Annotated in this window: 39 protein-coding genes and 6 pseudogenes; 27 read left to right on the top strand and 18 right to left on the bottom strand. The window is 70.6% G+C overall.

Annotated features, from left to right (window positions below; translation table 11 throughout):
• Positions 1 to 157: 157 nt before the first annotated feature.
• Positions 158 to 796, top strand: coding sequence for a helicase associated domain-containing protein (locus ACGF2V_RS18330; protein WP_362711042.1), 639 nt, complete (start codon positions 158 to 160; stop codon positions 794 to 796).
• 18 nt (positions 797 to 814) lie between these two features.
• Here ACGF2V_RS18330 and ACGF2V_RS18325 read toward each other — a convergent pair whose 3' ends face one another.
• Positions 815 to 1,504 carry a response regulator transcription factor gene (locus ACGF2V_RS18325; protein WP_362628656.1) on the bottom strand — a complete coding sequence of 230 codons (690 nt, stop codon included), beginning with the start codon at positions 1,502 to 1,504 and terminating at the stop codon, positions 815 to 817.
• Positions 1,501 to 2,655, bottom strand: a complete 1,155-nt coding sequence (locus tag ACGF2V_RS18320; RefSeq protein WP_362711044.1) for a histidine kinase — start codon at positions 2,653 to 2,655, stop codon at positions 1,501 to 1,503. The genes ACGF2V_RS18325 and ACGF2V_RS18320 overlap by 4 nt, the downstream gene beginning before the upstream one ends.
• Before the next feature lie 222 nt (positions 2,656 to 2,877).
• Between ACGF2V_RS18320 and ACGF2V_RS18315 the strand changes: the two genes are divergently transcribed.
• Together ACGF2V_RS18315 and ACGF2V_RS18310 are read left to right on the top strand one after the other, a co-directional pair.
• A complete protein-coding gene (locus ACGF2V_RS18315; protein ID WP_362711046.1) occupies positions 2,878 to 3,474 on the top strand; it encodes a dihydrofolate reductase in 597 nt (198 codons plus the stop codon).
• A gap of 37 nt (positions 3,475 to 3,511) precedes the next feature.
• Complete coding sequence (locus ACGF2V_RS18310; protein WP_362711048.1) at positions 3,512 to 4,495, top strand: hypothetical protein; 984 nt, start codon at positions 3,512 to 3,514, stop codon at positions 4,493 to 4,495.
• 620 nt (positions 4,496 to 5,115) lie between these two features.
• Here ACGF2V_RS18310 and ACGF2V_RS18305 read toward each other — a convergent pair.
• Positions 5,116 to 5,539 (bottom strand): annotated as a pseudogene (locus tag ACGF2V_RS18305) (DUF6009 family protein).
• Positions 5,540 to 5,562: 23 nt separating this feature from the next.
• Between ACGF2V_RS18305 and ACGF2V_RS18300 the strand changes: the two are divergent.
• A complete protein-coding gene (locus ACGF2V_RS18300; protein ID WP_362630834.1) occupies positions 5,563 to 6,366 on the top strand; it encodes a TIGR03084 family metal-binding protein in 804 nt (267 codons plus the stop codon).
• 52 nt (positions 6,367 to 6,418) lie between these two features.
• Complete coding sequence (locus tag ACGF2V_RS18295) at positions 6,419 to 7,573, top strand: epoxide hydrolase family protein (RefSeq protein ID WP_362711215.1); 1,155 nt, start codon at positions 6,419 to 6,421, stop codon at positions 7,571 to 7,573.
• Positions 7,574 to 7,624: 51 nt separating this feature from the next.
• Here the strand turns inward: ACGF2V_RS18295 and ACGF2V_RS18290 are convergent, their stop codons facing one another.
• Positions 7,625 to 8,341: a class I SAM-dependent methyltransferase gene (locus ACGF2V_RS18290; RefSeq protein ID WP_362707089.1), complete on the bottom strand. Its 717-nt coding sequence runs from the start codon at positions 8,339 to 8,341 to the stop codon at positions 7,625 to 7,627.
• 22 nt (positions 8,342 to 8,363) lie between these two features.
• Positions 8,364 to 9,749 (bottom strand): FAD-binding monooxygenase, encoded by a 1,386-nt coding sequence (locus tag ACGF2V_RS18285; RefSeq protein ID WP_362625708.1) that lies wholly within the window; start codon positions 9,747 to 9,749, stop codon positions 8,364 to 8,366.
• A gap of 189 nt (positions 9,750 to 9,938) precedes the next feature.
• Here ACGF2V_RS18285 and ACGF2V_RS18280 point away from each other — a divergent pair, with 189 nt between their 5' ends.
• The 3 genes from ACGF2V_RS18280 to ACGF2V_RS18270 are packed head-to-tail and all read left to right on the top strand — an operon-like array spanning position 9,939 to position 14,797.
• Positions 9,939 to 12,254: a peptidase S8 gene (locus tag ACGF2V_RS18280; RefSeq protein WP_362707086.1), complete on the top strand. Its 2,316-nt coding sequence runs from the start codon at positions 9,939 to 9,941 to the stop codon at positions 12,252 to 12,254.
• Between the two features lie 36 nt (positions 12,255 to 12,290).
• Positions 12,291 to 13,628, top strand: coding sequence for a nucleotide disphospho-sugar-binding domain-containing protein (locus tag ACGF2V_RS18275; RefSeq protein WP_362707084.1), 1,338 nt, complete (start codon positions 12,291 to 12,293; stop codon positions 13,626 to 13,628).
• On the top strand, positions 13,625 to 14,797 hold the full coding sequence (locus ACGF2V_RS18270; protein WP_362625702.1) for a DegT/DnrJ/EryC1/StrS family aminotransferase: 1,173 nt from the start codon (positions 13,625 to 13,627) through the stop codon (positions 14,795 to 14,797). The genes ACGF2V_RS18275 and ACGF2V_RS18270 overlap by 4 nt, the downstream gene beginning before the upstream one ends.
• Here the strand turns inward: ACGF2V_RS18270 and ACGF2V_RS18265 are convergent.
• Positions 14,788 to 18,123 carry a BTAD domain-containing putative transcriptional regulator gene (locus ACGF2V_RS18265; protein ID WP_362707081.1) on the bottom strand — a complete coding sequence of 1,112 codons (3,336 nt, stop codon included), beginning with the start codon at positions 18,121 to 18,123 and terminating at the stop codon, positions 14,788 to 14,790. The two genes, ACGF2V_RS18270 and ACGF2V_RS18265, sit on opposite strands and share 10 nt — an antisense overlap.
• A gap of 184 nt (positions 18,124 to 18,307) precedes the next feature.
• Here ACGF2V_RS18265 and ACGF2V_RS18260 point away from each other — a divergent pair, with 184 nt between their 5' ends.
• Both ACGF2V_RS18260 and ACGF2V_RS18255 read left to right on the top strand, forming a co-directional pair.
• On the top strand, positions 18,308 to 19,927 hold the full coding sequence (locus ACGF2V_RS18260; RefSeq protein ID WP_362707079.1) for an MFS transporter: 1,620 nt from the start codon (positions 18,308 to 18,310) through the stop codon (positions 19,925 to 19,927).
• Positions 19,928 to 20,003: 76 nt separating this feature from the next.
• A complete protein-coding gene (locus tag ACGF2V_RS18255; RefSeq protein WP_362707076.1) occupies positions 20,004 to 21,188 on the top strand; it encodes an acyl-CoA dehydrogenase family protein in 1,185 nt (394 codons plus the stop codon).
• A gap of 281 nt (positions 21,189 to 21,469) precedes the next feature.
• Here ACGF2V_RS18255 and ACGF2V_RS18250 read toward each other — a convergent pair.
• From ACGF2V_RS18250 to ACGF2V_RS18230, 5 genes and pseudogenes are all read right to left on the bottom strand, one after another.
• A pseudogene (locus ACGF2V_RS18250) lies at positions 21,470 to 21,643 on the bottom strand (GDP-mannose 4,6-dehydratase); the annotation flags it as partial.
• Positions 21,644 to 21,681: 38 nt separating this feature from the next.
• Positions 21,682 to 22,731, bottom strand: a complete 1,050-nt coding sequence (locus tag ACGF2V_RS18245; RefSeq protein WP_362707074.1) for a glucose-1-phosphate thymidylyltransferase — start codon at positions 22,729 to 22,731, stop codon at positions 21,682 to 21,684.
• A gap of 112 nt (positions 22,732 to 22,843) precedes the next feature.
• Positions 22,844 to 24,091 carry a class I SAM-dependent methyltransferase gene (locus ACGF2V_RS18240; RefSeq protein ID WP_362625693.1) on the bottom strand — a complete coding sequence of 416 codons (1,248 nt, stop codon included), beginning with the start codon at positions 24,089 to 24,091 and terminating at the stop codon, positions 22,844 to 22,846.
• 121 nt (positions 24,092 to 24,212) lie between these two features.
• Entirely contained in the window at positions 24,213 to 25,868 is a 1,656-nt protein-coding gene (locus ACGF2V_RS18235) for a GMC family oxidoreductase (RefSeq protein ID WP_362707071.1), read from the bottom strand.
• Complete coding sequence (locus ACGF2V_RS18230; protein ID WP_362625689.1) at positions 25,865 to 26,434, bottom strand: DUF5987 family protein; 570 nt, start codon at positions 26,432 to 26,434, stop codon at positions 25,865 to 25,867. The genes ACGF2V_RS18235 and ACGF2V_RS18230 overlap by 4 nt, the downstream gene beginning before the upstream one ends.
• A 370-nt stretch (positions 26,435 to 26,804) precedes the next feature.
• Here ACGF2V_RS18230 and ACGF2V_RS18225 point away from each other — a divergent pair, with 370 nt between their 5' ends.
• Positions 26,805 to 27,521, top strand: a complete 717-nt coding sequence (locus tag ACGF2V_RS18225) for a helix-turn-helix transcriptional regulator (RefSeq protein ID WP_362625718.1) — start codon at positions 26,805 to 26,807, stop codon at positions 27,519 to 27,521.
• Between the two features lie 340 nt (positions 27,522 to 27,861).
• Here the strand turns inward: ACGF2V_RS18225 and ACGF2V_RS18220 are convergent, their stop codons facing one another.
• Positions 27,862 to 28,296 (bottom strand): SgcJ/EcaC family oxidoreductase, encoded by a 435-nt coding sequence (locus ACGF2V_RS18220; RefSeq protein WP_362707068.1) that lies wholly within the window; start codon positions 28,294 to 28,296, stop codon positions 27,862 to 27,864.
• Between the two features lie 507 nt (positions 28,297 to 28,803).
• On the opposite strand from ACGF2V_RS18220, the gene ACGF2V_RS18215 reads away from it, so the two are divergent.
• Positions 28,804 to 29,271, top strand: coding sequence for an acyl-CoA thioesterase (locus tag ACGF2V_RS18215; RefSeq protein WP_362625685.1), 468 nt, complete (start codon positions 28,804 to 28,806; stop codon positions 29,269 to 29,271).
• A gap of 34 nt (positions 29,272 to 29,305) precedes the next feature.
• Here the strand turns inward: ACGF2V_RS18215 and ACGF2V_RS18210 are convergent.
• Positions 29,306 to 29,519, bottom strand: a pseudogene (locus ACGF2V_RS18210) (alkylhydroperoxidase); the annotation flags it as partial.
• Between the two features lie 227 nt (positions 29,520 to 29,746).
• Here ACGF2V_RS18210 and ACGF2V_RS18205 point away from each other — a divergent pair.
• The 10 genes from ACGF2V_RS18205 to ACGF2V_RS18160 all read left to right on the top strand — a co-directional run bounded on the left by ACGF2V_RS18205 (position 29,747) and on the right by ACGF2V_RS18160 (position 45,201).
• On the top strand, positions 29,747 to 30,706 hold the full coding sequence (locus tag ACGF2V_RS18205) for a hypothetical protein (protein ID WP_362707065.1): 960 nt from the start codon (positions 29,747 to 29,749) through the stop codon (positions 30,704 to 30,706).
• Between the two features lie 133 nt (positions 30,707 to 30,839).
• Positions 30,840 to 31,823 carry a DUF1702 family protein gene (locus tag ACGF2V_RS18200; protein WP_362625681.1) on the top strand — a complete coding sequence of 328 codons (984 nt, stop codon included), beginning with the start codon at positions 30,840 to 30,842 and terminating at the stop codon, positions 31,821 to 31,823.
• Between the two features lie 93 nt (positions 31,824 to 31,916).
• Positions 31,917 to 32,885, top strand: a complete 969-nt coding sequence (locus ACGF2V_RS18195) for a DUF1702 family protein (protein WP_362625680.1) — start codon at positions 31,917 to 31,919, stop codon at positions 32,883 to 32,885.
• Between the two features lie 14 nt (positions 32,886 to 32,899).
• Positions 32,900 to 34,828 carry a CRTAC1 family protein gene (locus tag ACGF2V_RS18190; RefSeq protein WP_362625679.1) on the top strand — a complete coding sequence of 643 codons (1,929 nt, stop codon included), beginning with the start codon at positions 32,900 to 32,902 and terminating at the stop codon, positions 34,826 to 34,828.
• A gap of 2 nt (positions 34,829 to 34,830) precedes the next feature.
• Positions 34,831 to 35,985, top strand: a complete 1,155-nt coding sequence (locus tag ACGF2V_RS18185) for an enediyne biosynthesis protein (RefSeq protein ID WP_389047370.1) — start codon at positions 34,831 to 34,833, stop codon at positions 35,983 to 35,985.
• Positions 35,982 to 41,798: a type I polyketide synthase gene (locus ACGF2V_RS18180; RefSeq protein WP_362707062.1), complete on the top strand. Its 5,817-nt coding sequence runs from the start codon at positions 35,982 to 35,984 to the stop codon at positions 41,796 to 41,798. The genes ACGF2V_RS18185 and ACGF2V_RS18180 overlap by 4 nt, the downstream gene beginning before the upstream one ends.
• A 130-nt stretch (positions 41,799 to 41,928) precedes the next feature.
• A complete protein-coding gene (gene sgcE6, locus ACGF2V_RS18175) occupies positions 41,929 to 42,477 on the top strand; it encodes an NADH-dependent FAD reductase SgcE6 (protein WP_073791277.1) in 549 nt (182 codons plus the stop codon).
• Positions 42,474 to 43,823 (top strand): cytochrome P450, encoded by a 1,350-nt coding sequence (locus ACGF2V_RS18170; RefSeq protein ID WP_362707060.1) that lies wholly within the window; start codon positions 42,474 to 42,476, stop codon positions 43,821 to 43,823. The genes sgcE6 and ACGF2V_RS18170 overlap by 4 nt, the downstream gene beginning before the upstream one ends.
• 29 nt (positions 43,824 to 43,852) lie before the next feature.
• Entirely contained in the window at positions 43,853 to 44,143 is a 291-nt protein-coding gene (locus tag ACGF2V_RS18165; protein ID WP_362707057.1) for a hypothetical protein, read from the top strand.
• A gap of 20 nt (positions 44,144 to 44,163) precedes the next feature.
• Entirely contained in the window at positions 44,164 to 45,201 is a 1,038-nt protein-coding gene (locus tag ACGF2V_RS18160) for an alkylhydroperoxidase (RefSeq protein WP_362707055.1), read from the top strand.
• A gap of 31 nt (positions 45,202 to 45,232) precedes the next feature.
• Here ACGF2V_RS18160 and ACGF2V_RS18155 read toward each other — a convergent pair whose 3' ends face one another.
• The 3 genes and pseudogenes from ACGF2V_RS18155 to ACGF2V_RS18145 all read right to left on the bottom strand — a co-directional run bounded on the left by ACGF2V_RS18155 (position 45,233) and on the right by ACGF2V_RS18145 (position 47,694).
• Positions 45,233 to 46,153, bottom strand: a complete 921-nt coding sequence (locus tag ACGF2V_RS18155; protein ID WP_362625669.1) for an oxidoreductase — start codon at positions 46,151 to 46,153, stop codon at positions 45,233 to 45,235.
• Between the two features lie 11 nt (positions 46,154 to 46,164).
• Positions 46,165 to 46,500 (bottom strand): annotated as a pseudogene (locus ACGF2V_RS18150) (carboxymuconolactone decarboxylase family protein); the annotation flags it as partial.
• A gap of 1,020 nt (positions 46,501 to 47,520) precedes the next feature.
• The gene (locus ACGF2V_RS18145; protein WP_389047364.1) at positions 47,521 to 47,694 is read right to left on the bottom strand and encodes a DUF1702 family protein; all 174 of its coding nucleotides are present in this window, start codon (positions 47,692 to 47,694) and stop codon (positions 47,521 to 47,523) included.
• A gap of 347 nt (positions 47,695 to 48,041) precedes the next feature.
• On the opposite strand from ACGF2V_RS18145, the gene ACGF2V_RS18140 reads away from it, so the two are divergent.
• Positions 48,042 to 48,803, top strand: a complete 762-nt coding sequence (locus ACGF2V_RS18140) for a DUF899 domain-containing protein (RefSeq protein WP_362625667.1) — start codon at positions 48,042 to 48,044, stop codon at positions 48,801 to 48,803.
• Positions 48,804 to 48,859: 56 nt separating this feature from the next.
• Here ACGF2V_RS18140 and ACGF2V_RS18135 read toward each other — a convergent pair whose 3' ends face one another.
• Positions 48,860 to 48,994 carry a hypothetical protein gene (locus ACGF2V_RS18135; protein ID WP_362707053.1) on the bottom strand — a complete coding sequence of 45 codons (135 nt, stop codon included), beginning with the start codon at positions 48,992 to 48,994 and terminating at the stop codon, positions 48,860 to 48,862.
• Between the two features lie 24 nt (positions 48,995 to 49,018).
• Here ACGF2V_RS18135 and ACGF2V_RS18130 point away from each other — a divergent pair, with 24 nt between their 5' ends.
• Positions 49,019 to 49,402 carry an integrase core domain-containing protein gene (locus ACGF2V_RS18130; protein WP_362707051.1) on the top strand — a complete coding sequence of 128 codons (384 nt, stop codon included), beginning with the start codon at positions 49,019 to 49,021 and terminating at the stop codon, positions 49,400 to 49,402.
• A gap of 303 nt (positions 49,403 to 49,705) precedes the next feature.
• Positions 49,706 to 50,731: a sulfite exporter TauE/SafE family protein gene (locus ACGF2V_RS18125; RefSeq protein WP_362625663.1), complete on the top strand. Its 1,026-nt coding sequence runs from the start codon at positions 49,706 to 49,708 to the stop codon at positions 50,729 to 50,731.
• An 11-nt stretch (positions 50,732 to 50,742) separates the two neighbouring features.
• Here the strand turns inward: ACGF2V_RS18125 and ACGF2V_RS18120 are convergent.
• Positions 50,743 to 50,974: pseudogene (locus tag ACGF2V_RS18120) on the bottom strand (IS110 family transposase); the annotation flags it as partial.
• A 120-nt stretch (positions 50,975 to 51,094) separates the two neighbouring features.
• Between ACGF2V_RS18120 and ACGF2V_RS18115 the strand changes: the two are divergent.
• Both ACGF2V_RS18115 and ACGF2V_RS18110 read left to right on the top strand, forming a co-directional pair.
• Positions 51,095 to 51,820, top strand: a pseudogene (locus ACGF2V_RS18115) (IS3 family transposase); the annotation flags it as partial.
• Positions 51,821 to 52,082: 262 nt separating this feature from the next.
• Positions 52,083 to 53,621, top strand: coding sequence for an alpha/beta fold hydrolase (locus tag ACGF2V_RS18110; protein WP_362707046.1), 1,539 nt, complete (start codon positions 52,083 to 52,085; stop codon positions 53,619 to 53,621).
• Positions 53,622 to 54,683: the final 1,062 nt, after the last annotated feature.

Here is a 54,683-nt window from a genome sequence, read left to right as displayed (position 1 = left end):
GCGCAGCGTGTGGTGGAGCTGGAGCAGCTCGGGATGGTGTGGTCCGAGCAGGAAGCGGCCTGGGCCGACGGTGTCGCTGTCGCCCGCGCGTACGCTGCCGCGCACGGCCACTTCCTCCCCCCCGACCAGTGCGGTGTGGGACGGGCACCCCATCGGTGTGTGGGCGAAGAACGCCCGGGCTGCGGCGCGGCGGGCGCGGGCGAACGAGGAACTGCGCGCGGCCGGCCGTCCCGTGGCGTCGGCGGCCGGGGCAATGGCCCAGGCGCGGCAGAACGAACTCGACGCGATCGACCCCGGGTGGTGCCCGGCCTGGGACACCACATGGCAGCGCTGCTACCGCCTCGCCCACAACCACGTGCAAGCCGGTGCCACCGTCCCGACAGCTGCCGGGACGGTCGTCGTCCAGGGCGAAGACCTCGGCCGGTGGGTCACCTCGCAGCAGCACGGGTGGGAGCAGCTCGTGGCCGCGCAGCAGTGGCTGCTGGAGAACACCCTCGGACTCACGCCCGTCGAGAAGGAGAAGACAGGGCGGCCGGTGCCGCGGGCACAGGACGCGAAGTGGGCCACCAACCTCGCCGCCGCCCGCCAGTACCACACCCGGGAAGGACACCTGCGCGTGCCCCGCAAGCACATCAAGTGCCTGGAGGCCGAGGCGGGCCCGTCGGGCCGTCAGGACGGCACTGACAGGGGTGTGGAGGTCAAGCTCGGCACCTGGCTCGACAACGTACGGCGACGGGCCGCAAAGCTTCCCGAGCAGCGGCGTGCGGAACTCGATGCCCTCGGGATCCGCTGGTAGCTGGGTGAGGCTGGTCGGTCAGCTCTGCGGGCCGGCGTGTCCGGATGAGGAACGCGGCCACCGTGCCGTTCCGGTGCGGTGCGCCCAGACGGCGATCTGCACGCGGTCGCGGAGGCCGAGCTTGGTCAGCACTCGGCCCACGTGGGTCTTGATGGTGGCCTCGGATAGATGCACGATGCGTCCGATCTCAGCGTTGCTGAGCCCTTCCGCGACGAGGCAGACGATCTCGAGCTCGCGCTCGGTGAGCACATCCGCGGCACCGGCAGGAGTCTGCCCGGCCGGGGGCAGGCTCCCGAGCAGCTGCTCCACGATGCGGGCGGTGATCGCCGGCGAGAGGACGGCGTCCCCCCGCGCGGCCGCGCGGATCGCCGCAGTCAGTTCATCGATCGGCGCGTCCTTGACGAGGAACCCGCACGCCCCGGCGCGGAGCGCCGCATGGACGTGCTCGTCCTCGTCGAACGTGGTGAGGACCAGCACCCGCTGGGCGGGGTCTTCGGCGAGGATCCGGCGGGTCGCTTCGATCCCGTCCGTTCCTGGCATGCGAACGTCCATCAGGATCACGTCAGGTCCGGTTTCGGCGACGGACTCGGCGGCTTGCGCACCATTCGGCGCTTCGGCGACCACGGTCATGTCGGGCTGGGCGTTGACTGTGGCGACGATGCCGGCTCGGACGAGTTCCTGGTCATCGGCGACGAGCACCCGGATCATCGTGCTCCTTCTTCACCGGAAGGGTGTTGAGGGCACGGCACGGTGGCGCGGAGCAGGAAGCACTCGGACCGGTCGATGTCTAGCGTCCCACCCGCTGCAGCGAGGCGTTCGTGCATCCCGCGCAGCCCGAGACCCGCGCCGCCGGCAGGGTGAGGATGCGCCGGGACGGCGTTGCGCAGGGTGATTACGAGCCGGTGCTGCTCCCAGGTCTCGTCCCAGTTCAGTGGGCCCTCGCCGTGACGGTGCGCGTTGGTGAGCGCCTCCTGCGCGAAGCGGTGTAGCGCCAGTTCGGTCGAAGGGCCGAGCGTGCGCGGGGCTCCGGTGACGCGGCGGTGCACGGCCAGCCCTAGCTCCTGCATCCGCTCGATCAGCGCCGGAAGATCGGCGAGGCCCGGCATGGGGTCGAGGCGTGAAGGCCCGTCGCGCAGGGTCCGCAGCGTCCGTCGCAGATCACGCAGGGAATTACGGGCCGTCTCCTCGATCACGTCCAGCGCAGCAGGGGCCTTGTCAGGGGTGAACCGTGCGACACGCGTCTGCCCGATGACGACGGTGAGCGAGTGCGCGAGGACGTCATGCAGGTCGCGGGAGATCCGGGACCGCTCGGCCGCAGCGGCGCGTTCTTCATGGAAAGTGCGGTCGCGTTCCTCAAGTGCGAGCCGTTCGGCGGCGAGTGCCGCGGCGCGCAGTTCGGAGCGGCGCAGCAGCCCCATCGCGACCGCTGCCGAGCACACGGCGAGCAGGACGATCGCCAGCAGCCACGGGGCGGGCCCGAACGCGCTGCCGGTCACGCTGGGATCGGTCGCGTACCGGACTGCCGTAAGGACCGGCCCGACTGCGGCGACCGCCATCGCGATGCGCCGATCGCCGTGCGCGGCGACGCCGTGCAGCGCGACGGGGACGAGCAGCGTGGACGGGAACAGCACGAACAGCCCGGTCGCTGCCGCTTCCACGGCGGTGCAGGCCACGATCAGCAGCAGCGCCCTGGTCGGCGCGCGCCGCAGTGCGAGCAGACTCGCATGGGCGGCGGCGGCGCACATCGTTATGACGATGCCGTCCGGGGACGGGAGCGAGACGAGCGCCATGATGATCGTCGCCGGCAGCAGGCACACGGCGGCTGCGCCGACGAGCAGAACGAACCCCCAACGCTGCACGCCCCCTCCCCTCATTCAATGGTGCCGGTGTCGGAACGCCGTGCGCCTTTTAGCACCGTAGCCGCGTCAACGGACCGCATCAGGCATCTTGCCGCTATGTCTTCAGTCTGGAGCTGCGTCTCTATGCGAGGGGTCATCCTCAGGTATCGATCTGCACGACCTGGGTCGCGAGCTCCGGGATGGAGCTGGACGGCGTGCCTGCCGCAGCCTTTGGATGAAGACATGCGGAGACTGACCTACCTCGTCGCCACCACGCTCGACGGCTTAATCGCCGGCCCGGGAGGAGGGGATCCCACAGGGCCCGCTGGCTTCTTCGACGTGCCGCGGGACTACATCGACTTCCTCGTCGAGAAATACCCGGAGACGCTGCCGACGCCGGTACGTGCCGCGCTCGGCGTCACCGGCCCGGGTCTCGTCTTCGACACTGTCGTGATGGGACGCCGCACGTTCGGTATCGGCGCGGACGCGGGCCTTCCCGACGCGTACGCGCATCTGCGCACGATCGTGTTCTCGCGCAGTCTCGGCCCGTGCGTGGAGCCGAACGTCGAGGTGATGGCGGCCGACCCGGTCACAGCGATCCGTGCGCTCAAGCAGGAAGACGGCGCGGGGATTTGGCTCGCCGGCGGGGCGCTGCTCGCCGAGACGCTTGCCGAAGAGATTGATGAGATCGTCGTGAAGGTCAATCCCGTCGTCGCCCGTGCAGGCACTGCGCTGTTCGCTGGCCCGTTCGCTCCGATGAGGCTGGAGCGGACCGACGTTGCCTTGATTCCCAGCGGCACCGTCGTCCTGTCCTATCGCAAGGTGTCTGACGGTGTCTGAGGTCCCGGAGGGCGAGCGGCGGCGCAGCCCGGGACGGATGCTGATCGGGTACCTGGCCATCGCGGCGATCCTGCCGTACTTCGTGCTCAAGGTCCTGTGGATCTCAGGCTCCACGGTCGGCTTCAACAGTTCCGCCCCGGTCGACCCGGCGTTCCTGCGCGGCGGGAACATCGTCACTGCGGGGCTGGAGATCATCGGAGCGGCGATCATCCTTGCGTTTACGCACTCATGGGGGCAGCGCATCCCTGCATGGCTGGTGCTCGCGCCGGTCTGGGTCGCGACCGGCCTGCTGGCCCCGTTCGTCGTGATCGGTCCGCTCGTCGCCGGGACCGTCGTCTTTGGGGCTTCGAGGGTGGGCGACGGATCGCTGGCGGACTGGGTCGGCCCATTGGTCTACCTCAGCTTCGGCGCTCAAGCCATCGGCATCGCCCTTTCGTTCGTGCTCTACGCCCGCGAGCGATGGGCCACGGCACTGACTGGCCGAGTCGCGGATCGTGCGCCCGGTTCGTACCGGGCCGTCCTGGTGTTCTTCACGTGGCTGGGCGTGGTGTTGCTCAGCGTGATCGCGATCGCACGCATGTCGTGGGCGCTGGGCAGCTCTGTCGGCCTCTCGCGGCATGCGCTCGAGAACCGTGGGATCGCGGATCGGGTCGCCGACGCGGGGACAGCCGTTTTCGCCGTCGCTGCTGCCGCGGGGCTCACTGCGCTCGTTTTCCGTTGCCCGCGACGTACGCCTCGCTGGATCGCTCTCCTGCTGGCCTGGGTCGGCAGTGGCGCGATGTTCGGGGGCAGCGCGTACGAGCTCGTTCTGCTGCTCGCGGGTCTCGCTGGAGCGGGAACGGCGACAGCGCGGACCGGGCTCGTGCCCTTGGTCGACCTCGTTCAGGTGATCGCGGGAACCGTACTCGCCACCGCGGGAGCCTTCCTCCTCTACGAGATGGGCACGAACGGGTCCTCGGGCAGGCGTGAGGAGGACGACTCGAGCTCTCCTGATGACCTCACAGCGGTCGACGCTCAGTGAAGCGATGGTCAGGTGCTCACCTGTCAGCGTTCAGCACCGCGCTCAAACGTCAGGTCGGACTGTCACCCCATCGGTATCAGCTGCGCCTGCACACGCAACAGCCCGCGCTCACACGGTCTCAGCCCATCGGCGGATGTCCCCGGCACACACCCCCTCCCTGTACCTCAACCACACCTCACGGAACGACGGCTGATGTGGGTGGTGTCGATCGTGGCCGCGGTTGTGGTGCCCCCGTGGTGGTGTTGCCCTGGCGAGGTGGAGTTCGGCGAGCTGGACGGTGTAGTAGGCGCGGTTGCGTCAAAGGCGGCGTTCGAGGCGTTCGTCGCTACTACCGCGATCACTACCCGCTGACGGCGGCCGCTCGCGCCGACTGGTCAGGCCGGCGCTGTCCGCGGTCGCGATCCTGACCAACGACGGCCTGTACCTCCTGGCCGGCGAGGTCGGCGTCGTCCAGCAGGCCCTCCGCGTGTGCGGCGAGGGCGTGCCTGAGGGCCGAGGAACGCGGCAGACTGCCGATCGGCTCGGTGGAAATTCGCCTGATCGAGAGGATAAGCAAGGTCTCGGTCTCCGATCTGTGGACCGCCTGAAGTTTCATATGAGTAAGGAAAGTTGACGGCAGGTCACCCCCACGGACAGCGCTCGGGGGCCGGCGTCGTCATGGCGGAGGGGCTGCCCTGCTGGAAGCGGGGGGTCTTCTCGCCCACGCGGTGGGGCTCGATGGTCCGGGGGCGACGGCCTCGCCGGGCGCGCCCTGCCGGTAGACGCCGTCGGGGTCGCAGTCCCGGTCGTGGGGAGGGGGAAGAACACCCGGCGCCGGTACAGACCGGTGTCCGGGCCGGCTTCGGCGGCGCCGAGTCCGATGTGGCCGATCATGCGTCCGTCGCGGGCGCAGCGTGGCTTGCTCTTGCGCCGTGGGGTCCTGTCCAGGGCCTGGCGGACGTAGTCGAGCTGTTCGCGGTCTTCGCTCAGCACTCTGGGAGAAGACACCGAATCCCCGCCGGCACCAGGCTGGATCCGGTATCCGGGATACCGGTCACGAACCATTCGAGCAGAGACGAGAGCGAGCGATGTCCGATTTGGCGAACGTGCTCAAGGACCTGGCGGCGGCAGGCGACGAGACCGACCGCATGGTGGCCGACCTCGACGACACCCAGTGGGCGCTGGACACTCCGGCCCCCGGCTGGACCGTCACCGACCAGATAGCCCACCTCGTCTTCGTCTATCGGCTCGCCGGTACGGCGGCGTCCGACCCGGAGGCGTTCCGGGTCATGACCGAGAATGCCTCCGGCGATTTCGACGGTGCGGTCAACGCCGCACTGGCCGCCTACACCTCCGACACCCCGCAGGCGCTGCTCGCGCGCTGGCGCGCCGAGCGCGCGGCCACCATCGAGGCGCTCGCCGCCGTCCCGCCGGGGCAGACGGTGCCCTGGCTGGTCAACCCGCTGCCGCCGGCGGTACTCGCCTGCGCGGGGCTCATGGAGACCTTCGCCCACGGTCAGGACATCGCCGACGCCATCGGCGCCCGCCGCGAACCGGCCCAGTGGCTGCGCCACGTGGCCGGATTCGCCGTGCTGACCCAGGCTTTCGGCTACCAGGCGCGCGGCCTCACTCCACCCTCCGAGCCCTTTCGGTTCGAACTCACCTCACCGACAGGGGAGTTGTGGGAGTACGGTCCTGCGGAGGCGACCCAGCGGATCACCGGCCCGGCCCATGACTTCTGTCTGCTCGTCACCCGGCGTCGCCACCGCGACGACCTCGCCCTCACCGCCACCGAGGGCGCGGCCGACCACTGGCTCGACATCGCCCAGGCCTACCGGGGCCCGGCCGGTGAGGGCCGCAGGCCCGGCCAGTTCTCCGGCACACCCCGGTGAGGGACGGGCGCCCGTGACCGCCCGGAACCATATCCACACCAGAGAGGGCCACGTGAAACCCTTCCACATCGAGATCCCCGAGGAAGACCTCGACGACCTGCGGCGGCGGCTGGAACTGACCCGCTGGCCCGGGGCCTCCCCGGACGCCGGGTGGGCGCGCGGGGTGCCGCTCGACTACCTCAAGGGGCTCGCCGAGTACTGGCGTACGGAGTACGACTGGCGGGCGGCCGAGGCCCGAATCAACCAGTACCGCCAGTTCCTCACGGAGATCGACGGCGCCCAGATCCACGTCCTGCACATCCGGTCCCCCGAGCCCGAGGCGCGGCCTCTGATCCTCACCCACGGCTGGCCCGGGTCGATCGTCGAGTTCCTCGACGTCGTCGAACCCCTCACCGACCCGGCACGGCACGGAGGGGACCCGGCCGACGCCTTCCACCTGGTCATCCCCTCGCTGCCGGGGCACGGGTTCTCGGGCCCCGTGACGGGACCGGGCTGGGACTACCCCAGGATCGCCAGGGCCTGGGACGAGCTGATGCGCAGGTTCGGTTACGACACCTACCTGTCCCAGGGAGGCGACCACGGGGCGTTCATCTCCCTCGAACTCGCCCGGCTGGCACCGGAGCGCGTGGCCGGAATACACGTCAACATGCTCTTCACCGTCCCGTCGGGCGACCCCGGGGAGCTCGCGGAGCTCTCCCCGTCCGACTTCGAACGGCTCGACAAGATGGCCCGTTTCGACCAGGAACTCTCCGGCTACATGAAGCTGCAGGCCACCCGTCCCCAGACGGTGTCCTACGGCCTCACCGACTCGCCGGTCGGCCAGCTCGCCTGGATCGTCGAGAAGTTCATGGAGTGGACCGACTCGGACAAGGCCCCCGAGGACGCGGTGGACCGCGACACGCTGCTCACCAACGTCATGTTCTTCTGGCTGACGGCCACCGCAGGGTCCTCCGCGCATCTGTTCTACGAGGCGCGTGCGTACATGCAGGGCGTCTTCACGCCGGGGGTCCTGCCGGAGCCGGTGCCCGTGCCCATGGGCGTCCTGGTCCTCCAGCCCGACTTCGCGCCGGTACGGAGCATCGCCGAGCGCCAGTATCCCGCCATCACCCACTGGACCGAGGTCGAGCGTGGCGGTCACTTCGCCTCGCTCGAGCAGCCGACGGCCTTCGTGGCCGACGTACGGAAGTTCGCGCGCGGACTGCGCTGAGGACGCCGCCTGCCCGGTCCGGAGCTGCTCCGGGCCGGGCAGGCGGCGTCCTCAGCGCAGTCCGCGCTCCGCCACGAACAGCCCCCGCCCCGACTGCACGTCCGGAAGGTACTCCGCCGTGCAGCCCGCCCCGGCGAGCGCGTCCAGATACTGCCCCTGGGTCCACAGGCCGAAGACATGGCTCTCGGTGAAGTGTTCGATGCCGTGCGGGTCGGCGACCACGTAGTGGCTGTCCACCCGGGCCGACCCCGGGAACCGCCGGGTGTGCGAGACCCGCGACACGGTGCGCCCGTCGCCCCGGACCACATCGGCGGCGATGTGCCCGTCGAGGAACGTCTCGGGGAAATACCAGGGCTCCACGATCAACACGCCTCCCGGCGCGAGATGCCGGACCATCTGCCGGAGCGCTGTCGCCAGGTCCCGCGGAGAGGGAAGGTAGGCGACCGCGGTGGAGAGCGAGATCACGACGTCGAAGGTGCGCCCCAGGCTGAAGTCGCGCATGTCCGCGACATGGAGAGCCGTCCCGGGGAGCTTGTCCCGGGCGACCTCGACCATCGGCTCCGACAGGTCGATCCCCTCCACATGGCCGAACCTCCGGCAGAGCGTCAGCAGGTGCTCGCCGGTGCCGCACCCCACATCGAGCAGCGAGGCCGCCGAGGGGTGGCGGGCCCGGACGATCTCGGTCACCAGCTCCGACTCGACCCGGAAGTCCTGGCCCCGGGCCTTGTACACCAGGTCGTAGATCAGGGCGAGTTGCTGGGCGAACAAGGTGATCCCTCTCCTGAGCGGTTCAACTGGGGTGCCCCGGCGCCACCGGATCGGCGGCCGCCGGCCGCGCCGGCGCCTTCGGCGGACGCCGCGTGGCATGGCGCAGGACCCGCAGGACGGTGGCCGGGCGCATCAGGGACTGCGGCGGATCGATGAGTCCGGCCACCCGCATCATGCCGTCGGCCAGCCGTTCGTCCTTGGTCGCCGCGTACTGCACCCGCGCCATGTACGCGTTGCCCATGTTCACCTTCAGCGTGCGGCGTCCCTCGACCCCGGGGAAGGCGAGATCACCGCCCGCCGAGACGTCCCAGGGGATGTCGATGGCGCGGGACACGTCCCGGTGGAACAGCCGGGGCGCCACGGGCCCGTCGAGCCGGAGCCGGTCGCGGAGCGCCATCGTCTCGATCGCGGCGACGCTCATGCCTTGGCCATAGACCGGATTGAAGCTGCACGAGGCATCGCCCATGACGAGCAGGCCGTCGGGGAAGCGGGACAGCCGCTCGTAACGCCGCCGCACGCTCGCCGGGAACCGGAAGGACACCGGATCGTCGAGCGGCTCGGCACCACGGACCGCGTCGTACACGTCCGGCACGGGCAGGGACCGTACGAACTCCAGAAACGCGTCGGGCTCGGTGGGCGGCTGGTCGCCGAGGATGCCGGTCAGCGACAGGATGCACCGGTCCGGGCCGACCTGGCCGAAGAACGCGCCGCGCGGGTGGTCGGGCGAGGCCACGGGGTTGATCGACTGGACCGCGTCGAACATCCCGGGCTCGGTCCTGTAGTGCCGGGTGGTGTACGCCAGGTCCACCTTGACCCGCTCCTCATCGGGCCGCCGGTACCCGAACTCCTCCAACCAGACCGGAGTGCGCGAGCCTCGGCCCGTGGCATCGACCACCAGGTCCGCCTCCAGTTCCTCCTCGACGCCGCTCGCGGTCCGCAGGATGCGCACCCCGGTCACCCGGTCACGGGCCGGGGTCGCGTTCAGCCCGAGGATCTGGTGTTCCTCCCGGAACACCACGTTGGACAGGGCCCCGACCCGCTCCCGTACACATCCCTCCAGATAGGGCCGGGGCGGCGTCAGCGACTTCAGCCCGGTCCTGGCCGGCCGCAGGCGGCGCGCGTTGAAGAACCATCGCATCTCCCCGAGGTCGCCGACCGGCACCCCGGCGGCGGCCAGGTCCTCGGTGAAACCGGGGAAGAGCTCCTCCAGGATCAGCTGGCCGCGGGCGTGCAGGCCATGGGCGTGACGGGCGTGCGGGGTGCCACGGCGGGGCTCGTGGACGCCGACCACCTTGTCACGGTCGATCACCACCACGTCCGAGTAGAACTCGGCGAGCACCCGGGCGGCGAGGATCCCGGCCATGCTCCCGCCGAGCACCACAGCACGCTTCCTGGCGCGGCTGGTCATCGAGGGGCACCTCCTTCTGTTTCGCGTCTCGTGCTCAGACCCTCGCGTCCCTCGTTCACGGCTTGCATCTCCTGGATTGCGCACCGCATTCCAGGAGATGCCGAGCAGGGCGCGCGCGCACCACCATGGCGATGGATCTCGGACACCTCGAACACCCGTCACTTGGGAGGTACGTTGATACGGACCGGCTTGATCGGCCTGGTCACGGCAGCGCTGCTCGGCATCGGGGCGGCGCCCGCCGCCCCGGCGAACGGGGCGGACAAGAAGAGCGATCGCGTCACCGACGACCACGCGCGCACCGTCACCCTGATCACCGGTGACCGGGTGCGGGTGTCCGGGGCGGGGGAACCCAGGGCCGATGTCGAGCGGGCGGCAGGCCGCGAGGGAGTGCGGTTCAGCAGCTACCGGATCGACGGGCACCAGTACGTCGTACCGGAGGACGCCCGCCACCTGGTGCGGGAGGGCCGGGTCGACCGGCGGCTCTTCGACGTCACGGCGCTGGTGAAGGCCGAGCACGACGACCGGGCCACGGAACTGCCGTTGACCGTGGACGGCACCGAGCGCCGGGTGCCCACCGCGAAACTGGCGAGCTTCTGGAGGAGTTTGCGCGGCACCGACAGCACCGTCGGCGCGGCGGGCGGCGGCGACTTCGAGGCCGACAGCAGTGCGTCCGCCCGGATGGGAGTCACCCGCGCGCTCACGGTGAGACACCTCGGCAGGGACGGCGCTCCCGCAGCCGACGCCGAGACGATGGTGATCGGCCTGGACGTACCCGTACGCGAATTCCTCCACGACGAGGACGGCACCGCGGACCTCCGCCTGCCCCCCGGCCGCTACATGCTGGTCTCCGACATCGTCGACCGGAACGCCGACTGGCACCGGATCGTCCGCCCCCTGCTCGATCTGACCCGGGACACCCGGATCACGGCCGACGCCCGCACCACCGAACCGGTGACGACGACCGTCGCCCGCAAGGGAGCGAGGCCGGCCGCGGTCGACGTCGGGATCGAACGCCGGTTCGGCGACAGCGTCTTCAGCGTCTCGCTGGGATCCACGACTTTCGGGCGGCTCTACACCGCCCAGCAGGGGCCCTCGGTCGCCGACGGCGAGATGACGTCGGGCCTCTCCTCGACCTGGGGCGTCCCCGGGCCGGCCGGCGACTTCAAGAACACCCCGTACAGCTACCACCTGCTCAACACCAAGCACGGCGGGTTCTTCACTGGCTTCGCGCGCACGGTCCATGACACGGAGCTGGCCCGGGTGGACGCGGCGCACAACACCCAGACCGCCGAGCGGCGCGGGGTGAAGGGCTTCTTCGGCATGGCCCCGGGCTTCGCCGCGGTGTCCGGGACCATGCTCCCCTTCGATCTGCCCGCCAGGGTCACCCACTACCTGGACACCCGCGACACCCAGTGGTCCGGGGCGTTCGGCGAACAGATCACCGGAGCCGACGGGTTCCCCGTGTACGCGACGGCCATGGGATCCGACTACCGGGCGTACCGAGCCGGCGAACGCACCACGGAGCGATGGAACGCCGCCGTGTTCGCCCCCTTCCTCTTCCGTCCCGACCACGCGGGCCGCGACGGCGACAGGATGTGGGCGGGCGTCCCCCTCTTCACCGACCAGGACGACCACCGGGCGGGCTCGCTGACCGACAGCGCCTCGGTCAAGCTCTACCGCGACGGCAAGCTGGTCGGCGAGTCGGACGGCGGACAGCTCAACGCACAGGTGCCGCCGGGCAAGGCCGGTTTCCGCATCGAGAGCACCGCCGACCGGCGATCCCTGTTCCGGCTCTCGAACCAGGTGAAGTCGGTATGGACCTTCACGTCCGACACCACCGGCGAGGCGGCGCCGCTGCCGCTGTGGGTGGTCAGGTACTTCCCCCGGGTCGACCTGTACAACAACCCCGTGGGGGGAAAGAACATCGCACTGCCGCTGTCGGCCGAGCCGCACCCCGGAGCGGGCACCGGCCAGGTGAGCACGTTGCGCATCAGCGTCTCCACCGACCAGGGCGACTCCTGGCGGCAGGTGCCCGTGGTGCGTGACAAGGCGGGAAAGTCGCGTGCGATGGTGCCCCGCCCGAGCGGGGCGAAGAGCATTTCGCTGCGCGCCCAGCTCACCGACTCCCGGGGCAACACCCTGGAGCAGACCACCATGAACGCCCTCAGGACGGACCGGACCGCGCCGCCCGCACCCCCCGCTCCGCCCACATCGCCCCGCGAGTGCATCAGCGCGCCGGAGACACCGCACAAGAGCTCCAGCGGATTCCGGATTCTCAGCTCGGCGCGCAACGCCTGCGGCACCCCGACCACCTTCTGGCTGATGCGCTACGACGCGGGCCGGTCGGAGTGGCACTCCGTCACCGAGAACGTCATCCCCGCGGGCGGCACCGCATCGGCCGACTGGCCCTGCAAGGGAAGCGGCACCCACACCTACCGGGCGGTCCAGTTCGACCCGAACATGATGTTCAACAAGCCGAGCCCGGTCGTCTCCATCACCTGCTGAGCCCATGAGCCACGAGCCGGCCCAGGGAGGCCCCTGATGCGCGTCCTGTTCACCGTCTGGCCCAACCCCTCGCACCTCTACCCCGTGGTACCCCTCGCCTGGGCGCTCAGAAGCGCGGGCCACGAGGTCTGTGTCGCGGCCCACCCGGAGATCTCCGAGACCATCGCGGCCACCGGCCTCACCGCCGTACCGCTCGGAAACCCGCACGACATGCCCGTTCCCGCAGGACCGGGAAGGGCCTACACGGACGAGCGCGCGAAAGTCGCACGCCTCACCGACGAGCTCGATCTCGACGCCACCGACCGCGAGCTCTGGGACACCTTCAGCCAGTTCATGTTGCCGGCCATGTGGGACTTCCACCCCTACGACGCCCCTCCGGGGGAGCCGCGCCCGGCCATGGACGCCCTCGTCGCGTTCACCCGGAGCTGGCGTCCCGACCTGGTGTTGTGGGACCCGTGCTTCCCCGGAGCCGCAGTCGCGGCCCGCGACTGCGGCTCGGCGCACGCCCGCCTCATCACGGCGCCGGACTGGTGGGGTTGGTCGGTCGACAGACTCGCGGCACGGACAGCCGCGGGCGCCGCCCCCGGCGACGATCCGCTGACCCGCACCCTCGGCCCGGTCGCCGAGCGCTACGGCCAGCGCCTCGACGACGAACTGATACGCGGCCAGTGGACCGTCAGCACCCTGTCCGAGGCGATGAGCATCCCGGTGAGCACACCGACGGTCCGCGTCCGGTGGGTCCCGTTCTCCGGCCAGACCGTCATGCCCCACTGGCTCCACCCGGCGCCGGAGCGGCCCCGGGTGGGCCTGTCCCTGGGACTGTCCTGGCGCAAGTACCTGGAGGGCGGCTGGGACCACGTCCCCGAACTGCTCGACGCGGTGTCGACGCTCGACATCGAGGTCGTCGCCACCCTGAACGCCAAACAGCTCGCCGGGGTCACCCGGCTCCCCGACAACGTCCGCACCGTCGACTACCTGCCGCTGGACCAGCTCGTGCCGACGTGCTCCGCCCTCATCCACCACGGTGGCCTCGCCACCTACTCGGCGGCGGCGTCCCTGAACGTGCCGCAGCTCATCACCGACACCCCCGAAGCGGACGTCCTGGCGGTCCAGGGGGACGAAGGCATGGGCGCGACGAAGCATGCCGCTTCCCCCGTCTCCGTACGCCAGGTGCTCGCCCGGGGCGCCGGACTGGTCCTCGACATCGGCAGCCCGTCCTCGACGGCGATGCGCGCACAGATCAGCCGTGTCCTGGAGGAGCCGTCCTTCCGGGAGGGAGCGGCGCGGCTGCGCGAGGAACACCTGGCGATGCCGAGCCCGCACGACACCGTTCCCGTACTGGAGAAGCTGACCGCCCAGAGGAGCAATAAATGATCAACGTGTCCCAGCCGAGCCTCGGCGAGGAGGAACTCGAAGCGGTCCGCGAGGTGTTCGACGGGAACTGGCTGGGATACGGGCCGCGGTGCGAGGAGTTCGAGAAGAGCTTCGCCCAGCACCTCGCACTGGACCCCCGGCACCTCGTGTTCCTCAACTCCGCGACTTCCGGGCTGTTCCTCGCGGCCGAGCTGCTCGGACTCGGGCCGGGCGACGAGGTGGTCATGCCGTCGGCCGCCTTCGTCGCCAATGCCAACGCGGTCGCCGCCACCGGCGCCCGTCCGGTCTTCTGCGACGTCGACCCCCGCACGCTCAACCCCACCGCCGCCGACATCGAGCGCGTGCTGACCCCCCGTACCAAAGCGGTGATGGTGCTGCACTACGGCGGCCTGCCCGGCGACATCGCCGCGATCGCGGAGCTGTGCCGCGCCCGGGGCATACCACTGGTCGAGGACGCCGCCTGCTCCATCGCCTCCAGCGTCGACGGCCGGATGTGCGGGACGTTCGGGGACTTCACGGTGTGGAGCTTGGACTCCCGGAAGATCATCACCACCGGGGACGGCGGCATGATCTACGTACGGGATCCCGACCTCGCCCGGAAGGCCCACCGGCTGGCCTACCACGGACTGGCCGACCGCAGCGCCTTCACCACCGCGGCCCAGGGCGCCGACCGGTGGTGGGGGCTGGACGTGGAGCACCTGGGGCGCCGCCTGATCGGCAATGACATGACGGCCGCCATCGGGCAGGTACAGTTGCGCCGCCTCGCGGGATTCGTCGCCCGGCGCTCGGCCCTCACCGAGGTGTACGACACCGGGCTCGCCGGACTCGACGGGGTGCGGCTGCCGCCCCGTCCGCCCGCGGGGCACCGCAGTACCCACTACTTCTACTGGGTCCAGTTCGCCGAGGACATCCGCGACCGGGTCGCCAAGACGCTGCTGGAGCGCGGCATCTACACGACCTTCCGCTACATGCCGCTGCACCACGTCCCGCTCTACCGCTACGGAGGGCAGCCCCCCGTCCTGCCGGGCACCGACGAGGCCTGGTCCACCACGCTGCTGCTGCCGCTGCACCAGGCGCTGCGGGAGGAAGAAGTGCACACCGTCGTCAGGGAGTTCACCGCCGCCGTACGGGAGTGCCGGGCCGCCGGGGATCCGCCCGCTCAGGGCTGAGAAGGCAGGTCCCCGGCCACCGACCTCAGCTCGTCGAGGTCGGCCCGGCGGCCGTCCGCGTACGCGTCCCGGTAGGCCCTGTCGCCGAGGCCGCCACGGACCTTCGCTGTGATGCGCTCGACGTCGCCCCGCTCCGCCGGCGCCGGCGGAGCGTTCGTCGCCTCCCCGGCCTCGGCCGCCGCACCCAGCAGCCGCGCGGCATCGCGGTGGCGGCCAAGCTGCGCGTGCACTCCGGCCAGTCCCACCAGCGCGATCACCACCCCCCGGGGGTCCCCCGCCAACTGCCGTGCGACGTCGAGGCCTTCCAGGTGCAGGGCCAGCGCGGCCCTGGTGTCGCCCCGCGCCTCCGCGATGAACCCCAGCTCGGGCAGGATCAGCGCCAGCGGCAGGGTGTTGCCCAGTCCCGACCGCTCCTGCGGCATCCAGTCGAGCACTCGCCGCAGATGTGTCTCGGCCATCTCCAGCTTTCCCGCCTTGCGGGCCGCGATCCCGAGCCCCATCTCCCCGAAGATCTCCCCCGGTTTGAAGCTGTGCTCCCTGGCGAGCCGGATCGCCCGCTCGTGAAGCTCCCTGGCCTGCTCGAACTCGCCGGTGAGCATCGCCACCCGGCCGAGCCAGGAGAGCCTGCTGGAAACCTCCGACCACAGGCCCAGCTCCTGCGCGGTGCGCAGCCCGGTCCAGTGCAGTTCGGTGGCCTCCTCGTAACGGCCGGCGATCTCGGCCAGGTTGCCCAGGGAGTCCGTCGCCTGGAGGTACCCCCAGCGGTCGCCGATGTCCCGGAAGAGCGCCGCACTGCGTTCGCCGTCCCGTCGGAGCGAGGCCAGATCCCCGCGCACCATCGCGTGCTTGGCGCGGGTCCCCAGCGCCGCCGCCGTGCCCCACCGGTCGCCGAGCCCGTCGAAGGCGGCCAGCGCCGCGCCGACGAGTTCCTCACTGACCGACAGATCGCCGAAGTCGCACTCGATGAAGCCGAGGAACCAGCGCGCCCGCGCCCGGTCGGCGGGCTCGTCGTCCCCCCGGTCCAGCGCCTGTGCCGCCCGCCGCCTGGGTCCGTCGTCCGCCGCGTCCCCGGACAGCACCGTGAAACCGGCCTGCCAGGCCAAGGCCACCGCGCGGACGGCGCCCGGCACGGGCTCCGTCTCCCCGCCGTCCGGGGCCGTCGCGTCCAGGGCCGCGCCGAGCTGTCGCATGCCCTCGCGGAGCCGCCCGCGCAGGAACCAGTACCAGGCCAGTGAACTCGCGAACCGCAGGGCCGCGTCCCTGGCGCCCGCCCGGTTCTCGGCCGCGTCCCGGATCACGCCGGTGAGCGCGCTGCGCAGGTTTCCGCGCTCCGTGTCGAGGAGGTCCAGCCACCCCTGCTGGTCCGCGGTGTACAGGTGCGGCCCGGCCCGTTCGGCGAGCTCCCGGTAGTAGCGCCGGTGACGCCGCACCGGCTCGGTGTCCCCGGCCTCCCGCAGTTTCTCGCGGCAGTACTCGGCGACGGACTCCAGCAGCCGGTAGCGGTGGCCGCCCACACGCTCCACGGCCACCACCAGGGAGCGGTCCACCAGCCGCGCCAGCAGGCCCAGCACGTCCCGGGCCGCCACGTCCTCGCCGCCGCACACGGCCTCGGCCGCCTCCAGCGTGCAGCCGTCCACCTGGACGGCCAGCCTGCGCAGCACGATGCGCTCGGGCTCGGTCAGCAACTCCCAGCTCCAGTCGATCATCGCGCGGAGCGTCTGCTGACGCGGAGCGGCCCCCCGGCACCCGGCGGCCAGCAGCCGGAACCGGTCGTCGAGCCGGGCGAGCAGGCCCCCTACGCCCAGAGCACGGATCCGGGTGGCGGCGAGCTCCAGGGCGAGCGGGATGCCGTCGAGTCTGCGGCAGACCGTGGAAACCGCTCGGGCGTTGTCCACGGTCAGCGAGAATCCGGGCACGATGTCGCGGGCGCGGGCCACGAAGAGCTGTACGGCGCTGGACCGCTCCAGCGCCTCCGGGCGTGCGTCGTCCGCGGGGTCGGGCAGCTCCAGCGGGGGCACGGGCCATCGGGCCTCGCCCGTGAGCTGTAGCGGCTCCCGGCTCGTCGCCAGGATCCGCAGGCCGGGCGCGGCCAGCAGCAGGGTCTCGGTCAGCGCCGCGGTGGCCTCGATCAGGTGCTCGCAGTTGTCGAGGACCAGCAGGACCTGCTTCGTCCGCAGATAGTCCGCGAGCTGCCCGGCCAGTGTCCTGCCTCCCTCGGCGGCCCCGGGGTCCGCAGCGGCGGCCTCGTGCACCCCCAGTACCGCCATCACCGCCTGGGCCACCGACTCGGTCGCCGGCTCCGCCTGCGCAGGGACGCCGGAGCGCGCCAGCGGGGCCAGTTCCACCAGCCACACCCCGTCGGGGAACGTGCCGACGGACCGGCTCGCGGTCTCCAGGGCGAGCCGGGTCTTGCCCACTCCGCCGGGCCCGATGAGGGAGACCAGACGGCCCGCCCCGAGAAGGGCGCGTACCTCGGCGACGGCCGTGTCCCGGCCGATCAGCGCGGTGATCGGGGAGGGCAGGTTGCTGCCCGCGGGCATCGCCGGGGCGCTGCCGGGGCCGGAACCGGGCACCGGGGTGAGCGCCGGGTCCTGCCGCAGGATCGCCCCGTGCAGACCGACCAGCTCGGCGCCCGGGTCGAGCCCCATCTCCTCGACGAGCAGCCGCTGCAGTTCCTCGTACGTCGCCAGCGCCTCGGCCTGCTGCCCCGATCGGTAGAGGGCGAGCATGTACGAGGCCCGCAGCCTCTCCCGGAGCGGATACCGGCCCACCAGTTCACCGAGCTCCCCGGTCAGGGCCTGGTGCTCGGCCAGCGCCAGCCGGGCCTCGGCCTGGTCCTCGCAGGCCGACAGGCGCTGTTCGCTCAGACGGGTGATCGCAGGCCGGAGGAAGGGCTGATCGTCGAAGTCGGCGAACGCCGCCCCCCGCCACAGCCCGAGCGCCTCGGTCAGCAGGGCCGCGCGTCCCCGCGGCTCCGGAGCCGTCCGGGCCCGTTCGACCAGCGTCTCGAACCGGCTGGCGTCCACCGCGTCGCCGGGGGCCTCCAGTGCGTATCCGGTCGCGAGCGACACCAGCAGGTTCTTGCCGCCGGGCTCGGCCTCTTCCAGCACCCGGCGCAACCGGGAGATCTTGATCTGCAGCGCGCCCACCGGGTTGGCCGGAGGGGCGTCGCCCCACAGGTCGTACACCAGCCGGTCGGTGGAGACGGGGCGCCCGCCGTGGGCCAGCAGATCGGCCAGCAGAGCACGGATCTTCTGCTCGGGAATCCTGACCGGACGATGGTCCTCGGTCAGTACCGAGAGCGGGCCCAACACACCAAAACGCATGCGCAACGGTATCGCGTGCCGTCCGACAGGGGAGCGAATGCCGTCCGACAGTGCTCCGAAAGCGCTGCCGGGCAGAGTGGGAGGGGCATCGGGCAGCCGCGAATTCCCCCGGCGTCTGCCCGGTGCCTCCACGAACTGCCGGGCCCCGCTCGGACCCCTGACGGAGTAGACGGAAGGTTCAGTGATGGATACGAACACGACCAGCGAGGCTCCCGCGAGGGCGGGGCGGCGGGAGTGGATCGGCCTGGGCGTTCTGGCCCTGCCCACGCTCCTGCTGTCCCTGGACGTCAGCGTGCTGAACCTGGCCCTCCCCCACCTGAGCGCGGACCTGGGCGCCAGCGCCACCCAGCAGCTCTGGATCATGGACATCTACGGCTTCATGATCGCCGGGTTCCTGATCACCTGGGGCAACCTCGGCGACCGCATCGGGCGGCGCAAGCTGCTGCTGTTCGGCGCCGCGGCCTTCGGCGTCGCATCGGCCCTCGCCGCCTACGCCGACAGCCCCAACACCCTGATCGCCGCCCGCGCGGTCCTCGGCATCTCGGGGGCGACGCTGATGCCGTCCCTGCTGGCGTTGATCGGCAACATGTTCCACGACCCCAAGCAGCGGGGCACGGCCATCGGCGTCTGGATGAGCTGCTTCATGGGCGGCATGGCGCTCGGCCCGGTCGCCGGTGGCGCGCTGCTCGACCGCTTCTGGTGGGGTTCGGTGTTCCTGCTGGGCGTGCCGGTCATGGTGCTGCTGCTGATCCTCGGCCCGCTGCTGCTGCCCGAGCACCGCGACCCGACGGCGGGCCGGACCGACCTGCCGAGCGTCGTGCTCTCCCTCGCCACGATCCTGCCGGTCATCTACGCGGCCAAGAAGCTGGCCACCGACGGATTCGCGGCGACGACGCTGCTGCCCCTCCTCGCCGGTGTCGTCATCGGCGTCGTGTTCGTCCAGCGGCAGCGCAAGCTGGCCAGCCCGCTGCTGGACCTGCGGCTGTTCCGGAACCGCACGCTCAGCTCCGCCCTCGGCGTCGCCCTGCTGTGCTCCGCCACCATGGGCGGCGTGACGCTGCTCGTCTCCCTGTACCTCCAGCAGGTGGCGGGGCTCTCCCCGCTGGAGGCGGGGCTGTGGCTGGTGCCGTCCTTCGCCCTGGCGATCGTCGGCAACCTGGCCGCGCCCAACCTGGCGCGCCGCATCCGGCCGGCCTACGCCATCGCCATCGGCCTGCTGGTGACGGCGGTCGGCCTGCTGCTGATCACCCAGGTCGACGACAAGGGCGGCATCGCCCTGGTGGTGACCGGATACGCCATCGCGTTCGCGGGCACCAGCCCGATGGGCGTGCTGAGCACCGAACTGGTCGTGGGCTCCGCACCTCCCGAGAAGACCGGCTCGGCCGCGGCGATGTCGGAGACGAACGGCGAGTTCGGCATCGCGATGGGCATCGCCGTCCTGGGCAGCGTCGGCGCGGCCGTCTACCGAGGCCGGATGGACGACAACATGCCCGCCGACGTTCCGGCGGGCACCGCCGGCACCGCGCGCGACAGCCTCTCGGGCGCCTCGCAGGCCGCCGCCGATCTCCCCGGGGCCGCGGGGGAAGACCTGCTGTCCGTCGCCCGTGAGGCGTTCACCCACGGGCTGCACATCGTCGCTGTCTCGGCCGCCGTCGCCATGGTCGCCTTCGCCGTGCTCTCCATCGTGGTGCTGCGGCACGTACGCCCCAGCGCGGTGAGTGAACAGCAGCCCGACGGCACGGCCGACGAGACGGCCGGCAAGTCGGAGCCCAGCACGGTCGGAAGTGCCGCTACGCAATCCTGAAGATGTGCGGGTGCGGGCCCCGTTGCCATGCTCGAAGCGCTTCATCCGGATCTCTTCACCCGAGAAAGAGGACACGGTGCTGACGGCTCAGACGACGACACGGGAACAACTGGTCCGCAACGCGACGGAGTCGGCCTCCACGCTGCGCGAGCACGCCGACTGGTCGGAGGAGAACCGGCGGATCCATGACAAGTCCATCCAGGTCCTGACCGACGCCGGCCTCTTCCGCATGCGGGCGCCCGCTCAGTACGGCGGTCACCAGTCCGACACCCGCACCCTGTACGAGGTGGCGGTGGAGCTCGGCCGGGCCGACGGCTCCGCCGCCTGGACGGCGTCCGTGTACTGGATCCCGACCTGGATGGCGGGGCTGTTCCCCGACGGGGCGCAGGCGGAGGTCTTCTCCCCCACCCCCGACGTACGGATCTGCGGGACCCTGAGCCCGACGGCGACGGCCGCCCCGGCGGACGGCGGCATCGTGGTCGACGGGCGGTGGGGGTTCATCACCGGGGCCCTGCACGCCCACTGGCAGCTCGTCGTCGCGGTCCTGATCCGTGCGGACAGCGAGCCCATGCCCGTCATGGCGCTCGTGCCGATGGAGGACCTGACCGTCATCGACGACTGGTACACGGCGGGGCTGAAGGGCACGGGCAGCGTCACCACGGTCGCCGAGGGGGTGTTCGTCCCGCAGGAGCGAGTGCTGCCGCTGGGCGCGGTGTTCCAGGGCCAGTCCGCCTCCCAGGCCAACGCCGGCCAGTCGATCTACCGGGCCCCGCTGCTGCCGGTCGCCGCCGCTTCGTCGGTGGGCCCCGTCGTCGGGATGGCCAAGGGCGCCATGGACGCGTTCCTCCAGCGGCTGCCCGAGCGGAAGATCACCTACACCTCCTACGAGCGGCAGAGCGATGCCGCGCTGACGCACCTCCAGGTCGCGGACGCGGCGATCAGGATCGACGAGGCGGAGTTCCACGCCCACCGCCTCACCGCTCAGGTGGACGCCAAGGCGGCCGAGGGGGCCGAGTGGACGCTGCTGGAACGGGCCAGGGCACGCGCCGACATGGGCGCGGTGTGCCGGCTGGCGAAGGAGGCCGTGGACATCCTCAACACGGCCAGCGGGGCCTCGTCGATCCGCCGGGACGTCCCGATCCAGCGGTTCCAGCGCGACGTTCAGGCGGTCAACCTCCACGCCCTGATGCATCCGAACACCAACGCCGAGCTCTACGGGCGGGTTCTCTGCGGCCTGGAGCCCAACACCCTCTACGTGTGAGCCGGCCTCTTCCGGCCCGGCCTCGGACGACGCCGCGAACCTGATCGTCCGTACAGGAACTCCAGGGTGTGACCACCGCGCCCGGCCCACCGGCCTCCACGCCGGCGGGCCGGGCGCGGCCATGTGTCCGACGGCTCGAACGGCTCGTCCTCGCGCACGGCGGCCGGGCAGCCGGAAGGCGGCGGGCAGGCATCTCCCCGCCGCCGCGCCGCATCACCGCATCCCGGTCACCGAGCCCGGTGTTCGGCCTTCTTTCACCAGTCGGTGTGCCCGTGGTACCGGAGATTGGTGATGAACAGCGGGATTGAGCTTCTCCGGATGCTGGTAAGGGCCGTAGTCGTCGGTGCAGCGGGTGAGGGAGACATCCAGGCCGAAGGACCGGTGGTACGAGCGGGCCAGCAGGTCGGAGGCGGCCTTGGACGCCGCGTAGGGGAGTTGGGCAGCAGCGGGGACTCGATGGATCCCGCGCCGCCCGTCACCAGCAGCCTCATCCTCATACCCCTTTCGCGGCGGGCCGGGACACTGCCGCGGGGAGCGGCAGGTCCGCGGTCATGACGGCGAAGGGGCCGAACAGCGCGCCCCGCGCCCGGGCAAGGCCCTCCAGCGTGGTGTCGTCCAGCACGATCGCGTCGGCCAGATCGACCGTGTGCAGCCGGGAGTTCACGCCGACGGCGGTGAAGGGACCGATGCGGCTGTCCTCGACCAGGGCGCCCGCACCGATGACCGCCGGCCCTTCGACGAGGGACCGCACGACGCGGGCGCCGGGACCGACCCTCACCTGACCGCGCAGCACACTGGCTTTGTCCGCGCTCCCCTCCATGCCGCCGCGCAGGTCCCCGAGGATCCGGCGGTTGGCCTCCAGAAGGTCTTCGGCGCGGCCGGTGTCCTTCCAGTACCCGTGGTACTCGCTGCAGCCGATCTCCGAGCCGTGGCTCAGCATCCACTGGATCGCATCGGTGATCTCCAGCTCGCCACGCGGGCTCGGCCCGATGGAGGCGACGGCCCGGTGCACGGCGGGGGTGAAGAAGTACACGCCGATCAGCGCGAGATCGCTGCGTGGTCGCCGGGGCTTCTCGACCAGCTTCCGCACCCGGCCCCTGGCATCGAGCTCCACCACGCCGAAGTCCCGCGGATCGTCGACCCTGTGCACGACTACATGAGCCGCGGGCCGCTCCCGCCGGAACTCCGACGCGATCCGGTCGACCCCGTCCGGCAGCAGATTGTCACCGAGGAACATCGCGAAGTCGTCGTCGCCCAGGAAGCGGCGGGCGAGCGTCACACAGTGCGCCAGACCGTAGGGTCGGTCCTGTCGCAGATAGGTGATGGCGGCGCCGAACCGGGAACCGTCGCCGATGGCCCGGCGGATTTCGGGCTCCCGGTCGCCCACCACCATCCCGATATCGGTGATGCCGAGGCTCCGTATATTCTCCAGAACGTATTCGAGAACCGGCTTGTTCGCGACCGGCACAAGCTGTTTTGGCATGAAATTGCTCAAGGGTCGTAATCGGGATCCCGATCCGCCAGCCAAAACCAGAGCCTTCATGGAGACGATCTCCTCCCTCTATTTCACCATGGTCGCGAGAGGGGGGAGAAATCCGCATCTCCGAGAATGCGGCACGATCCCCGCAGGACCGGATTCCGCACGCCGTTTCGCCCTACACGATGTGCACGCCCGGCACGTACAGGATCCACTTGCCGCCCTGCTCCGCGAACTGCCGCTCCTTCGCCATGATCTCCTCCTCGTGGTTCCAGGCGAAGAGCACCGCGTACTCCGGATACGGGTCGGCGAACACCTCGGGCGGACGCACCGGAATGTGCGAACCAGGAGTCACCAGGTGCTGTTTGACCTGCGTCGAATCGCAGATGTACGGGATGAGGTCCGGGCCGATGCCGCAGTGGTTGAGGATCGTGGCGCTCTTCGAGGTCGCGCCGTACCCGGCGACGCTGCGCCCGTCGGCGCGCAGCTCGCGCAGGAGCCCCACCAAGTCCTGGCAGACGTGCTCCGCGGTGTCGGCGAACCGGCGCAGCGTCGCGATGTCGCCCAGACCCTGCCGCTCCTCGTCGGCCAGCAGTTCCTGGACGGACGCCCGCACCTCGCGGGTGCCGGGCCGCGCCAGGGTGTACCGCAGGGAGCCGCCGTGCACCGGCAGCCGCACCGCGTCCACCAGCTCGAAACCGAAGCGGTCCGCGGTGGCCCGCATCGAGCGCGCGCTGAGCAGGTAGTAGTGCTCGTCATAGATCTGGTCGAACGCGGTGCGCTCGACGATGTCCCCCAGATAGCGGTCCTCGAAGACGAGCACCCCGTCGGGGGCGAGCAGCACGTCGACGCCCTTCAGCACGGAGTCGAAGTAGGCGAGGTGGCTGATCGTGTTGGCGGAGAAGATCAGGTCGGCGGGCCCCTTCTCGAAGCGGATGGCGGCCGCCGACGCCTCGTCGAAGAAATCGACCCTCACCTCGCTCCCCCGCTCCCGGGCGACCTCGGCCGCCCCCGCCGACGGGTCGACCCCGAGGTGCCGCACTCCCTGCCTGCGGAGGGTCTCCAGCATGACACCGTCGTTGCAGCCGATTTCCACGACAAAGGGTGTACGGCTGCTGAGCTGCCCGTCCAGAAACTCCAGGGCGGTCCGCTCGAAATGTTCTCGAATGAGCCGCGACTCGGACGAGCGATAGGGGTATCCGGAATGGAACATGACATCCCGGGGGACCTCGTTCAACTGCTGGACCATGGTGCAGGTGGAGCACTGCCCCATCGCGAGGTCGTAGAACACCTCACCGGTCAGGTCGGCGGGATCCACGAAGGCGTTGGAGACGGGTTGGCGTCCGAAATCGATGAACTTCTGCAGGTTGCCGCCACAGACTCGGCAGCCCATTATTTTCGCGAATTCGCTCTCAGCGGCCGTCATGGAAGAAACATAGAACTCCCGCTCATACCCCGTCATCTTCCGCTGTGCTCTCCCGGCCCTCCGGGAGAGCACAGCGGTGGGCGGATACGGCTCGCTCCGCTGCCCGTCGTCCGGGTCCGCGCTATTTGCGGGTGAGGAAGGGGAGCTGCGGGCGGACGCCGGCCCGGCCGGAGACGCCGCCGTCCGGGGTGGGGGCGCCGTAGGTGACGTCGACGCCCCGGTCGCGGGCCGCCCGGACGATCCCGGGGATGGCGCGTTCGGCCAGTGCGGAGATGGTGAGCGCCGGATTGACGGTGAGGGCGCCCGGTACCGCGGAGCCGTCCGTCACGAAGATGCCGGGGTGGCCGCGCAGTTCGTGCCGGTCGTCCAGGGCGGACGTGTGCGGGTCGTCGCCGATGCGGCAGGAGGCGAGCGGGTGGACGGTGTAGGCGCCCACCACGTCGTTGGTCCAGGGCATCACGCGGGCCAGTCCGTCGCGTTCCAGGATGTCCTTGACGACCGCGTCGGACTCGTCCCAGCCGCGCAGGGTGTTGGCGGTGGGCCGGTAGGAGATGGGGCCTCGGCCGAGCATCTGCTGGGAGATCCGGACGGCGTTCCCGGTCGGCGGCGGCGGGCCGAAGACGCCCTCGTTGTCGTCCTCGACCATCGTGAAGATGGTCAGCCAGGAGCGCCAGCGCCGGACCATCTCGGTCTTCTCCGCACCGAACCAGCTAGGGCCCTTGGCGTCGGGGACCTGGGCGAGGATAGTGCCGAAGCCTGGCGGGAAGTAGAGCTGTTCGAGGGAGAACCGGGAGTGCTCGGGCAGGTTGCCGTCGAGGTTGTCCCAGCTCGCCACGACCGGGCCCTTGCCGATCTGGTTGGCGAGATAGGCGGTGCCGTCGCCACGGTCCAGGCCCAGGAGGTCCCGGGCGCGCTCTTCGTTGATCACGGCGTTGTTGAGCCGCTCGCCGTTGCCGGAGAAGTAGCGTCCGACGGCGTGCGGCATCCCGCCGAGGTCGCCGGCGGAGCGCTGCAGGATGACCGGGGTGGCGCCGGCCCCCGCGGCCAGGATGACGATCTTGGCGTCGATGACGCCGCTGCCGTTGGTCAGCCGGTAGTCCGTGTCGTGGATGGTGTTGTAGTGCACCCGGTAGCCGCCGCTGTCGGTGCGGGTGAGTTTCTGCACCTCGTGCAGCGGCCGCACCTCGGCGCCGTGGGCTCGTGCGGCGGGCAGGTAGTTCAGCAGGAGTGAGCGTTTCGCGTCGAACCGGCAGCCGGCCATCATCCAGTTGCAGTTGGTGCACTTGGAGTTGTCCACGGCGGTGGGGACGGGGTTGGCGGTCCGCCCGGCGTGGTCGCAGGCCGCGGCGAACAGACCGCCGGCGTAGCTGACGTCCTGCCAGCTCTGGGTCGATACCGGCAGCGCCTCGCTGACCACGTCGTACCAGGGGTCGAGGGTGTCGCGGCTGATCGCGGCCGGCCACATCCGGCGGCCGATGCTTCCGGTGCGGTCGAAGACGAAGCGGGGCGCGCGGGGCATCGCTGCGAAATAGACGACGCTGCCTCCGCCGACGCAGTTGCCGCCGAGCAGGCTCATACCGTCGCCGACGGTGAAATCGAAGATCCGGGTATAGGAGGAACCGAGGAGGAAGTCGTGCTCGAAGTCGTTGGATTCCAGCCACGGGCCCCTCTCCAGCACGGTCACCTTCGCCCCGCCCGCGGCCAGGTGGTAGGCGGAGATGGCTCCGCCGAATCCGCTGCCCACGATCAGCACGTCGGTCTGCTCGGTAGCGTTCACGCCGGGCTCCCGGAGGGTGTGGTGTCGGGGTGGAGCCGGGCGAGAGGGCGACCGTAGGAGAATTCGGCGAAACGCCACTGCCCGTCGTAGGACGGGGGTGCGAAGCCCAGGGCGGCCAGCCCCGGGTGCCCGGCGGCGATCGCGTCGGCGGTGTGCAGGTGGGCGCCGGTATCGAAGGCCATGTTGCTGAACAGGGCGAGGCTGACCCACAGGTCGCGTTCGGGGTGGCCGGGGGCGGTCAGGACGGTCACCAGGCGGGTGCGCTCGGCGTAGGACAGTGCGACGAACGGCGGCACCGCGGGGTCCGGCTCGGCCGGTTCCCCGGCAGCGTGCAGCCGGGCGTGTGCGTTGAGGGCGTCGGCGAAGTCGTCCAGGGAATCCGAGAGCCCGGTGGCAGCGGTCCGGAGCAGTTCGAGGGCGCCGGCCGCCACCGCGCCGGGACCGGGTACGACGCCGGCCACAGCCCGGTCCTCGTCGTTGCGTTTCGCACCGGGAACTATGGTGTCGGCGAAGGCCTCCAACGTGCTGACTTTGTCCTGATTTAACATCGGTTGAATGGAAGGCATTCCTTCTCCATTTCGGTGTGCGGGCCCGATGTGAACTCGGCGGCGACTCGGCATGCCGGAAGCCTCTCTCCGTGCACTGATCCTCCGCCGCGGGGGATGATCAAAGCATCTCCGCCATTGCTGTAACTCCGCGCCTAAAGGATTCCGCATATGCCCATGGGTCATTCGTGACAAACATCGATTTCGTGGTTGCCCGGCCCCTTACCAGTCGCTAATAATGTCGCGGAGCCGACCGACTTCACCTGGCGTGAAACGATCGGCTCACAGGCGTGACCGATCGGCATCCGTCTCGGCTTCGGAGGACAGAATGCACAGCGCACAGTGCACAGTGTCAGGGATCGAGAGGGCCGTGGAGCAGTCGATCCGCATCATGCGGAACAAGCTCTCGGAGCCCCTGAGCATCGATGACATGGCTCGATTCGCCATGTACAGCAAATTCCACTTCTCTCGCGAATTCCATCGGGTCACCGGGATTTCACCGAAACGTTTCCTCTCTGCGCTGCGGATACAGGAGGCCAAGCGGCTGCTGTTAACCACCGGCATGACGGTCACGGACATCAGCTGCAGCGTCGGGTACAGCAGCGTTGGAACGTTCAGCTCACGCTTCACGAACAGCGTCGGACTTCCGCCTTCGCTGTACCGGCAGTTCGGTGGATACGCGACGCAGATAAACGTCGCAAGAAACATGGGCGCCGGAGAGTCGGTGCGGGGTTTCGTCACTGCGCCGACCGTCGCCGAATTAGGCATTATTTTCCTGGGCGTCTTCCCGACGAGAGTGCCGGAGGGTCGGCCCATTAGCTGCACGGTTCTCCGTACGCCCGGACCGTTCGAGATGAAGAACGTGCCGCCAGGCATGTGGTATTTGCTGGGCCACTCCGTACCCGCCACCGCGCATGAGGCGCTGACGGACGGGCTGCCGGTCCATGTGGGATCTCTCGGTCCCCTGGAAATCCGTTCGCGAGCGGCGCATGCCGTCGTCGAATTCCCGCTGCGAGGCGTGCGGGTTCTCGATCCGCCGGTGCTGATGGCGCTCCAGCAGGTACGGTCGGCCGCCTTCGAGAACAACCCGGTGCAGCCCGTCGGATGACCTCCGGGTGCGAGCGCCGCCGTAACCCCTTCGGGGCCGAAGCCGCGCCGGGCGACCGGGACCTCGCTCGGTTCGGCGCCGGCGGCATGCGCCGGATCGGTCCCCGGGTCCTGGCCATGGCCCCTCCCACTGTCTTCTGACGGCGACCGCCGGTTCCCGCCCTCCAGGCGTTCGCCGCCGGGCGCAGCATGCCCTTCTCGGCCGGACCTTTCGGCGTGCCCAGAGCCCGGTGTCCGGGCACGGCCCGCCCGTCGGCCCGGCGCCCCGGACGCACCGACGGGGCCGCCCGGATGGTGTGTCCGGGCGGCCCCCGCCTTCTCGTCGCTTCGGCGGACGTTCGTCAGGACGCGTCGAACGGACTGTTCTGGTACGCCGCCAGGGACCACACGCCGTCCTCGCCCCGTACCGCGACCCAGGACGCGCGTACCCTGCGCTCGGGCCGGAGCGTGTCCTCGCCGGGTGCGCGGACACCGCCCTCGGTGACCAGGACGGCCGCTTCGTCGCCGAGGAAGTTAACGGCGACCGGCGCGCCGGTGACCTGGGTGCCCTTGAACGGGCCATCGAAGGCGGCCGCCATGAACGAACGGATGGCCTCCCTGCCCTGGCAGTGGACGCCGGGCATCACCATGCTGGCGTTCTCGGTGAAGATGTCCGCGAAGGCGGCGGCGTCATGAGCCGCCCACGCCGCCATGATGCGCTCCGGCAGGCCGGCGACGTCCTGCTCCCGCTCGTCGGCCGTGGTCGTGGTCGTGGTCGTGGTGTCAGTGGAGTTCATCGGATTCCTTGCCTCCGTGATGTGGGCACGATGCCGAGGGAACCGGGCGGGTACGAGTTCGGCTCCGTTCATCTGTCGGGTGCGCGACGACGGGTGCCCAGTGGGCCGCGCGGAACAACGTCACCGGACCGGGCTCAGCCGTCAGCGGCCCGCCGTCGCCCGGTGCGGCCGCCGTCGTACGGTACGAGCGGCCGATCGCGGTTGCCCGGCCGCCCGGCTCGGGGCTGTCTCGATGCTCGCCCGCCACCTCGGTGGCGTACCACTCCCGGATTGCTCTGGATTCCATCGACTGCACTTCTCCGTGGCCCGGTGTCCGGACCCGAGATCCCTGAGCAAGCCGGGAGATGCCGGCCGTTGGGCGATCCCCAATCGTGTCTGTGGGTCCTCCATGAATCGGGCGGGGCCCGGTGGATCCGCGGAACGCGCAGGGGGCGTCGCCGTCCCGCGCGAAGAGAGACAGGCGCGACCGGTGACGCCTGCCCTGAGGACGAAGGAAAGGGAAAGCCGATGGCCGACGTGCGGCCCTATTACGAACTGCGCCATCTCGTCGGATTCGAGGAGACCAACCTGGTCGGCAACGTCTACTACGTCAACTACGTCCGCTGGCAAGGCCGGTGCCGGGAGATGTTCCTGCTGGACATGGCCCCCGAAGTGCTCGACGACATCCGCGACGACCTGAAACTGTTCACCGTCTCGGTGGGCTGCGAATTCTTCGCCGAGATCACCGCCTTCGACCAGCTCGCGATCCGAATGCGCCTGGAGGAGCTGACCGAGACCCAGCTCGTCTTCACCTTCGACTATCTGCGGCTGCACGAGAACACCGAGAACCTGGTGGCCCGCGGCCGGCAACGGGTGGCCTGCATGCGCGGCCCCAACGGCGACACCCGCCCCACCAGGGTGCCCGACGCCCTGCGGCTGGCCCTGGAACCGTACGCCGCGCGGGTGTCGGCCTCAGTCCCCACGAGCGGAGGCTGAGGCGCCGACGGACATGCCCGGTGCGCGGTCCTGGTGCAGGGGCCGCGCCGTGCGTTCCGGCGCAGGAGGGCGTGCTGTTCAGGTGGGAGACGTACGCCGCGATCAGCTCGCGCTCCCCCGCGGCTCAAGGAGGCCGGCTCCCGCGGCAGTACGTCGGCGAGCTGGTCGAGCGGCGCGGCGGTGTCCGGACGCTGGGCCATCGGACCGCGGATGCCGGGCTCGTCGTTGCTGATCGTGGCATGGGGCACGGGCACATCCTCGCGAGTCGTCCGATCGGCGGACGCATCCATGCTCCTGAGGGCGTCGCCCGTGACCGACTCCTCCGTTTCTCGATTCGGTCCGCCACCGCGTAAGGGCTGTCCCCCGCTCCGTCCCTTTCCGTCCGCCGCCCCGGACATCCGGCAACCGGGAAGAACGAAACGCTCTCCATCCCCTTTACTGTCGCCGCATCCGACAGCGGAAAAGGAGATCCGTCGTGGCAGACATCGATGAATTACCGGTTCGTGGGAGCGGCGTCGGCACCGGCGCGGGAGAGGTGCGGCGGCGCGGCCTCCTGCTGGTCGTCAGTATCGTCGCCGGATTTCTGCTGACCGTGATCTGGTCGGCCGAGTTCGTCGACAAGACGGTCGGCGGCACTATCGCCAGGTCGATTCTCGGTCATGATCCGGAGACGTCCCCGCTCGCCTCGGTGGCGGCCGGGACGGCCTTCGCCTTCACGTCCGGTCTCGCCGGGACGTTCACCGCGTGCAACATCGCGGTGTTCGGCACGGTCGCCCCGATGCTGAGCACCGTGAACAGCCGCGCCGGCCGGGCCGTCCAGGCGCTCAAGCCGCTCGGCTGGCTCTTCCTGGGAATGGCCGTGGTCTCGGCGGTGTACGGCGCGGTGGTCGGTCTGGTGGGTACGTCGATGCCGCAGTTCTCCGAGGCCCAGCCCGCTCCGGGCGTGCTGTCGGGGCGTTCGGTCCAGTCGATGGTCACGTTCGGGGCGATCGGCTTGGCCATGTTCTACCTGGGGCTCAGCTCGCTGGGATACACCCGTGACCCGTTCGCCAAGGCGGCCCGCCGCTTCCCCCACGTCCAGCAGGTCTTCATGGGCGTGCTGGTCGGCGGCTTCCTCATCGGGCGGCCGTATCCGCTCTTCCGTCAGCTCTTCCGTGACGCGGCCGAGAGCGGCAACCCCCTCTACGGGGCGGCGGCGTTCGTGCTGCAGTCGATGGGCAACGTGGTGATCGTCGCGCTGCTCTTCTTCGTCATGGCCTACTTCGCCGGTGGGCGGCTGTCCGTCTGGCTGACGGCCAGGCCGGGCCGGATGGCCGCCGTGACGGCGGTGACCCTGATCGTCGCGGGCGTCTTCACCTTCCTCTACTGGGACGTCAGGATGCTCGCGCGCCGCGAGATCATCCCCTGGTACCCGATCGCGCCCTGGGCGGCCTGACGGCATCCGGCCCCGCCGCCCGGTCACGACCGGGCGCACGACGTATGCGCATTCCCGAAGATGCCCGGCTCTTCGCCGCCGTCCGACGATAAGACCCTCGCCACCGCCTGGTGGCCGGCCGAGGAGGCACCGCGTGGCAACGGCAACGGGTTCTCTGCGCAGACTTCTGATGGCTCCGTCCCTGCGTGACGTGAGCTTCGCCGGACGCGGCTTCCCGGTGGCCGAGACCGCTGCCACCAGGAAACTGGAGACCATCCCGCAGACCGTGGTGACCGGCTTCGAATGGGGCATCGAGTCCAAGGACCTGTGGGAGACCGAGCGGCGGCTGTCGCTGGTCGACCCGGAGGTGCAGGGCTTCGCGTACGAGGGCGCGACCATGGCCTCGGTCATCCGGGACTCGCTTCCCGGCCGCGGCGGGCGCACCCGGGAACTGCTCCAGGGCGCCGGACGGCGGCACATCTTCCTCAACTACATCGGCATCGGCTTCGCCATGGCCAAGCTGCCCCGGCCGCTGTGGAAGAAGGTCATGCCCGACGACCTCGACGGCGAGGAGTTCTACCCGCCGATGAGCTGGCTCGCCGTCGACGGATACGGCTTCGACCGTGCCTACTTCGACCCCGCCCGCTGGGTCGACGACCAGCGTCCGGACACCCCCTACGCGTGGGAGGGGCGCCCGGACTACTTCCGGCGGGCGGTGGACCAGGGCATCGGCCGCGCCCTGTGGTTCATCCACGGTGCGCACGTCGGGCAGGTCAGCGCCGCCGTGCGCAGGTTCGCCTCCGAACGTGAGCCGGATCTGTGGGCGGGCGTGGGACTCGCCGCCACCTTCGCGGGCTGCTCCACGGCCGACGAACTGACCGCGCTGCGCGCCGAGGCCGGGGAGCTGAGCGGCCATGTGGCGCAGGGCTCCGTCTTCGCGGCGAAGGCCCGCCACTTCTCCGCCACCGTGCCCGAGCACACCCGGACCGCGCTGCACGCGCTGGCCGGGATCACCGTCGAGGCCGCGGCCGCGCTCGCCGACGACGCCGCGCCCGCGCCGGGTGCGGCAGGCGATGTCCCGACCTATGAACTCTGGCGCCGCGCGGTGCGTGAACAACTTGTCGTGCATACCCGTTGAGCATTCCTGGAGTAGCCGCACGGGTACCCGTATCGAATATCTTCGTCTAACGAACGGTAAATTCAGGCAAAGGATCGAGGGGCGGTCTTTCGGGTGTCCATCTTGCGTGCGCTGAGGCGCCGAGTCCTCACGCCCAATTTCCGGGAAACGAAAATGGAAACACGCAAGTTCCACGTCAAGAACGCGGAGGCGAAACAACAGCTAGAAATTGTCGGGACGAGCTTCCTCCAGGGATACGCCTACGCGGTCGAGGCACGCTCCGCGGACCAGGCGGCCGAGTGGCTGGAGACGGTTCCCCGGGCCTTCCGCGGATTCGCGTACGAGGGCGCCGGAATGGGCGCCGTCATGCTCGACTCGCTGACGGGCGGCGACAAGCGGCTGACCGGAATTCTGGAGGGCAGGGGCCGGCACCACAACTACATGGTCTACGTCGGCGTCGGCTGGGCGATGGCCAGACTGCCGAGGTTCATGTGGCCCGACGTGAGCGGTACCGACCCGGTGCTGCGCTGGCTGATCCTGGACGGGTACGGCTTCCACCAGGCGTACTTCAAGACCGACGCCTACGTCCGCAACCCGGCCCTGGAACACCCCTTTAGCTGGAAGGGAGGGCCGGACGCCTACAGCGCCCGCGTCATCGACCAGGGCATCGGCCGCGCCCTGTGGTTCGTCGGCGGCGCCGACCCCGACGTCGTCGCCGAGCTGATCGACGCCTATCCGGCCCACCGTCACGGCGACATGTACGCCGGCGCCGGGCTCGCCTGCACCTATGCGGGCTGCGCCGACGAGGACGAGCTGCTGCGCTTCGCCGAGCACGCGGGTACGCACCGGCCGAGTCTCGTGCAGGGCTCCGCGTTCGCCTGCGAGGCCCGGGAACGGGCGGGGACGACGACCGCCCACACCCACCTCGCCGCCCGGGTCCTGTGCGGCGGCCGTACCCCCGAGGAAGCGGCGCGGGTGTGCATCGATTCGAAGCCCGCGGGCTGCGACGGCGGGGAGATCCCGGCCTTCGAGACCTGGCGGCGGCACATCGCCGCCGCCATCAGTTCCGTTCCGCACACATAGAAAGGCGCCGTCGCATGACACATCCAATTACCTGGCTGCGGAAGCAGACCCCCGGGCTCATCGCACTGATCCTCATGGTCGGCACTTTCTACGCGGTGAATCCGAGCGAATCCAGCGCCTCCGAAAAAGCTGAACTGGCGAAGAATTTCTCATTCGAGCCGCTGGCGATAGCCGTGCCGGGGGGATACAAAAGGCAGAGCGTACGCAAGGTGAACAAGGCGTACAAGCACATCGAGGCGTGGATCTCCTCGGTGGGCTCGGGCGTCGCCATGAGCGACATCAACGGTGACGGGCTGCCCAACGACCTGTGCATCACCGACCCGCAGATCGACCAGGTCGTGATCACACCCGCTCCGGTGCCCGGACGGCCGAGTCCCTCGTACGCCCCGTTCGTGCTCGACCCGGCGCCGCTGCCCAAGAGCGACAGCATGGCTCCGATCGGCTGTGTCCCCGGCGACTTCAACGAGGACGGCCTGACCGACCTTCTCGTCTACTACTGGGGTCGCACCCCGGTCGTCTTCCAGGCGAAGAAGGGGACCGGGCAGGACCCGCTGCCGATGACCGCGGAGCGCTTCGAACCCGTCGAGCTGGTCCCGGGCAACGGCGGCAGCGTCTACACCGGGCCGCTGTGGAACTCCAACGCCGCGGCCGTCGCCGACTTGGACGGCGACGGACACAACGACATCTACATCGGCAACTACTTCCCCGACAGCCCCGTCCTGGACGACACCGTGGACGGTGGGGTGACGATGAACGACTCGCTGTCGCACGCCCAGAACGGCGGCGGCGGCCACTTCTTCCGCTGGACCCCGACCGGCTACGAACAAGTGGAGGGCGTCCTGCCCGAGGGCATCGACCGGGGCTGGACGCTCGCGGCCTCCGCCATGGACCTGGACGGCGACCAGCTTCCCGAGCTGTACCTCGGACACGACTTCGGGACCTCCGCGCTCCTCCACAACGAGTCGACGCCCGGAAAGTTCAAGTTCCGCGAGGTCAAGGCCGAGCACACGGCGACCATCCCCAAGTCCAAGGAGATCGGCCGCACCTCCTTCAAGGGCATGGGCATCGACTTCGCCGACCTGGACAACGACGGCATGTACGACGCGTTCGTCTCCAACATCACCACGTCGTTCGGTATCCAGGAGTCGAACTTCGCCTTCATGGCGACGGCCAAGGACAAGGCTGAGCTGCGATCCCAATTCCGGGACGGCGTCGCCCCGTACAAGGACGAGAGCGCCCCGCTCCACCTCGCCTGGTCCGGATGGGGCTGGGACGTGAAGATGGGCGACTTCGACAACGACGGCGTCCAGGAGATCACCCAGGCCGTCGGCTTCGTCAAGGGCAAGCGCAACCGCTGGGCACAGCTCCAGGAACTCGCCACCGCCAACGACGAGCTGGTCAAGCACCCCTACTTCTGGCCCAACATGCAGGAGGGCGACGACGTCGCCGGCAACCAGCACATGCGCTTCTTCGCGAAGAACAAGGACGGCAAGGCATACCGCGACCTGTCCGAACAGCTCGGTATGGCCGTGCCCGTGCCCAGCCGGGGCATCGCCACCGGCGACGCCGACGGTGACGGACGCCTCGACATGGTCGTCGCCCGCCAGTGGGAAGACCCCGTCTTCTACCACAACGTGAGCCCGGACCCCGGCGGCTTCCTGGGGCTCAAACTCACCGACGCGGCCGGTTCGCCCGTGATCGGCGCGCAGGTCACCGTGACCCTGCCCGATGGCAGCACCCGCCTGGGCCGCGTCGACGGCGGCAGCGGCCACTCCGGCAAGCGCAGCCAGGACGTGCACATCGGACTCGGCCGGAAGGCCGAGGGACCGATGCAGACCCATCTGACCTGGCGTGACCACACCGGCCAGGTGCGCAACCAGGACCTCGAGTTGACCCCCGGCTGGCACTCGCTCCAGCTCGCTGCCGATGCCAAGGAGAAGTGACCGTGTCTGCCGCAACCGCAACGCCCGGGGCCGCCGCGCCCCGGCACGACGTGAAGGTCGTCACCGCACTTCGCCGGTTCGCGATCTCGATCTCCGTCCTCAACATCCTCGGATACACCGTCCTCGGCTTCGAACAGCCCTGGCTGTGGCCGTTCATCGCAGTCTTCACCGCCTACGTGGTGGAGATCGCGCTGGAGGCCGTCAGCGCCCGCGGTGAGAAGCGCGCACCCCGCTTCGCGGGCCGCGGGTTCAAGGGCATGGTGGAATTCCTCTTCCCCGCGCACATCACCGGCCTCGCCGTCAACATGCTCACGTACGTCAACGACCGCGTGTGGGTCATGGTCTTCGGCGTCATCGTCGCCGTCGGCACCAAGTGGGTGCTCCGCGCCCCGCTCAAGGGCCGCATGCGGCACTACATGAACCCGTCGAACTTCGGCATCGCGGTGATCCTGCTGCTCTTCCCCTGGGCCAGCATCGCCCCGCCCTACCACTTCACGGAGTACCTGCACGGCCCCGGCGACTGGGCCCTGCCCGCGGTCGTCCTGGTCCTCGGCACCATGCTGAACGCCAAACTGACGGGCCGTATGTGGCTGATCGGCGCCTGGCTGATCGGCTTCGCGCTCCAGGCCGTCGTCCGCGGCCTCCTCCTGGGAACCGCCATCCCCTCGGCACTGGGCATGATGACCGGGACAGCCTTCATCCTCTTCACGAACTACATGGTCACCGACCCCGGGACCTCGCCCTCCAAGCGGTCCTCCCAGATCGCCTTCGGCGCGGGCGTCGCGGCGATGTACGGACTGCTGACCGGGCTCGGCATCGCGTACGGCATCTTCTTCGCCACCGCCCTGGTGTGCCTCATCCGCGGCGGTTTCCTGTGGGGCCTCCACTTCCTCGCCAAGCAGCGTCCGGCCGTGGCCCAACCGGCGCACCGGGCCCCGGCACAGCAGACCCCGGCGGAGCCCGCGGAGCAGCTCGCCGCCGTAGCGGCTCCCGCGACCGCTCCCGCCCCCGCCCCCGCTCCCGCTCCCGTAGACGCGGCCACGGTCGCGGCGGTCCGCACCGGTGACCCGTGCCGGGACGGCACCTGCTTCCACGGCAAGTGCGCGTCCATGCGAGCGGCGGCGCAGCAGAAGAAGAAGGCGGCGGTGCCCGTATGAGCCGAATCGCGATCGTCGGCGTGTCCTGCAGCTACCCCGACGCCACCACCCCGCGCGAACTCTGGGAGAACGCGGTCGCCGGGCGGCGGGCCTTCCGCCGGCTGCCCGATGTGCGGATGCGCCTGGACGACTACTACGACCCGGACCCCACCGTCCCCGACAAGTTCTACGCCCGTAACGCCGCCGTGCTGGAGGGGTGGGAGTTCGACCGCATGGCCCACCGCATCGCGGGCAGCACCTACCGCTCCACCGACCTCACGCACTGGCTCGCGCTCGACACCGCCACCCGGGCGCTGGCCGACGCGGGCTTCCCGGCCGGGGAGGGGCTCCCCAAGGAGCGCACCGGCGTCGTCGTCGGCAACACCCTCACCGGTGAGTTCGCCCGCGCCAACGTGATGCGGCTGCGCTGGCCCTACGTACGCCGGGTGCTGGCCGACGCCCTCAAGGGGCAGGAGTGGGGCGACGAGCGCCTCGGCGAGTTCCTCGAAGGAGTGGAGGACGCCTACAAGAAGCCGTTCCCCGCCATCGACGAGGACACCCTCGCGGGCGGCCTGTCCAACACCATCGCCGGCCGGATCTGCAACCACTTCGACCTCAACGGCGGCGGATACACCGTCGACGGCGCGTGCTCGTCCTCGCTCCTGTCGGTCACCACCGCCTCCGCCTCCCTGCAGAACGGGGACCTCGACATCGCCGTCGCGGGAGGCGTCGACCTGTCCATCGACCCCTTCGAGATCATCGGATTCGCCAAGACCGGAGCGCTGGCCAGAAAGGAGATGCGGCTCTACGACCGGGGCTCCAACGGCTTCTGGCCCGGCGAGGGCTGCGGCATGGTCGTCCTGATGCGCGAGGAGGACGCCCTCGCCGCCGGACACCGTATCTACGCCTCGATCGTCGGCTGGGGCATCTCGTCCGACGGACAGGGCGGCATCACCCGCCCCGAGGTCAGCGGCTACCAGCTCGCCATGGCCCGCGCCTACGAACGGGCCGGCTTCGGCATCGACACCGTCCCGCTCTTCGAGGGCCACGGCACCGGCACCGCCGTCGGCGACGCGACCGAGCTCAGGGCGATCATGGGCGCCCGCGCCCAGGCCGACCCCCATGCCCCCACCGCCGTCATCAGCTCCATCAAGGGCATGATCGGCCACACCAAGGCCGCCGCCGGAATCGCCGGACTGATCAAGGCCACGATGGCCCTGGACGCCGAGATGCTGCCGCCCGCCATCGGCTGCGTCGACCCGCACGAGCTGCTCACCGACGAGTCGGCCAACCTGCGGGTACTGCGCAAGGCGGAGGCCTGGCCCAGCGGCACACCGCTGCGCGCCGGGATCACCGCCATGGGATTCGGCGGGATCAACACCCATGTCGTCCTCGACAAGGCCGCCCCTGCGGGACGCCGGACCACCAGCCGCCGCGCCACCACCCTGGCCAACTCGCTCCAGGACGCCGAACTGCTGCTCCTGGACGCCGCGTCACCGCAGGCGCTCAAGGAACGCCTCACCCGAGTAGCCGACTTCGCCGCCAAGGTCTCCTACGCCCAGCTCGCCGACCTGGCCGCCATCCTCCAGCGCGAACTGCGCGAACTCCCCTATCGGGCGGCCGCCGTCGTCACCTCACCGGAGGATGCCGAACTGCGGCTGCGACGGCTGGCCGAGACGCCGGACACGGACGGAGACATCACGCTCTCCCCCGACGGCCGTGCCTTCCTCGGCCGGGCGAGGGACACCGCCCGCATCGGCTTCCTCTTCCCGGGCCAGGGCTCGGGCACCTCGACCGGCGGTGGCGCGCTCGCCCGCCGCTTCACCGAGGCCGCCGACGTGTACCGGCGGGCCGGGCTGCCCACCACCGGCGACATGGTCGCCACTGACGTGGCCCAGCCCCGCATCGTCACCGGCTCCACCGCCGGACTGCGCGTCCTGGACGCGCTCGGCATCGAGGCCGACGTCGCCGTCGGCCACAGCCTGGGCGAACTCTCCGCCCTGCACTGGGCGGGCGCCCTGGACTCCGCCACCCTGCTGGCGGCGGCCCGGGTCCGGGGAGCGGCCATGGCCGCGCACAGCGCCTCGGGCACCATGGCCTCGCTGGCCGCCACCCCCGAGCAGGCCGGGGAGCTCATCGAAGAGCTGCCCGTCGTCATCTCCGGCTACAACGGCCCCCAACAGACCGTCGTCGCCGGAACCGTCGACGCCATCGCCGCTGTCACCGAACGGGCCGGCCGGGCCGGTGTCGCCTGCACCGGCCTCGCGGTCTCGCACGCCTTCCACTCGCCCCTGGTCGCTCCGGCCGCCGACGCCTTCGGCGACTGGCTCGCCGGGGTGCGCCTGGACGAGGTGAACCGCCGGGTCGTCTCCACCGTCACCGGCGGAGCACTGGAGCGCGACACCGACCTGTCCAAGCTGCTGCAACAGCAGATCACCGACCCGGTTCTGTTCACCCAGGCGGTGCGGTCGGCCGCCCGCGACGTCGACCTGTTCGTCGAGGTCGGCCCCGGCCGGGTGCTCGCCGGCATGGCGGCGGCCACCGCCGACATACCGGCTGTCGCCCTCAACACCGACGACGAGTCCCTGCGCGGACTGCTCCAGGTCGTCGGCGCCGCCTATGTGCTGGGCGCCCCGCTCATCCACGAACGGCTCTTCAACGACCGGCTGACCCGGCCGCTGGAGGTCGGCGCCGAGTTCAGCTTCCTGGCCAACCCCTGCGAGCAGGCGCCCGACGTCGCCCTGCCCGCCACACGAGGCCCCCAGGCCGAGGACGCCGGCGACGGCGTCACCGCAGAGGCCGGCGGCTCGGCCGGGGCGCCGGCGCTCGACGTGCTGCGCGCCCTGGTCGCCGAACGGGCGGAGCTGCCGCCCGAGCTGGTCGACGACAACAGCAGCCTCCTGGACGACCTGCACATGAGCTCGATCACGGTCGGCCAGATCGTCAACCAGGCCGCCGTCCAGCTCGGCCTCACCGCCGCCCATGTACCGACCAACTTCGCCACCGCCACGATGGCCGAACTGGCCGAGGCGCTCACCACGCTCGCCGAGACGGGCGGCGCCGCCCCCGCCCCCGCCCCCGTCGTGGCGGGCGCCGCCGCATGGGCCCGTCCCTTCGCCGTCGAGCTCGACGAGGTTCCGCTGTCCCCGCCCGTCCTGAGCGAGGGCAACGGAACCTGGGAGCTGTTCACCGCCCAGGACCACCCCTTCGCCCAGGACGTGCGAAGCGCCCTGGAGAACGCCGCGGTGGGCTCCGGGGTGCTGGTCTGCCTGCCACCCGCCTGCTCCCGGGAGCAGATCGAGCACGCGCTGAACGGCGCCAGGGCCGCCCTCACCGGCGACCGCGAGCGCCGCTTCGTCCTGGTGCAGCACGGCCGGGGCGCGGCCGGACTGGCCAAGACCCTCCACCTGGAGGCGCCCCACCTGCGGACCACCGTCGTCCACACCCCGGTGGCCGACGGCGCCGCGGACCGGGTGGCCGCCGAGGTCGCCGCGACCACCCGCTTCAGCGAGGTCCATCTCGCCGCGGACGGCACCCGCCGTGTCCCGGTACTGCGTGCCCTGCCGGTCCGCGCCGAGCGTACCGAGCAGGTCCTGAAGGACTCCGACGTCCTGCTCGTCACCGGCGGCGGCAAGGGCATCACCGCCGAGTGCGCCCTGGCCGTGGCCCGGCAGACCGGCGTCAAGCTGGCTGTTCTCGGCCGCTCGGACCCTGCCCTGGACGAGGACCTCGCCGCGAACCTGCGGCGGATGGCGGACAGCGGGGCCACCGTGCGCTACGCCGCCGCCGATGTCACCGACCCGGCAGGCGTCGCCGCGGCCGTCGCCGAACTCACCGACGCGCTCGGCCCCGTCACCGCCGTGCTCCATGGGGCGGGCCGCAACGAGCCCGCCTCCCTCACCGGCCTCGGCATGGACGACTTCCACACCACGTTCGCCCCCAAGGTCGACGGGCTGCGCACCGTCCTGGACGCCGTCGGCGAGGAGAACCTGAAACTCCTCGTCACCTTCGGCAGCATCATCGGCCGGGCCGGACTGCGCGGCGAGGCGCACTACGCCACCGCCAACGAATGGCTGGCCGACCTCACCGAGAAGGTCGCCCGCGACCACCCGGACTGTCGTGCCCTGTGCATGGAATGGTCCGTGTGGTCCGGAATCGGCATGGGCGAGAAGCTCTCCGTCGTCGAGTCCCTGTCCCGCGAGGGCATCGTCCCGGTCTCACCCGACCAGGGCGTCGCGATCCTGCTGCGGCTGATCTCGGACCCGGACGCCCCCGTGGTAACGGTGATCAGCGGACGTACCGAAGGCATCGGAACGGTACGCCGCGACCTCCCGCCGATGCCGTTGCTGCGGTTCACCGGGAACCCACTGGTGCGCTACCACGGCGTCGAACTCGTCACCGAGGCCGAACTGAACGCCGGTACCGATCTCTACCTCGCCGATCACCTCCTGGACGACACCCTGCTGATGCCCGCCGTGATCGGCATGGAGGCCATGGTCCAGGTGGCGTCCGCGCTCACCGGACGCGGCGACGTACCGGTCATCGAAGGGGCGCGGTTCCTGCGGCCCATCGTGGTGCCGCCCGCGGGGACCACCCGCATCCGGATCGCGGCCACCGTCACCGACACCGACACGGTGGACGTGGCCATCCACGCGGAGGACACCGGCTTCGTCGCCGAGCACTTCCGGGCCCGGCTGGTCTACTCCGGCTCCGCGATCCCGGACGGGCCCCCGGCTCAGGTGGGCGGGGGCGTCCCGGCCGCCCCGCTGGACCCGGCGGCCGACCTGTACGGCGGTGTCCTCTTCCAGGGCGAGCGCTTCCAGCGGCTGCGCCGCTTCCACCGGGCCGCCGCCCGGCACGTCGACGCCGACGTGGCGGTCGCCGCGCCGTCCGGCTGGTTCGCCGGCTTCCTGCCGGACACGCTGCTGCTGGCCGACCCGGGGATGCGGGACGCGCTGATGCACGGGAACCAGGTGTGCGTCCCCGACGCGACCCTGCTGCCGTCCGGCATCGAACGGCTGTACCCGATGGCCGCCGGCGGCGACCTGCCGCAGGAGGTGCGCTACTGCGCCACCGAGCGCCACCGGGACGGCGACACCTATGTGTACGACATCGCGGTACGCACTGCCGACGGCGCGGTCGTCGAACGGTGGGAGGGGCTCACCCTGCACGCCGTCCGCAAGACGGATGGCTCCGGGCCGTGGGTCGCCCCGCTGCTCGGCTCCTACCTGGAGCGGACGGTGGAGGAGGTGCTCGGCACTCACCTCGACATCGCCGTCGAACCGGACCTGCCCGGCGCGAAGGAGTGTACCGACGAGCGCCGCGCGGCCACCGCACGGGCCGTTCAGCGGGCACTGGGCGAGAGCGCCGAGGTGCGCTACCGGCCCGATGGACGTCCCGAACTCGCCGACGACCGGCGGATCTCGGCCGCCCACGGCCTGGGCGTGACCCTCGGGGTCGCCGCTGCGCGGACCGTGGCCTGCGACATCGAGGCGGTCCGCGTCCGGGGCGCCGACGCATGGGCGGGGCTGCTCGGCGAGCACGCCGAGCTGGCCGCTCAGGTGGCCAAGCAGACGGGCGAGACCCCCGACACCGCGGCGACGCGCGTGTGGGGCGCCGTCGAATGCCTCAGGAAGGCCGGGCTGATGGCCGGGGTGCCCCTCACCCTGGCGCCGCGGGACCGGGACAACTGGGTGGTCCTCACCGCGGGCGGGCTGCGTATCGCCACCTTCGTCACGGCGTTGCGCGATGCCCTGGAACCGGCGGTCCTCGCCTTCCTCGCCGAGAGCCCGGACGGCACCGCGCCCCGGGCCGCCGCCAGGACCCGGTCATGACCGGCCGCAGGAGGCGCCGCACGCACCGGCTCCCGGCCGCCGCCCCCGGCAACCGCACCGATCCCCGATCCGCTGGCACGAGCGCCGACGTTTTGCGCGGCCGGTTCCGGCCGCTGACAGGGAGGCAGACATGAGTCCGACCACCGTTCCGTCCATGGAGCTCGTCGACCTGGAGGACCACAAACAACTGCGGGGCGCGTTCGGCGCCTTCCCCACCGGGGTCACCGTGGTGACCGTCGGCGGGGACGCCCCGCGGGGCATGACGGCCAACGCGTTCACCTCCGTCTCCCTCACCCCGCCTCTGGTGCTGGTCTGCGTCGGCAAGGACGCGGTGATGCACGGCACTCTGGACCGTTCGCAGACGTTCTCGGTGTCGGTGCTCGATGTCGGGCAGGAGGCCGTGGCACGCCATTTCGCCGACCACTCGCGTCCCGTCGGAGCCGGCCAGTTCGACGCCGTCGGCTGGCAGCCCGGCCGAAAGTCCGGCGCACCGCTGATCGCAGGCGCCGTGGCACATCTGGAGTGCGAGAAGAGGAAGTTGTACGAGGGCGGAGACCACACGATCTTCGTCGGCGAGGTGCTCTCGGCGGTGCGCTGGCCGTTCCGTGAGGCCCTGTTGTTCTCCGGCGGCCGCTTCCGCCGGTTCGCCCCCGAACACGGCGAAGGCCAGGTGGCATGAGGATCGACCCGCCGGGCCCGCCGGTCAGCGCCCTGCCGGGGCTGCTGAGGAAGTTCGCGGTGGACCGCCTGGGGATGATGAAGGACGCGGCCGCCCTGGGAGACGCCGTGCGGGTCTCCATGGGGCCCAAGAACCTCTACATCTTCAACCGGCCCGACTACGCCAAACACGTCCTCGCCGACAACAGCGCCAACTACCACAAGGGCATCGGCCTCGTGCAGTCCCGCCGGGTTTTGGGCGACGGCCTGCTGACCAGCGACGGCGAGGTGTGGCGGGCCCAGCGCCAGACGGTGCAACCCGCGTTCAAGCCGGGGCGCGTCAACCGGCGGGCGGACGCGGTCGCGGAGGAGGGCGCCAAGCTGGTCGCCCTCCTGCGGGCCCACGAGGGAGGCGGCCCGGTCGACGTCCTCCAGGAGGTCACCGGACTCACCCTCGGTGTGCTCGGCCGCACCCTGCTCGACTCCGACCTCTCCTCCCAGGACACCCTCGCGCCCGCCTTCGAAGAGGTGCAGAACCAGGCGATGCTGGAGATGGTCTCCCAGGGCATGGTGCCCGGCTGGCTTCCGCTGCCTCCGCAGGCCCGCTTCCGCCGGGCCCGCCGGGAGCTGTACCGGGTGGCGGACCTGCTGGTGGCCGACCGCAGCGCGCGGATGGCCGATGGCGAGCCCGGCGACGACGCGCTGTCCCGGATCATCGAGGCCGCCGGGCGGCGGAACGCACCGCCCCGGCAGATCCGTCGACAGCTCCGGGAGGAGCTGGTCACCCTGCTGCTCGCGGGGCATGACACGACGGCCAGTACCCTCGGCTGGACGCTGCACCTGCTGGAGCGTCATCCCGAGGTCCGCGCGGCCGTCCGCGAGGAGGCCAGGAGCGTCCTGGGCGAACGCCTCCCGGACGTCAACGACCTGCACCGGCTGACCTGGGCGACCATGGTCGTCCAGGAGGCCATGCGGCTCTACCCGCCGGTGTGGGTCCTCCCCCGGATAGCCCGGCAACGGGACGAGGTCGGCGGATACACCGTGTCGGCCAAGGCCGACGTCCTGATCTGCCCGTACATCATGCACCGCAACCCGCGCCTGTGGGAGGACCCCGAGCGCTTCGACCCCGAGCGCTTCGCCCCGCAGGCGTCGGCCAGCCGCCCCCGCTACGCCTACATACCCTTCGGCGCGGGACCGCGCTTCTGCGTCGGCAGCAACCTCGGCATGATGGAAGCGGTCTTCGTGACCGCGCTGGTCACGCGCGACCTCGACCTACGCACCGTTCCCGGGCACCGGGCGGTCGCCGAGCCCATGCTGTCGCTGCGGATGCGCGGCGGACTGCCGATGACGGTCAGCGCGGCGGACTGATGGACGCCCGGCCTGTGAGGAGGCAGCCCATGAGCGACAGCGACCACTCGTCCCGGGCACCGGCCCGAGCGGCGCCCGGCACAGAGCCGTCGGCCGGCCCGGTCCTCGACGCGGCGGCGGCCTCGCCCGCCGCGTACAACGCGTCCACCGCTCAGGAGGCGGCCACCACGCTGGTGCGCCTGCTGATGGAGCAGATGGGGTTCGGCCCCGACGACATCGCGCCGGGGGGCCGGGGCCCGGCCCACGAGCCGGTATGTCCTTCACGCGCCGAGAAGCACATACCGGGGAAGAGCGGTCCCCGGGGCAGGGAGACCGCGTGAGAGGCGAGGGAGGAGCGGCGATGAGGCCGGTCGTGCGGGCCGTGCTGCGGGGTTCCCTGCGGCAGGTGCGGTACGTGGATGTGATCGCCCCGCGCCGCGCCCGGGGCCTGGTGGCGCAGGTGTACCGAGAAACGGAGCGGGACTTCGGGGTGCTCGCACCGCCCGTGGCGCTCCACTCGCGGGCCGCCGCATCGCTGGCGGCGACGTGGCTGATGCTGCGTGAGGTCCTGCTGGTCGACGGCCGGGTGAGCCGCGCGGTGAAGGAGACGGTCGCCACCGAGGTCTCCCGCGCCAACGACTGCCCGTACTGCGTCGGTGTGCACCAGGCGGTCCTCGGGACGCTGCCGCCGGACAGGACGGTCTCCCGGATCGCCGAGTGGGCCCCCGCGGCCGGGCAGCACGCCCCGGGAGACCCTGCCGGGAGCGCCCCGCTCCCGTTCACGTACGCGCAGGCGCCGGAACTCTGCGGCGTCGTGGTGACGTTCCACTACATCAATCGCATGGTGAGCCTCTTCCTGGCCGACTCCCCCATGCCCGCCCGGACGCCGACGCCCCTGCGCGGCCCCATCATGCGCACCACCGCCCTGACCATGCGTCCCGTCGCCCCGGGCCCGCTGGCGCCGGGCGGCTCGCTGGACCTCCTGCCCCCGGCCCCCCTGCCCCCGGGACTGGAGTGGGCACAGGGCAGCCCTCCCGTGGCCGAGGCCTTCGGGCGGGCCGTCGCCGCCGTGGACCAGGGGGCGCGGTGGGTACCGGGACCGGTACGGGAGAGGCTGCGCTCGTGCCTCGACCGGTGGGACGGATCCGCCCCGGGGCTCGGCCGGAGCTGGCTCGACGAGGCCGTGTCGGCGCTGCCGGCCGAGGACGCGCCCGCCGCCCGGCTCGCCCTGCTGACCGCCTTCGCGCCGTATCAGACACTCCCGGAGGACGTCGCGGCCTTCAGGAACCGGTTCCCCACCGACCGCGAGCTCATCGAGCTCACGTCCTACGCCGCCCTGACCACCGCGGTGCGGATCGGCGGCCGGATCTCCGTACCCCGCCCCGCCGGGCCGGCGTGAGACCGGCCCCGGGCACGGGCAAGTCGCGGGATCAGAAGAAGGGGCGGACGCCGGTGAGCCGCTCGGACTCCTCCCACAGGCGGCGCCGGACCTCCAGGTCGCGGGCCGCCCTGCCGGGACGGACGAGCCCGGGTGCGCCCCGTGTCTCGGTCACGCCGAGCGGCCCGTAGAACTCGCCGCCCCGCGCCCCGGGGTCGGTGGCGGCACGCAGAGCGGGCAGCATCCCCATGGCGGCGGGCTGGAGGAACAGCGGCGCGAACACGGAGCCGAACCTGCGCACGGGGGCCGGGAAGTCACGGCCCAGGCCGGTCGCGGCCAGCCCGGGGTGGGCGGCGAGAGAGGCCACGTCCGAGCCCGACTCCGTCAGCCTGTGGTGGAGTTCGAGCGCGAACAGGAGGTTGGCCAGCTTGGACTGGTTGTAGGCCCGGTAGCGGCTGTAGCGGCGTTCGCCGTCGAGGTCGCGGAAGTCGATGCGCCCCAGCCTGTGGAGGTAGCTGCTGATCGTCACCACGCGTGCGCCGCGCGCGGCCCGCAAGGTGTCCAGGAGCAGGCCGGTGAGGGCGAAGTGACCGAGATGGTTCGTGGCGAACTGGAGTTCGTGCCCGTCCGGGGTGCGGGCCCGGTCGGTCCACATCACGCCCGCGTTGTTGACCAGCAGATCGATCCGGGCGAACCGCGCGCGCAGCTCCCTCGCCCCGGCCCGCACGGAGGTGAGATCGGCGAGATCCAGCTCCTGGACCGTCAGGGCGGCTGCGGGCACGCGGGCCCGGACGCGGTCTGCCGCGGCGGCCCCACGGTCCGGATCGCGTACGGCCAGCACCACGTGGGCGCCCCGTCGGGCGAGTTCCTCCGCCGTGTGCAGTCCGATGCCGGAACTCGCGCCGGTGACCACTGCGGTGGTGCCGGTCCGGTCCGGAACGTCTGTCGTGCTCCAACTGCGCCGGGTGCTCATGCGTCGTCTCTTCGGGCGGCGCTCTGGACCTCGGCCGCCACGCTCAGCAGCGCACTCAGCCGGCCGCTGACCGGTGCGGTGCCGGGGGCGGCCAGGACGGCCCCGACCGGCTCCTGGTCTCCCGCTGGCTGCGCGGCGGCGAACGCCCCGTGCGAGGAGGCGCAGAACTCGGTGCCGTTGAGCCGCGAGACGTGCGCCGCGATCAGCTCACGCTCTCCCGGGGCCAGCGAGGACGGCGCCCTCAGCAGAGCGTTCGCGAGGTCGCCCAGCGGTCCCCAGGTGTCGGGACGGTGCGCCATCAGGCCGCTGATTCCGGGGAGGTCGTTGTCCAGTGCGATATGGGGCATGGCTCTTCCTCCGGGAGAAGGGGGACAGACGGCCGACGAGGGCGGCGTGGCCGCGGAACGACGGGGCCTCGTGATGCCAGGAAGCTAATGAACCGGGCCGTCGGTGGCAACTGCCCGCCGGGCCTCGCGAACTCTCCGGTGTCGCGGCCAGACCTCCGACCGGCCGCGAGGACAGGACGATCGGGCCTTCTGCGATCAAGCCCCTGAGCAGCAGAGCCTGTTCGGCGAGGGACGTGACGGCCGGCGCCGCGCACACCACGGGTATGCCCCCGAGCCGTTCGGCAGGCCGCGGGCGTCCGCGAACCGGCCCCCGAAAGGAGCACGCCGGAAGAAGCCCTCCCGCGCGCGAGGCCGATGGGATGCTGAACTGCGGCGGTCAGACTGTCGCGGCCGGCGGGGCGGTAGAAGGCTCGCTCTGCTCCCAGTTCGTCCGGGATGAAGGTGTTCTCGGGCGCAACACGGACAGGCATAGCCGGCTGTCGTTGACGGCTGCGCAGGGTTGATGCGGTGGTCTGATCCGGCACGGGGCTCGGCCGGCCGAGGTGAGATCCGTGACCTGCTCGTACAGCCGGGCGTGATCTTCAGGGTTGAGGAGGGTGACACCGACAGGTCCGCCGGTCTTGATGGCGATGAGGTTCTGCAGGTACGGGCTCAACTCTCCTTGCCTAACAGGACGTTGGTCTCGGTCGCGCTGCCACGGCGCCATCTCCGGGGCGTCCAGGACGAAGACGGCCTCCTTCACGGCGGCCACCGACCAGCCGACGACCGGCGGGGGAAGGTGTCCACGGCGAACGCGACGTGGACGGTCACGGACCAGGTCTTCACATAGTGGAGTCCGCCACCCGGCACCGGTTCGCAGCGACGGCGACGAAGTCGCGGTCGACCAGGTCGTAAGCCCGCTCGACCTGCCCGCCCAATCGTGGTGATGACGCGCCGGCCTCGTACCGCGCCCTGGACGCCGAGCTCGCGCATCAGGCGCTCGTCGGTGCAGCGAGTCACCGCATGTCCCAACGAGCCACCTCAGGAGCGGGTCCGCGCTCGCCGTGTCCGGACGCAATACCCGGGGAGCCGCGCCATGGCCCAGCCGATCCCTACGTAGGCCATGTACGGGTGCGCGCCGCCGCGTCCGGCCGGCAGCCCGCTCAGGCGTTGCCCGGCAGCAAGGGGCAACGCGTCCAGAACGGAGCAGGCCATGGCAGCGCCCTCATGAGCGAATCCCCGGAACTCCCTGGGAATCCACGCACTTTCAAAACTGGTGCCGGAGAGCGCGGGGGCAGTATTCGGCACCGAAGCGCACGTAATCCAGCCGTCACCTCGCGGTATCCCCTCGTCGAGTGATCCGAGTTCGTACTGCAAAGCCATGCCGAATGTACCGGGTGCTTCTGGGCCGCTGCCTCATCGAAATGTGCTCCCTCATTCTGGTTCCGTACACGTCGGCGCCGGGTCCGGGCGCAGATGCGTCGCGCGCCGTCCGCTGCGGCCTCCCCCTATTCCGATAGGGTTCCGACTGCTGGGAAGGTACGACGAAGGTGAGGTCCGGAATGAACAGTCCGGCGATTGTGTCGAGGGAAGAGTGGTTAGCGGCCCGGAAGGAGTTGCTGGCGCGGGAGAAACAGCTCGACCGGGAACGGGACGCGCTCAGCGCACAACGCCGGGCCCTGCCGATGGTCGAGATCACCGAGACGTACGCCTTCGACGGCCCGAACGGCACGGCAACCCTCGTTGATCTGTTCGACGGCCGCTGTCAACTCATCGTCTATCACTTCATGCTGGCACCCGACTGGGATGCCGGCTGCACCGGATGCTCGCTCCTTGCCGACAACGTCGGTCACTTGGCGCATTTGCACGCGGCCCGGACGTCTTTCGTCGTGGTGTCACGCGCGCCGCTCGCGAACATCACGAAATTCCGTGACCGCATGGGGTGGACCTTTCCATGGTTCTCCTCCCACGGCACGTCATTCAACTACGACTTCCACGTCACCATGGATGAGTCCGTGGCACCCGTCTTCTTCAACTTCCGCACGAAGGACGAACTACGGGAGGCCGGAATCGGCTCCTGGGCCCTGAGCGGCGAGCAGCACGGCCTGAGTGTATTCCTCCGCGAGGGCACCCGCGTTTTTCACACCTATTCGACGTACTCGCGTGGCACCGATCTCCTCGTCGGCGCCTTCAATTATCTGGACCTGACTCCCCTCGGGCGCCAGGAGGAGGCCGGGATCATGAACTGGGTCCGTCACCACGACGACTACCAGGACCGCGACGGCCGTAGCGCGGACGACGGCTGCGGCCACTGCGGCACCTGACACCGGCCGCGTCTGGGGCCGTCGGAGCCCCCCACATGCCCCCGACGGCCCCTGGTTCACGATCGGCCCGGACGCAGCCGGAGGAGCTGCCCGTTCGCCTCGCCGAGCGACGTCGTCCGGTTGGTCAGGTAGATGTCGTCGTTCGGCGCGACGGTGACCCCGCCGGGGTGCTCCAGGCCCTCGCGGGCCAAGACGTGCGCTTCCCGTTGTGTTCGATGCGCACCAGCCGCGCCTGCCGCCGGGCCGGCGTCCGCCAGAACATGAGCGCAGTGGGCAGCAGCGCGGACAACGCCACCGCGGAATCGTTCAACGCACCCTTCAAAAGGGAGACGTTGAAGGCGCGAAAGGGCCGGTCGAGCGAGCGTGAGGCCCACCTCGACGCCTTCCGCCGGCTGTCCCGCTACAACACCCAACGTCGGCATTCCCGGCTCGGCCCAGCGATCCCCGATCGCTTACGAGAACACCTTCCACTCAACATCAACTACCCTGACCCGAGCCGCATCGACGTGTTCAAGATCCGGGGTCAAGGCCCGTGCCCGGTCGAAGGCCAGTGGACGCACAACCGGGTGGAAGGCTCATCGCCAACCCCAAGGTGTTGAAACACCAGATGTTCGGCCGGGCCGGCCTCGATCTCCTTCGCAAACGGGTTCTGCTCACACGGTGAGTCTCAGCCGTCCGGATCACAAGATCGCCGACAGAACCAAGATCCGTGACGGCGCCTTCGACATCTTCGAGGCCGCCTCTCAGCAGCCCGTCAGTAATCCCAACCACCCTCGTTGCACCGTTCGATCGACAGACCCCTGGGCTTCTTCGAGGGTGCTGACTCGCGGGACGCCACGGGTGGCGGGGGTTCTTCCTGCTCTACGATGCGGCGACATCTGACGAGCGAGGGGGAGATCGTTGTGACTGGCCGCTTGAGGGTGCGTCGGGTGCTGGGGGTCAACGCGGCTCTGGCCGGGGTGGTCTGGCTGGTCTGGGCACTGGTGTGGGGTGCGGAGTACTTCGACGTCCTCGCCGAGAACTGGCGAGTGGCGGTGACGATGGTCTTCGGCTCCCTGGTGGGCGGCGGGACCAGTGAGGGCGGGGGCGCGATCGCCTTTCCGGTGATGACCAAAGTCCTGCTCGTTCCGCCGGATCAGGCCAGGATCTTCACCTTTGCCATCCAGTCGATCGGCATGTCTGCCGCTTCACTGTCGATTCTGCTGTGCCGGACTCCGGTCGAAAGGAAGATCATCCTCTACGGCTCGGCCTCCGGGGTGGTGGGAGTCGTGCTGAGCGCTACGTTGATCGCCCCGAATGTGCCGCTCCCGGTCGTACGGGCGCTGTTCACCATGCTGCTGGTGGCGCTGGCCCTCGCCCTGGCGGTACAGCTGAAGCAGCGCGGCTACCGGCGCAATGCGAAGATTCTGGCCTGGAACCCTCGCGAGAAGGGCTTGGTCCTGGCAGCGGGCTTCTCGGGTGGGTTGCTCAGTGGCGTGGCAGGGGTGGGTGAGAACTGCGTGATGTTCCTCCTGTTGGTGCTGCTCTTCCGGGTCTCCGAGACAGTCGCCACCCCGACGACCGTGATCATGATGACGGTGGTGTCCATCGCCGCCTTTCTCACCCATCTCCTCGTACTCCGCGACTTCACCGGACCGGTCGTGGAGTACTGGACGGCGGCGGCTCCGGTGGTAGCCGTGGGCGCTCCCCTCGGGGCGTGGATCTGCACCCGGCTCTCGCCGCTCACCATCAGGGCCGTTCTCTTCGTTCTGATCGCTGCCGAACTGGTCAGCACCGTGCTGCTCGTCCCGTTCACCCCATTCATGATCGCAGCCAGCATCGCCCTGCTGGTGGTGTCCACCGCTGTGTGCGTGACCCTCGTCCGGACCGAGCGCTACGCCGCCCCGTCGCCGGAGGCCGAGCAGGAGCGGACTCCCTCGGGGGTGTGAGCCTCTCGTGTGGCGGCCCTGACGCCGACGCCGAACAACAACGTCAGGAACTGGGAAAGAGGGTGAGCCTCCAGCAATTCGCCGATCCGGGTTCCCAGGGCGCGACGTTGTTCGTGGACGGCTGTGAGTGAGCGGGCCAGGGACGAGGCCACGATGTCGAGGGGTGCCGGTGCCCGGAACGACGACGGTCTGCCCGCCGAGAGTGTCGAAGACGTCGTCGATGAGCCGGGCGGCCATGCGAGGGGTAGGTAAGGGGTGTCCCGTAGTCCCTGGCGCGCGACGACAGCTACGGCACCTCGCCGCGTTGCCGGAACGTCCGCATACGTCCAGTATGTGGACAAACCTCCCGCCTGGGTCCACGCGGAGTCGGGCGGCGCCTATGGCGCCCGCCGGATCACCCGCGCGCTTCGGCGCAAGGGCCACGGGGTGGCCCGCTGCACCGTCGAGAGGCTGATGGCCGAGCTGGGCCTGGAGGGCGTCATCCGTGGCCGGCGGCGTCGGACCACGATTCCGGAACCGTCGGCGCCGCGTCCGCCGGACCTGGTCGACCGCGACTTCACCGCCTCCCGGCCCGGTCAGCTGTGGGTCGCGGACATGACGTATGTCCGCACCTGGTCGGGATGGGCGTATGTGGCGTTCGTCCTGGACGTGTACTCGCGGATGATCGTCGGCTGGCAGGTCGCGAACCACATGCGGACCGAACTCCCTCTGGGCGCCCTGGAGATGGCGCTCTGGCGGCGCCGGATCAAGAAGGACTCCGGACTGATACACCACAGCGATCGCGGGTCGCAATACGTATCAATTCGGCATACCGACCGGCTCGCCGACATCGGCGCCTCCGCCTCCGTCGGCTCCGTCGCGGACTCGTATGACAACGCGATGGCCGAGGCGCTGAACGGGACCTTCAAGACCGAGCTGATCGAGATGCAGGGTCCCTGGAAGGGCGTCGACCAGGTCGAGCGGGCGATCTTCCAGTGGATCACCTGGTACAACGAAGAACGCCTTCACTCCGCGCTCGACTACGTCCCGCCGGCCGAGTACGAGGAAGCCTTCTGGCGCAGCCAGGAACAAACCCCGCAGTCCGCCTGAACCAATCAAGATCGGACTCTACGAAACTCGGGGCAGCTCAAAGTGTCGTCGCCCAGGCTACCGCGACCCGGTCGCCCGGAAGACCGCGGCCGGGCCTCCTGCCGCCGCCGGTCCCCACGCACGCCGCGCTGCTCGCCGAACTCGCCCGCCCGGGGGGATCGGGTATGCGGTGTGTGGGCACGTAGGCGGCCGGAACCCCTTGTTACGTTCCCACCATGTGCTCATGGAGGCACCGTCACACGGGACCGGAACAGTCACGTGCGTGAACACGAACCTGCAGGTGAACCCGATTCCGAACCCGGCCTCGATACCACCCTCTTCACCGAGACGGCGAGCGCTCTCCGCATTCCTTCTCCTCGCCCTGTCCGCCTCCTCCTTCGCCGCCACCGCTCTGACCGTCCCCGGCACGGCGGTCGCCCAGGAGCCGTCCGGTGCCACCACCTCTGTCCCGCCGATCAGTTGGGGCGCCTGTCCCGCGGCCGAACCGCCCGACCCCGACCCCAGCCCGCGGGCGCAGTGCGCGACGGTGAAGGTGCCGCTGGACTGGTCGAAGCCGCAGGGCCCGAAGATCGGCATCTTCGTCGCCCGCTACCGGGCCACCGACCCCGCGCGGCGGATCGGCGTCCTGATGTCGAACCCGGGCGGCCCCGGGACGCCTGGGGCCGATGACGCGCTGTACGCGGACGACCCCGTCAGCGGCTATTCCCCGGACATGCTCCGGCGCTTCGACATGATCGGTTTTGACCCACGTGGCATCGGCCGCAGCCGGAGTGCCGTCTGCGACGAGACGATCACCGAATCGATCCCGGCCCGCCCCCGCGACGCGGCCGAGTTCGAGCGGCTGCGCACCCTGAACGGCCGGCTGGCGGACAGCTGCCTGCAGCGGACGGGGCCGCTTGCCGCCCACATGGACACGGAGAGCGTGGCCCGCGACATGGACGCGATCCGCGCCGCCCTCGGCGAAAGCCGGATCAGTTTCATCGGCCACTCCTACGGCACCTCCCTCGGCGAGCGCTACGCACGTCTGTTCCCCGGCAGGCTCCGCGCGCTGGCCCTCGACAGTGCGATGGACCCGGACCGGCCGGACGCCGAGCGCTACCTCACCGACGCCGGCGTCACCGTCGACGACACCCTGAACCGGCTCGCGGCCTGGTGCGAGAAGGATCCGTCCTGCGCACTCAACGGCAAGGACCTGATCGCCGTCACCGACGAGCTGTTCGCCCGCGCCGACGCGGGCACGCTCCGCGAGCCGGGCCCGAACGGACCGACGCGCACCAAGGTCGACGCCGACAGGCTTGCCGACTTCCTGACCTTCGCCGTCGGCAAGGGGGGCCGGGAGGAAACGGTGAAGCAACTGGCCGCCCTGTACACCGGCAAGGGCGAGGTCCAGTGGATCCCCAAGGTCACCGTCATCGCCTCGCGGCTCGTGCTGTGTCGCGACTACGACTTCCGGATCCGCGACTACGCCGAGTACCGGGCCATCCTCAAGCGGGCTGCCAAGGCCGCCCCGCACGTCCGTTACAGCTCCCAGGCGCTGGACATCATTCTGGGCTGCCAGGGCTGGACCATGCTGCCCAAGCCCCGCCCCACCCAGGCGGAGGGCCCCCTCCCGCCCGTCCTCGTGGTCAATGCCACCCATGATCTGGCGACCCCTCTGCCCGGGGCGCGCCGCATGGCACGCTCCTTCCCGAAGGCGACCCTGTTCACGATGGACGTCGTGGGCCACTGGCTGTACCGCAGAGGTGGGACGCAGGAGGCGATGCGGGTCATCGACGCCTACCTCACCGATCCGAAGGGCTGACCCGGAGCGCGGGGGTGCGGGGCAGGGGTGGGCCAGGGACGTCCCCTGCCCCACATCCGCACCCGTCTGCCGGAATCGCCCCAGGGCCGAGCACGACACCGGCCGCGGCCGTCTCCTGGACGGCAACCGCAGCTGTCCTTGACCTCCTCACCGAGATCGAACCCGCCCGCGCCCCGTCCGGCACCGCCGATCACCCGGCTGCCCGCGCCCTCTGCCACATCGCCGGTCTCACTACGGACCCTCTCCTGGTCCAGGCCGCCGAACACGCTCTCGACGTCGCCACCCGCGTCCTCGCCGACCCCGCCCACGCCAGCGTGTACGCCGCCGGCGGCTGGGCAGGCAGCTGCCGCACGTACCCCGAAGGCACGGTCCACGGAAGCGACCCTTGCCTCCCGCCCGGCGCCGAGGCCGTCACCGACCTCCCCGAGGAAACCCTCCAGCGCCTGGGCCAGCACTTCTCCAGCTGGCCCTCGGACACCTCCCGCGCCGACCTCGCCGGCGCCGGCCGGGAGGAACTCGTCCACCTGCTCGACTGGGCACTCGTCGTCGCGACCCGCCCCGCGAACCGACGATCAACGTCTTCACGCGCGCGAGCGTCCACCGCTGGTCCGCCCTCGCCAAGCGTGGCGGGCCGTCAGGCGTCGGACGCTGAATCCGCCATGCGAACCGCGGCTTTCCGTGCGATCTGTCAGCGACGGCCGGAACCCGGCCGTCAGCCCTGCCGACAGTGCGCCACGTCGTAAGCGTCGTCTTCGCGGGCCGCGACCCGGTCGCCCGGCGGGACAGGCCCGGGCACGGCGGGGAAGGCGTCCGGGGCAGTCGTGGCGGCCTACGCCGACTCGCCGCCCTCCAGCAGCGAGACCGCAGCCCCCAGTAGTTGCTCAGCGCCGCAAGCCACCTGACCGTGGCTGTACGAGAACAGGGCCGATACGTGAGGCACCGGGTTTTCGCCAGGCACGCCCGGCCGGAGGGAAAGAAGCGGCTTTCCCGCAACGTGAACAGAAATGGCTGGAAGACACCCATGAAAACCAGAATGCTTGCGGATATTTGAGGACGGATCGG

Source organism: Streptomyces sp. NPDC047982, assembly GCF_043204165.1.
Taxonomy (GTDB): Bacteria; Actinomycetota; Actinomycetes; order Streptomycetales; family Streptomycetaceae; genus Streptomyces.
Note: the sequence above shows the minus strand (reverse complement) of the source record. Positions and strands in the feature narration are given on the sequence as shown.

What these genes read in the sequence shown, in the direction of transcription:
- ACGF2V_RS18325 (WP_362628656.1), bottom strand. Translation starts at nt 1,504, where the DNA reads ATGATCCGGGTGCTCGTCGCCGATGACCAGGAACTCGTCCGAGCCGGC.
- ACGF2V_RS18315 (WP_362711046.1), top strand. Translation starts at nt 2,878, where the DNA reads ATGCGGAGACTGACCTACCTCGTCGCCACCACGCTCGACGGCTTAATC.
- ACGF2V_RS18310 (WP_362711048.1), top strand. Translation starts at nt 3,512, where the DNA reads ATGCTGATCGGGTACCTGGCCATCGCGGCGATCCTGCCGTACTTCGTG.
- ACGF2V_RS18300 (WP_362630834.1), top strand. Translation starts at nt 5,563, where the DNA reads ATGTCCGATTTGGCGAACGTGCTCAAGGACCTGGCGGCGGCAGGCGAC.
- ACGF2V_RS18285 (WP_362625708.1), bottom strand. Translation starts at nt 9,749, where the DNA reads ATGACCAGCCGCGCCAGGAAGCGTGCTGTGGTGCTCGGCGGGAGCATG.
- ACGF2V_RS18275 (WP_362707084.1), top strand. Translation starts at nt 12,291, where the DNA reads ATGCGCGTCCTGTTCACCGTCTGGCCCAACCCCTCGCACCTCTACCCC.
- ACGF2V_RS18270 (WP_362625702.1), top strand. Translation starts at nt 13,625, where the DNA reads ATGATCAACGTGTCCCAGCCGAGCCTCGGCGAGGAGGAACTCGAAGCG.
- ACGF2V_RS18265 (WP_362707081.1), bottom strand. Translation starts at nt 18,123, where the DNA reads ATGCGTTTTGGTGTGTTGGGCCCGCTCTCGGTACTGACCGAGGACCAT.
- ACGF2V_RS18260 (WP_362707079.1), top strand. Translation starts at nt 18,308, where the DNA reads ATGGATACGAACACGACCAGCGAGGCTCCCGCGAGGGCGGGGCGGCGG.
- ACGF2V_RS18245 (WP_362707074.1), bottom strand. Translation starts at nt 22,731, where the DNA reads ATGAAGGCTCTGGTTTTGGCTGGCGGATCGGGATCCCGATTACGACCC.
- ACGF2V_RS18240 (WP_362625693.1), bottom strand. Translation starts at nt 24,091, where the DNA reads ATGACGGCCGCTGAGAGCGAATTCGCGAAAATAATGGGCTGCCGAGTC.
- ACGF2V_RS18230 (WP_362625689.1), bottom strand. Translation starts at nt 26,434, where the DNA reads ATGCCTTCCATTCAACCGATGTTAAATCAGGACAAAGTCAGCACGTTG.
- ACGF2V_RS18225 (WP_362625718.1), top strand. Translation starts at nt 26,805, where the DNA reads ATGCGGAACAAGCTCTCGGAGCCCCTGAGCATCGATGACATGGCTCGA.
- ACGF2V_RS18220 (WP_362707068.1), bottom strand. Translation starts at nt 28,296, where the DNA reads ATGAACTCCACTGACACCACGACCACGACCACGACCACGGCCGACGAG.
- ACGF2V_RS18215 (WP_362625685.1), top strand. Translation starts at nt 28,804, where the DNA reads ATGGCCGACGTGCGGCCCTATTACGAACTGCGCCATCTCGTCGGATTC.
- ACGF2V_RS18190 (WP_362625679.1), top strand. Translation starts at nt 32,900, where the DNA reads ATGACACATCCAATTACCTGGCTGCGGAAGCAGACCCCCGGGCTCATC.
- ACGF2V_RS18180 (WP_362707062.1), top strand. Translation starts at nt 35,982, where the DNA reads ATGAGCCGAATCGCGATCGTCGGCGTGTCCTGCAGCTACCCCGACGCC.
- sgcE6 (WP_073791277.1), top strand. Translation starts at nt 41,929, where the DNA reads ATGAGTCCGACCACCGTTCCGTCCATGGAGCTCGTCGACCTGGAGGAC.
- ACGF2V_RS18170 (WP_362707060.1), top strand. Translation starts at nt 42,474, where the DNA reads ATGAGGATCGACCCGCCGGGCCCGCCGGTCAGCGCCCTGCCGGGGCTG.
- ACGF2V_RS18165 (WP_362707057.1), top strand. Translation starts at nt 43,853, where the DNA reads ATGAGCGACAGCGACCACTCGTCCCGGGCACCGGCCCGAGCGGCGCCC.
- ACGF2V_RS18160 (WP_362707055.1), top strand. Translation starts at nt 44,164, where the DNA reads ATGAGGCCGGTCGTGCGGGCCGTGCTGCGGGGTTCCCTGCGGCAGGTG.
- ACGF2V_RS18155 (WP_362625669.1), bottom strand. Translation starts at nt 46,153, where the DNA reads ATGAGCACCCGGCGCAGTTGGAGCACGACAGACGTTCCGGACCGGACC.
- ACGF2V_RS18145 (WP_389047364.1), bottom strand. Translation starts at nt 47,694, where the DNA reads ATGGCCTGCTCCGTTCTGGACGCGTTGCCCCTTGCTGCCGGGCAACGC.
- ACGF2V_RS18140 (WP_362625667.1), top strand. Translation starts at nt 48,042, where the DNA reads ATGAACAGTCCGGCGATTGTGTCGAGGGAAGAGTGGTTAGCGGCCCGG.
- ACGF2V_RS18130 (WP_362707051.1), top strand. Translation starts at nt 49,019, where the DNA reads ATGCGCACCAGCCGCGCCTGCCGCCGGGCCGGCGTCCGCCAGAACATG.